This window comes from Agromyces terreus, from assembly GCF_009749465.1.
GTDB classification, from domain to species: domain Bacteria; phylum Actinomycetota; class Actinomycetes; order Actinomycetales; family Microbacteriaceae; genus Agromyces; species Agromyces terreus.
The window spans coordinates 55,870-113,540 of sequence record NZ_WBIS01000004.1; the positions used below are offsets into that span (position 1 = coordinate 55,870).

44 protein-coding genes and 1 riboswitch (2 of these 45 only partly in view) are annotated in these 57,671 nt (G+C 71.4%); of the genes, 20 read left to right on the forward strand and 24 right to left on the reverse strand.

What is annotated here, in order from left to right:
• Nucleotides 1–1,243 carry the 3' portion of an FAD-dependent oxidoreductase gene (locus GQQ92_RS10415; protein ID WP_197738204.1) on the forward strand. It extends 293 nt beyond the left edge of the window, so only the last 1,243 of its 1,536 coding nucleotides appear in the window; its start codon lies off the left edge, out of view; it ends in the stop codon at nucleotides 1,241–1,243.
• Nucleotides 1,244–1,477: 234 nt separating this feature from the next.
• A complete protein-coding gene (locus tag GQQ92_RS10420; RefSeq protein ID WP_156999201.1) occupies nucleotides 1,478–2,659 on the forward strand; it encodes a baeRF3 domain-containing protein in 1,182 nt (393 codons plus the stop codon).
• Nucleotides 2,660–2,797: 138 nt separating this feature from the next.
• Here GQQ92_RS10420 and GQQ92_RS10425 read toward each other — a convergent pair whose 3' ends face one another.
• Nucleotides 2,798–3,181, reverse strand: a complete 384-nt coding sequence (locus GQQ92_RS10425; protein ID WP_156999202.1) for a hypothetical protein — start codon at nucleotides 3,179–3,181, stop codon at nucleotides 2,798–2,800.
• Nucleotides 3,182–3,297: 116 nt separating this feature from the next.
• Here GQQ92_RS10425 and GQQ92_RS10430 point away from each other — a divergent pair, with 116 nt between their 5' ends.
• A complete protein-coding gene (locus GQQ92_RS10430; RefSeq protein ID WP_156999203.1) occupies nucleotides 3,298–4,296 on the forward strand; it encodes an LLM class F420-dependent oxidoreductase in 999 nt (332 codons plus the stop codon).
• A 103-nt stretch (nucleotides 4,297–4,399) separates the two neighbouring features.
• Here GQQ92_RS10430 and GQQ92_RS10435 read toward each other — a convergent pair whose 3' ends face one another.
• Entirely contained in the window at nucleotides 4,400–4,675 is a 276-nt protein-coding gene (locus GQQ92_RS10435) for a glutaredoxin family protein (protein WP_156999204.1), read from the reverse strand.
• 172 nt (nucleotides 4,676–4,847) lie between these two features.
• On the opposite strand from GQQ92_RS10435, the gene GQQ92_RS10440 reads away from it, so the two are divergent.
• The gene (locus GQQ92_RS10440; protein WP_156999205.1) at nucleotides 4,848–5,276 is read left to right on the forward strand and encodes a YdeI/OmpD-associated family protein; all 429 of its coding nucleotides are present in this window, start codon (nucleotides 4,848–4,850) and stop codon (nucleotides 5,274–5,276) included.
• Nucleotides 5,277–5,371: 95 nt separating this feature from the next.
• Here GQQ92_RS10440 and GQQ92_RS10445 read toward each other — a convergent pair whose 3' ends face one another.
• Nucleotides 5,372–9,040, reverse strand: coding sequence for a TM0106 family RecB-like putative nuclease (locus GQQ92_RS10445; protein WP_156999206.1), 3,669 nt, complete (start codon nucleotides 9,038–9,040; stop codon nucleotides 5,372–5,374).
• 96 nt (nucleotides 9,041–9,136) lie between these two features.
• Nucleotides 9,137–9,763, reverse strand: a complete 627-nt coding sequence (locus GQQ92_RS10450; RefSeq protein WP_156999207.1) for a TetR/AcrR family transcriptional regulator — start codon at nucleotides 9,761–9,763, stop codon at nucleotides 9,137–9,139.
• Between the two features lie 107 nt (nucleotides 9,764–9,870).
• Here GQQ92_RS10450 and GQQ92_RS10455 point away from each other — a divergent pair, with 107 nt between their 5' ends.
• The 4 genes from GQQ92_RS10455 (at nucleotide 9,871) to GQQ92_RS10470 (ending at nucleotide 19,818) form a co-directional block, all read left to right on the forward strand.
• A complete protein-coding gene (locus GQQ92_RS10455; RefSeq protein WP_156999208.1) occupies nucleotides 9,871–11,433 on the forward strand; it encodes a purine-cytosine permease family protein in 1,563 nt (520 codons plus the stop codon).
• Nucleotides 11,430–12,464, forward strand: coding sequence for an agmatine deiminase family protein (locus GQQ92_RS10460; RefSeq protein ID WP_156999209.1), 1,035 nt, complete (start codon nucleotides 11,430–11,432; stop codon nucleotides 12,462–12,464). Before GQQ92_RS10455 ends, GQQ92_RS10460 begins: the two co-directional genes overlap by 4 nt.
• Nucleotides 12,461–14,404: an amidase gene (locus GQQ92_RS10465; RefSeq protein WP_156999210.1), complete on the forward strand. Its 1,944-nt coding sequence runs from the start codon at nucleotides 12,461–12,463 to the stop codon at nucleotides 14,402–14,404. Before GQQ92_RS10460 ends, GQQ92_RS10465 begins: the two co-directional genes overlap by 4 nt.
• Before the next feature lie 110 nt (nucleotides 14,405–14,514).
• Nucleotides 14,515–19,818 carry a metallophosphoesterase gene (locus tag GQQ92_RS10470; protein ID WP_156999211.1) on the forward strand — a complete coding sequence of 1,768 codons (5,304 nt, stop codon included), beginning with the start codon at nucleotides 14,515–14,517 and terminating at the stop codon, nucleotides 19,816–19,818.
• A 257-nt stretch (nucleotides 19,819–20,075) separates the two neighbouring features.
• Here GQQ92_RS10470 and GQQ92_RS10475 read toward each other — a convergent pair whose 3' ends face one another.
• Complete coding sequence (locus GQQ92_RS10475; protein ID WP_156999212.1) at nucleotides 20,076–21,719, reverse strand: molybdopterin-dependent oxidoreductase; 1,644 nt, start codon at nucleotides 21,717–21,719, stop codon at nucleotides 20,076–20,078.
• Nucleotides 21,720–21,879: 160 nt separating this feature from the next.
• On the opposite strand from GQQ92_RS10475, the gene GQQ92_RS10480 reads away from it, so the two are divergent.
• Nucleotides 21,880–24,156 carry an ATP-binding cassette domain-containing protein gene (locus tag GQQ92_RS10480; RefSeq protein WP_156999213.1) on the forward strand — a complete coding sequence of 759 codons (2,277 nt, stop codon included), beginning with the start codon at nucleotides 21,880–21,882 and terminating at the stop codon, nucleotides 24,154–24,156.
• 162 nt (nucleotides 24,157–24,318) lie between these two features.
• On the opposite strand, the gene GQQ92_RS10485 is transcribed toward GQQ92_RS10480, so the two are convergent.
• The 11 genes from GQQ92_RS10485 to thiM form a co-directional block, all read right to left on the reverse strand.
• Nucleotides 24,319–24,804, reverse strand: coding sequence for a hypothetical protein (locus GQQ92_RS10485; RefSeq protein ID WP_156999214.1), 486 nt, complete (start codon nucleotides 24,802–24,804; stop codon nucleotides 24,319–24,321).
• Nucleotides 24,805–25,072: 268 nt separating this feature from the next.
• On the reverse strand, nucleotides 25,073–25,810 hold the full coding sequence (locus GQQ92_RS10490; RefSeq protein ID WP_156999344.1) for an alpha/beta hydrolase family protein: 738 nt from the start codon (nucleotides 25,808–25,810) through the stop codon (nucleotides 25,073–25,075).
• 118 nt (nucleotides 25,811–25,928) lie between these two features.
• Nucleotides 25,929–27,071: a DUF2207 family protein gene (locus GQQ92_RS10495; protein ID WP_156999215.1), complete on the reverse strand. Its 1,143-nt coding sequence runs from the start codon at nucleotides 27,069–27,071 to the stop codon at nucleotides 25,929–25,931.
• Nucleotides 27,072–27,075: 4 nt separating this feature from the next.
• Nucleotides 27,076–28,620: an alpha/beta hydrolase gene (locus GQQ92_RS10500; RefSeq protein WP_156999216.1), complete on the reverse strand. Its 1,545-nt coding sequence runs from the start codon at nucleotides 28,618–28,620 to the stop codon at nucleotides 27,076–27,078.
• A 9-nt stretch (nucleotides 28,621–28,629) separates the two neighbouring features.
• Nucleotides 28,630–29,583 carry a tryptophan-rich sensory protein gene (locus GQQ92_RS10505; protein ID WP_197738205.1) on the reverse strand — a complete coding sequence of 318 codons (954 nt, stop codon included), beginning with the start codon at nucleotides 29,581–29,583 and terminating at the stop codon, nucleotides 28,630–28,632.
• Between the two features lie 128 nt (nucleotides 29,584–29,711).
• Complete coding sequence (locus GQQ92_RS10510) at nucleotides 29,712–32,861, reverse strand: aminotransferase (protein ID WP_156999217.1); 3,150 nt, start codon at nucleotides 32,859–32,861, stop codon at nucleotides 29,712–29,714.
• On the reverse strand, nucleotides 32,861–33,892 hold the full coding sequence (locus GQQ92_RS10515) for an FUSC family protein (protein WP_156999218.1): 1,032 nt from the start codon (nucleotides 33,890–33,892) through the stop codon (nucleotides 32,861–32,863). Before GQQ92_RS10515 ends, GQQ92_RS10510 begins: the two co-directional genes overlap by 1 nt.
• Nucleotides 33,893–33,896: 4 nt before the next feature.
• A complete protein-coding gene (locus GQQ92_RS10520) occupies nucleotides 33,897–34,556 on the reverse strand; it encodes an NAD(P)H-binding protein (protein ID WP_156999219.1) in 660 nt (219 codons plus the stop codon).
• A gap of 153 nt (nucleotides 34,557–34,709) precedes the next feature.
• A complete protein-coding gene (gene thiD / locus GQQ92_RS10525; RefSeq protein WP_156999220.1) occupies nucleotides 34,710–36,371 on the reverse strand; it encodes a bifunctional hydroxymethylpyrimidine kinase/phosphomethylpyrimidine kinase in 1,662 nt (553 codons plus the stop codon).
• On the reverse strand, nucleotides 36,368–37,027 hold the full coding sequence (gene thiE / locus GQQ92_RS10530) for a thiamine phosphate synthase (protein ID WP_156999221.1): 660 nt from the start codon (nucleotides 37,025–37,027) through the stop codon (nucleotides 36,368–36,370). The genes thiD and thiE overlap by 4 nt, the downstream gene beginning before the upstream one ends.
• Nucleotides 37,024–37,968, reverse strand: coding sequence for a hydroxyethylthiazole kinase (thiM, locus tag GQQ92_RS10535; RefSeq protein ID WP_269149166.1), 945 nt, complete (start codon nucleotides 37,966–37,968; stop codon nucleotides 37,024–37,026). The genes thiE and thiM overlap by 4 nt, the downstream gene beginning before the upstream one ends.
• Nucleotides 37,958–38,069: riboswitch (TPP riboswitch) on the reverse strand. It overlaps the preceding gene by 11 nt.
• A 338-nt stretch (nucleotides 38,070–38,407) precedes the next feature.
• Between thiM and GQQ92_RS10540 the strand changes: the two genes are divergently transcribed.
• Both GQQ92_RS10540 and GQQ92_RS10545 read left to right on the forward strand, forming a co-directional pair.
• Nucleotides 38,408–39,376 (forward strand): GlxA family transcriptional regulator, encoded by a 969-nt coding sequence (locus GQQ92_RS10540; RefSeq protein WP_156999222.1) that lies wholly within the window; start codon nucleotides 38,408–38,410, stop codon nucleotides 39,374–39,376.
• A 15-nt stretch (nucleotides 39,377–39,391) separates the two neighbouring features.
• On the forward strand, nucleotides 39,392–39,769 hold the full coding sequence (locus tag GQQ92_RS10545; RefSeq protein WP_156999223.1) for a hypothetical protein: 378 nt from the start codon (nucleotides 39,392–39,394) through the stop codon (nucleotides 39,767–39,769).
• A 267-nt stretch (nucleotides 39,770–40,036) separates the two neighbouring features.
• Here the strand turns inward: GQQ92_RS10545 and GQQ92_RS10550 are convergent, their stop codons facing one another.
• On the reverse strand, nucleotides 40,037–41,065 hold the full coding sequence (locus GQQ92_RS10550) for a LacI family DNA-binding transcriptional regulator (RefSeq protein WP_156999224.1): 1,029 nt from the start codon (nucleotides 41,063–41,065) through the stop codon (nucleotides 40,037–40,039).
• A gap of 165 nt (nucleotides 41,066–41,230) precedes the next feature.
• On the opposite strand from GQQ92_RS10550, the gene GQQ92_RS10555 reads away from it, so the two are divergent.
• The 4 genes from GQQ92_RS10555 (at nucleotide 41,231) to GQQ92_RS10570 (ending at nucleotide 46,567) form a co-directional block, all read left to right on the forward strand.
• Entirely contained in the window at nucleotides 41,231–42,529 is a 1,299-nt protein-coding gene (locus GQQ92_RS10555) for an ABC transporter substrate-binding protein (protein ID WP_156999225.1), read from the forward strand.
• Between the two features lie 74 nt (nucleotides 42,530–42,603).
• On the forward strand, nucleotides 42,604–43,449 hold the full coding sequence (locus GQQ92_RS10560) for a carbohydrate ABC transporter permease (protein ID WP_232057634.1): 846 nt from the start codon (nucleotides 42,604–42,606) through the stop codon (nucleotides 43,447–43,449).
• The gene (locus tag GQQ92_RS10565) at nucleotides 43,449–44,369 is read left to right on the forward strand and encodes a carbohydrate ABC transporter permease (protein ID WP_156999227.1); all 921 of its coding nucleotides are present in this window, start codon (nucleotides 43,449–43,451) and stop codon (nucleotides 44,367–44,369) included. Before GQQ92_RS10560 ends, GQQ92_RS10565 begins: the two co-directional genes overlap by 1 nt.
• A 2-nt stretch (nucleotides 44,370–44,371) precedes the next feature.
• Nucleotides 44,372–46,567, forward strand: coding sequence for a glycoside hydrolase family 127 protein (locus tag GQQ92_RS10570; protein WP_232057635.1), 2,196 nt, complete (start codon nucleotides 44,372–44,374; stop codon nucleotides 46,565–46,567).
• Between the two features lie 42 nt (nucleotides 46,568–46,609).
• Here GQQ92_RS10570 and GQQ92_RS10575 read toward each other — a convergent pair whose 3' ends face one another.
• Nucleotides 46,610–47,710, reverse strand: a complete 1,101-nt coding sequence (locus GQQ92_RS10575; RefSeq protein ID WP_156999228.1) for a LacI family DNA-binding transcriptional regulator — start codon at nucleotides 47,708–47,710, stop codon at nucleotides 46,610–46,612.
• A 133-nt stretch (nucleotides 47,711–47,843) separates the two neighbouring features.
• On the opposite strand from GQQ92_RS10575, the gene GQQ92_RS10580 reads away from it, so the two are divergent.
• The 5 genes from GQQ92_RS10580 (at nucleotide 47,844) to GQQ92_RS10600 (ending at nucleotide 52,634) form a co-directional block, all read left to right on the forward strand.
• The gene (locus tag GQQ92_RS10580; RefSeq protein WP_156999229.1) at nucleotides 47,844–48,716 is read left to right on the forward strand and encodes an ABC transporter substrate-binding protein; all 873 of its coding nucleotides are present in this window, start codon (nucleotides 47,844–47,846) and stop codon (nucleotides 48,714–48,716) included.
• A gap of 84 nt (nucleotides 48,717–48,800) precedes the next feature.
• Nucleotides 48,801–49,595, forward strand: a complete 795-nt coding sequence (locus tag GQQ92_RS10585; protein ID WP_156999230.1) for an amino acid ABC transporter permease — start codon at nucleotides 48,801–48,803, stop codon at nucleotides 49,593–49,595.
• Entirely contained in the window at nucleotides 49,592–50,362 is a 771-nt protein-coding gene (locus GQQ92_RS10590; protein ID WP_156999231.1) for an amino acid ABC transporter ATP-binding protein, read from the forward strand. Before GQQ92_RS10585 ends, GQQ92_RS10590 begins: the two co-directional genes overlap by 4 nt.
• On the forward strand, nucleotides 50,362–51,456 hold the full coding sequence (locus tag GQQ92_RS10595; RefSeq protein ID WP_156999232.1) for a Gfo/Idh/MocA family protein: 1,095 nt from the start codon (nucleotides 50,362–50,364) through the stop codon (nucleotides 51,454–51,456). Before GQQ92_RS10590 ends, GQQ92_RS10595 begins: the two co-directional genes overlap by 1 nt.
• A gap of 2 nt (nucleotides 51,457–51,458) precedes the next feature.
• Nucleotides 51,459–52,634 carry an NAD(P)/FAD-dependent oxidoreductase gene (locus GQQ92_RS10600; RefSeq protein ID WP_156999233.1) on the forward strand — a complete coding sequence of 392 codons (1,176 nt, stop codon included), beginning with the start codon at nucleotides 51,459–51,461 and terminating at the stop codon, nucleotides 52,632–52,634.
• A gap of 125 nt (nucleotides 52,635–52,759) precedes the next feature.
• Here GQQ92_RS10600 and GQQ92_RS10605 read toward each other — a convergent pair whose 3' ends face one another.
• The 6 genes from GQQ92_RS10605 to GQQ92_RS10630 form a co-directional block, all read right to left on the reverse strand.
• The gene (locus GQQ92_RS10605) at nucleotides 52,760–53,593 is read right to left on the reverse strand and encodes a PfkB family carbohydrate kinase (RefSeq protein WP_156999234.1); all 834 of its coding nucleotides are present in this window, start codon (nucleotides 53,591–53,593) and stop codon (nucleotides 52,760–52,762) included.
• An 11-nt stretch (nucleotides 53,594–53,604) separates the two neighbouring features.
• A complete protein-coding gene (locus GQQ92_RS10610; protein ID WP_232057636.1) occupies nucleotides 53,605–54,414 on the reverse strand; it encodes an SIS domain-containing protein in 810 nt (269 codons plus the stop codon).
• 232 nt (nucleotides 54,415–54,646) lie between these two features.
• A complete protein-coding gene (locus GQQ92_RS10615) occupies nucleotides 54,647–55,570 on the reverse strand; it encodes a sugar phosphate isomerase/epimerase family protein (protein ID WP_156999236.1) in 924 nt (307 codons plus the stop codon).
• Nucleotides 55,567–56,400 carry a carbohydrate ABC transporter permease gene (locus GQQ92_RS10620; protein ID WP_232057637.1) on the reverse strand — a complete coding sequence of 278 codons (834 nt, stop codon included), beginning with the start codon at nucleotides 56,398–56,400 and terminating at the stop codon, nucleotides 55,567–55,569. The genes GQQ92_RS10615 and GQQ92_RS10620 overlap by 4 nt, the downstream gene beginning before the upstream one ends.
• A gap of 59 nt (nucleotides 56,401–56,459) precedes the next feature.
• Nucleotides 56,460–57,455 carry a carbohydrate ABC transporter permease gene (locus tag GQQ92_RS10625; RefSeq protein ID WP_232057638.1) on the reverse strand — a complete coding sequence of 332 codons (996 nt, stop codon included), beginning with the start codon at nucleotides 57,453–57,455 and terminating at the stop codon, nucleotides 56,460–56,462.
• Nucleotides 57,452–57,671, reverse strand: partial view of an ABC transporter substrate-binding protein gene (locus tag GQQ92_RS10630; protein WP_156999238.1) — the final stretch only. It continues 1,097 nt past the right edge of the window; 220 of the gene's 1,317 nt are visible here — the last part of the coding sequence; the start codon falls outside the window, past its right edge; its stop codon occupies nucleotides 57,452–57,454. The genes GQQ92_RS10625 and GQQ92_RS10630 overlap by 4 nt, the downstream gene beginning before the upstream one ends.

Here is a 57,671-nt window from a genome sequence, read left to right on the forward strand (position 1 = left end):
CGTCGAGACCGTGCGCGTCGCCGCGGCCCTCGGGCTCGGCGTCGCCGCGCAGGCGACCGGCCACAACGCCGCGCCGCTCGCCGCGCAACCCGGCTTCGACGAGGTCCTGCTGATCAGGCTGTCCGAGCTGCGGGGCGTCGAGATCGACGTCGAGGCCCGGGTGGCCCGCATCCAGCCGGGTGCCCAGTGGGGCGACGTCGTCGCGGCCGCCGCGCCGCACGGACTCGCCGCGCTCGCCGGATCGTCGCACGACGTCGGCGTCATGGGCTACACGCTCGGCGGCGGCGTCAGCTGGCTCGCCCGATCGCACGGACTCGCCGCGAACCAGGTGCTCGCGGCCGAGATCGTGACCGCCGACGGGCGCCTGCGCCGCATCGACGCCGAGCACGACGCCGACCTGTTCTGGGCCGTCCGCGGCGGCGGCGGCGACTTCGGCGTGGTCACGGCGCTCGAGTTCCGTCTCTTCCCGATCGCCGAGGTCGTGGCGGGCATGCTGCTCTGGCCCCTGGACGCCGCGGAGCTGGTGCTGCCCGCTTGGGCGGCCTGGACCGCCGAGCTGCCCGACAGCGTCACCTCCACGGCCCGCGTCATGCGCCTTCCCGCGCTGCCGGAACTGCCGCCCTTCCTCTCCGGACGGGAGCTGCTGCTCATCGAGGCCGTGTGCCAGGAGAGCCCCGACCGGGCGGCCGAGCTGCTCGCGCCGCTGCGTGCCTTCTCGCCCGAGATCGACACCGTGCACCCGCAGCCCGTGGCCGAACTGCTCCAGCTGCACATGGACCCGCCCGAGCCCTCGCCCGCCTTCGGCGACGGCATGATGCTCTCCGACCTGACGCCCGAGGCCGTTCGCGCGTTCCTCGACGCCGTCGGGCCCGGAGCCGACACCACGCTCCTCGTCGCCGAACTGCGGCACCTGGGCGGTGCGCTCGATCCGGATGCCGCGCTCGCCCTCGCCGCGGAGCACGACGTGCCGGCGCCCGGCATCGTCGCGGGCTTCGACGCCCGCTACCTCGTGTTCGCCGGCGGCATTCCCATGCCGGGCGTCGGCGATGCGCTCGTCGCCTCGCTCGGCCGCCTGTTCTCGCGGATCGAACCGTGGCGCGCGCCCGTGGAGTACCTGAACTTCAGCGAGAGCCGGCGTCCGGCCGAGCGGCTGTTCGGCGAGCGCGTGCATCGCCTGCGGGCGATCAAGCGCGCGGTCGACCCGAACGGGCTCATCCGGTCGAACCACCCCGTGCTCGGCTGAACGGCCGGTCGGGGCATCCGCTCGGGGCATCCGGTCGCGGCATTCGGTCGGTGCCGGGGAACGCCGGGTCGCGGCATCCGCTCATCGTCGTGAGCACGCGTCGGGTGACTCGCGAGCCAGCGCCCGCGCGCCCCGTTCCGTCGCGTCGCGCTCTGGGGGTGTCGCTCGAGGCCTCGCCTTCATAGGCTGGGGTCACGCGACATCGCCGTCGCACGATCCACGGGGGAGGAACGAATGACGCTCCATCACGAGCTGCCGACCAGCGCCGATTTCGCAACACTGGCGGGTGAACACCGACCGGCCATCACCGTCTACGCGTCGACGTCGCCCGTGGTCAACGAACGCGAACGCGCGGAGGTCTCCGTCAAGAGCGCGTTCGACCACGCGATCGACCAGATCAAGCTCGGCGGCGCCCCGGCATCGGAGCTCGACGCCCTGCGCCGCGAGCGCGACGGCGTGCTCGGCGACCTCGCCCTGTGGGGTGCGCTCTCCCGCTCGCTCGCGATCTTCGTCGCCCCCGGCTTCTCCGAGGTGTTCGTGCTGCCCAATCGGCTCGACGACGCCTGGCACGTCGGCTCGCACTTCACGCTCGGCCAGCTGCTCCGGGCGCCGAGCCAGGATCAGGAGGCGTTCGCCCTCACCCTCTCCGCCCACGAGTGGAAGCTCTGGCACGCCACGCCCACGGCCCGCGCCGAGCGGCTCGCGACCGACCCGTCGCATCCGGCCGACCTCGACGCGGCCACGAACCGCGAGCCCGGAGAGCACAGCCCCCGCGGCGGCCAGCACGGCGACCGCGGCGAGGTCGGCGACGAGCGCAGCAAGAAGCTGATCGACATCTACGCCAAGCGCATCGCCGACGCCGCCAAGCACGAGCTCGCGGCCACCGATCCCGACGCGCGCGTGCCGCTGCTTGTGTTCGCGGCCGAGCCGCTGCTCAGCGCGTTCCTCGACCGCGCCCGAAACGGCCGCCGCATCGTCGGCGTGCCCGGCTCCCCCGACCGCCTCGGCGCGGCCGAGATCGACTCGGCCGTGCGCGAGCAGCTCGCCCGCCTGAACATCGCCGAAGCGGATGCCGCGCTCCGAGGCCTCGCCGAAGCGAACGCCGGCCGGGTCGAACGCGACCTCGCGGCCATCGCCAGGCTCGCCGCCGACGGCGCCGTCGAGACGATCTGGTTCGACTTCACGACCTCGGTCAACGGCACGCTCGACCGCGAGAGCGGCGCGATCGAGTTCGCGACCGGCAACGGCACGGGCGACGCCCTCGACGACGGCACGCCCGCCGGTGACCTGCTTCCGCAGCTCGCACTGCTCGTCGCCGCGAAGGGCGGACGCGTCGTCACCGTCCGCGGCGAAGACCTCGATGGCGGCTCATGGCATGGGCCCGCCGTCGCCGAGCTGCGCTTCGCGCTCGCCTGACGCCGGCTGCTCGCCTGACGCCGGCCGGGTCGAGCACGCCCGATCGAGATGCAGGAAACGGGGCGCCATCCTCGCTGTGAGCGGGGGATGGCGCCCCGTTTCCTGCAGCAGCGAGGCTGCGCCTGCGCTGCGCCTGCCTCAGGAGACGACGGATGCCGCAGCGCGCCGGGTCGCGGCATCCGATCGGCCGTTCGGAACGACCTCGACCACGGGAACGCTGAACGGCTCCCGCCAGGCGAAGCGGATCACGACCTCGGTCGCCTGCGATCCCTCGATGATCGCCTCGACCGGGGTGTCGACCAGCGCGCGGCGCCGACGGCCGCGCGGCGCCCGCTCGCGCAGTTCGAGCCACAGGCTCTCGGGATGCGGCACGACGCCCGGGTTCGCGGCGACGAGCGAGAGCTCCCAGCCGCTCGTCGGGCACAGGCCGAAGCCCGTCACGTGCACGATGCGGCCGGCCGACGATGAGACGGCCGTGGCGGTGAAGTCGCTGGCGGAGAATTCGCAGTGAGTCGTGTTCATTCGGAGCACCATACGGATGCCGCGGCGCGGCGTCCTCAGGGACAGCGCTGAGATCGCGGCATCCGCCCGCGCTCGACCCGGCGACCTGCGGCGCCGACCGTCCTAGGCTGAACCACATGCGATTCGGAATGTTCATCCCCCAGGGCTGGCGCCACGACCTCGTCGACATCGACCCGGCCGAGCACTGGCAGACCATGCACGACCTCGCCGCGCACGCGGATGCGCCCGACTCCGGCTGGGAGTCGATCTGGGTCTACGACCACTTCCACACGGTGCCCGTGCCGAGCGAGACCGAGGCCACCCACGAGGCGTGGACCCTCATGGCCGCGTTCGCCGCCTCGACCTCGCGCGTGCGCCTCGGCCAGATGTGCACGTGCGTCGCCTACCGCAACCCCGCCTACCTCGCGAAGATCGCCGCCACCGTCGACCTCGTCTCGGGCGGCCGCACCGAGATGGGCATCGGCGCCGGATGGTACGAGCACGAGTGGCTCGCCTACGGCTACGGGTTCCCCGACGCCCCCGCACGCCTCCGCGCCCTGCGCGAGGGCGTGGAGGTCATGCACCAGGCGTGGACCACCGGCCGCGCCACCCTCGACGGCGAGTTCTGGCAGATCTCCGACGCGATCGTGCAGCCCAAGCCGCTCCAGGACGGCGGCATCCCCATGTGGATCGCCGGCGGCGGCGAGAAGGTCACGCTCAAGATCGCGGCGAAGTACGCGAGTTACACGAACTTCAACGGCGGCGCCGAGACCTTCGCGCACAAGAGCGACGTGCTGCGCGGCCACTGCGAACGGCTCGGCCGCGACTTCGATTCGATCGTGCGCTCGTCGAACTTCAACACCGTCGTCGGAACGGATGCCGCAGACGTCGAACGCCGCCTCGCCGCCGTCGAGGCGCGCGTCGCGCCGTACCTCGGGCCCGCGGGCACCGAACGGTACCTGCAGGGCATGCACTCCGACGAGTCGCTCGTCGGCACCGTGAGCGAGGTCGTCGCCAAGCTCGAGCAGCGGCGCGAGCTCGGCCTCGGGTACGCGATCCACTACTTCCCCGAGATCGCCTACGACCGCAGCGGGCTCGAGCTCTTCGAGGCAGAGGTGATGCCCGCGCTCGCGTAGCGCGGCGTGCGCACGCCCGAGACGACGAAGACGGGACGACGAAGCCGGGCCGACGAACGAGGTCGGCCCGGCTTCGGTGTCTTCGGCTACGTGGGGACGCCGCTTACGCGGCGAGTTCCTCGTCGAGCTTCGCGCCGAGCTCGGCGTCGGTCGGCTCGGTGAAGTGGGTTCCGTCGGGGAACACGACCACGGGGATCTGCGTGCGGCCCGAGATCGCCTTGGCGCGGTCGGCGCCGTCGACGACGACCTCGAGGTCGACGTAGTCGTAGTCGACGCCGCGGGCGTCGAGCAGCGCCTTCGAGCGGCGGCAGTCGATGCACCACTCGGCGCCGTACATCGTGATGCGGGCAGGGTTGAGGTCAGTCGCGGGGGAAGTCATATCCATAACCTACGTTGCGAGGCTGTGCGGTATTCCCAGCCACCTGGGCCGGCGTGCGCGCGCTCGGTCCGAGATGCAGGAAACGAGGCGGCATCCCCTCTGTGAGGGGTGGATGGCGCCTCGTTTCCTGCAGACTGCATCGGCGACGGCGCGGCGGTGGCAGACTCTCGGCATGCGATTCGAGTCGACGATGGCCCAGATGGGCAACAACACCGGCATCGAGGTGCCGGAGCAGGTGATCGAGGCGCTCGGCGCGGGCCGCAAGCCGCCCGTGGTCGTGACGGTCAACGGGTTCGAGTACCGCAGCACGGTCGCGGTGATGGGCGGGCGCTACCTGATCGCGTTCAGCTCGGACAAGCGGGCGGCGACCGGGATCCGCGGCGGCGATGCGATCGTGGTCGACCTCGAGGTCGACACGCAGCCGCGCACCGTCGAGGTTCCGGCAGATCTCGCCGAGGCGCTGGCGGATGCCGGTGCGCGGGCGGCGTTCGACAAGCTGGCGCCGAGCGCCCGCAAGGCGCACGTCACCAACGTCGAGTCGGCCAAGGCGCCCGAGACCCGGCAGCGCCGCATCACGGCGATCGTCGCGAAGCTCGCCTGACCCCGGACCACGTTCGATCGTTGCGCCGCGCGCCGCGCGCCGCTCGCCGCGAGCCGTGTGCCGCGCGCCGCCCTGCATACCGCGCGCCGCGCGCGTCAGGCGACCGTCTCGGCGACCGAGCTCGCCGGCTCCGGAACCGGGGCGCGTTGCGACGACTCGGCCCGGTCGGCGCCGACGAGGCGCACGAACGCGCTGAGCCGGGCGACACCCGCGGGGGTGTAGGGGAGCGTGTCGAGCAGGCCGGGGGAGTAGAGCAGGTACGCCGCCCACTTCGCCCGCGAGATGGCGACGTTCAGTCGATTCTCGAGCAGCAGGAACTCGACCCCGCGCGGTGCGGACGCGGCGTTCGAGGCGGCCAGCGACACGATCGCGACGGCGGCCTCCTGGCCCTGGAACTTGTCGACGGTGCCCACGGGAACATCGGCGAATCCGGCCTCGTCGAGTGCGCGACGCACGCAGGCGAGCTGCGCGTTGTAGGGCGTGACCACGATGAGGTCGCGCTGCTCGAGCGGGCGCCCGGCCGCGGCATCCGCTTCGGACGGGTCGGTCCCGGCGGCAACCGGCCCCGGGGCCTCGGTCGGGTCGACCCAGGTTCGGCCGAGAAGGGATGCGACGCAGTCGACGACGACCGTGGCCTCTTCGGGGGAGGCAACCGTGTTGCCCTCGTGGGAGACCGGCACGGGCACGAGGCCGGGGTGCACCCCCTCGAGCGAGCGGGTCGACGCGACCTCGTGCGAGTGCAGTTCGCCCTCGTACGACAGGCGCGAGACCGGGGCGGCGACGGCGGGGTGCATGCGGCGGCTCTCGGCGAGGAAGATGCCGAGTTCGGGGGGCAGCACGTCGTGGCCGTCGGCGATCCACCCGAGCGCCGACGTGTCGACGGGTTCGAGGTGGCTGCCCTGGCTCACCTGCGGCAGTTGCTGCGGATCGCCGAGCAGCAGCAGGTTGCGCGCCGAGACGGAGGTCGCGATGGTCGACGCGAGCGAGAACTGCCCGGCCTCGTCGATGACGAGGAGGTCGAGCGAACCGCGCGGCACGCGGTCGGCGTTGGCGAAGTCCCACGCGGTGCCGCCCACCACGAATCCGGTGCCGGCGTGCGCCTCGGCGAACTGCGCGATGCCGTTGCGGCGTTTGTCGAGCCGCGTGTAGTCGTGCCCGAACGGCTCGTTCTCGTCTTTCGGCGCCTTGCCGACGAGGTCGGGCGCGAGCCCGGCGCGGATCGTGGCGTCGAGCACGTTCTCGACGACGGCGTGCGACTGGGCGACGACGCCGATCTTCCAGGCGTGCTTCGACACGAGTTCGGTGATCACGTGCGAGGCGACGTAGGTCTTGCCCGTGCCGGGAGGGCCCTGCACCGCGAGATAGGAGTCGTCGAGCTGACGCAGGCCGGCGATGACGGCGCCGACGTAGTCGTGGTTCGCGGCATGAGTACCCGCCGCCCCGAGGCCGCGCCCGTCGCGGGTGCGCGGAACGGAGCGGCGGAGGATGTCGACCGCGGGGTTCGCGGGCCATTGCGGCCAGGCCCTGGCGACCTGCTCGCCCCAAGCGGCGATCGCGTCCTTCTGGCGCCCCGCGGGCGGCGGTGAGCCGGGCACGACCGCCATGGGCAGCGCTGACCAGGTCTCGCCGTCGGACGCGAACTCCTCGACGACGACCCCGTCGTCGAGCACCTCGACGATCTGCACGTCTCGCTTCGTGCGCGACCCCGGCCGCGCGAGGGCGGTGCCGCCGAACGGCGCGGGCGAGTCGTACAGCACGAAGACGCTGCCGCCGACCGAGAAGCGGGAACCGGGCGCGACGCGCCCTCGGAGCCGAACGTGCCGGCGCTCGGCCTTCTTGCCCTCGGGGACGAACCAGGGCTGCGCGACCGCGGATGCCGCGGGGTCGACGACGATGACGTCGCGCTGCTCCTCCCAGGCTTCGAGTGGCTGCTCGAGGCGGAAGAAGTGCGCCCACCAGAAGCTCTTCGCCTCGCGGTCGTGGTAGTCGACGGCGGCGGCCGCGAGGGCCAGGGCCGTGTGGTCGGCATCGCGATCGGGGTCGTCGCGGGGGCCCGCGAGGTGTTGCAGGTGCAGCGCGACCGGCGACGGCTCGGCGACGCGGCCCTCGGCCTTGGCGGCCTCGACGAGCTGCGACTCGGGCACCGACGGCACCCCGGCCGCGCGCGCGAGGCCGAGCAGCCAGTCGCGCAGGCGCAGCGTCGAGACGCAGTCGTAGCGGTTGTAGTCGGCGAGGTCGTCGAGCACCAGCTGGGCGGCCGCGGTGCCGGTGAGGCCGGTCTCGGGGTCGAGCTCGTCTCCCGACGCGGCGAGGGCGCGGGCGCGCACGTACTCGAGGATCGAGTCGCCGCCCGACTTCACCTCGGCCTCGCGCAGCTCGTCGCCCATGTAGAGCGGTTCGAGCTTCTTGATGGAGTACGAGCGGCTGCCCACACGCACCGCGCGCTTGACGATGGGGTAGAGGTCGACGAACACGCCGTCGGCGAGCAACCCGTCGACCTCGGCCTCGCGCACGCCGTGGCGCGCCGCGATCGAGAGCAGGTGCGCCTTCTCGTAGTTGGCGTAGTGGTAGATGTGCAGGTTCGGGTGCGCGGCCCGGCGAGCGGCGACGAGGTCGAGGAACCGCTCGAGCGCGACGCGTTCTTCGGCGAACGTGTGCGCCCAGAGCGGCGTGAACCGATCGTCGACGTCGACCATGCCGAAGAGGTAGTCGATGCCCCAGTCGCGGGCCGGACCCTCGGTGTAGAGCGGATCGCCCTCGAAGTCGAAGAACAGGTCGCCGGCGTCGGGCTCGGGGATCGCGGCGAGCGCCGCGGGGTCGCGCACGTCGACGGGCGGGGGCAGTGGCGGGTCGTCGGGGGAGCGGGTGCCCGAGGCATCCGCCGCCTGCGTCGCCGCCTCGGCCTCGAGTTGGAGCCGTGCCTGCACGCGCAGGTTGGCGAGGGTCGCGTCGAGCATGCCCGGCACGGGGACGTCGGATGCCGCGAGCGCATCGATCGTCGTGATGCCGGCGTCTGCGAAGCGCGACCGCTGCGTCACCCTGAGGCCGGCGACGAGGAGCACGTCGCGGTGCGAGACGACCTCGAGATCGCAGGTCGCGCAGCGGCCGTCGAGGCCGTAGCGGGGATCGCCCCACTGCACCGGACGTGTGTCGGCGAGACGGTCGGCGATGATGCGTTCGAGTCGCTCACGGCGCAGTCGGTACACCGGCGCGATGTCGTCGAGGCGGTGGGTGCTCGTGGTGCCGTCGCCGAGCAGCAGCTCGACGGTGTCGGCGCAGGGCACGCCGATGCGGTCGAGCTGCTCGGCGTACGCGGCGAGCTGCAGCAGCGCCGTGACCTTCGCGCGGCGCGCGAGCTTGCTGTCTTGCACGAGGTAGCGGCCGTCGGGCTGCCGCACGATGAAGTCGGCGAAACCGATGAAGCCGTCGTCGGCGAACGTCGCCTGGAACACCACGGGAACCCCGGCGGCGAAGGCGGCGTTCGTGGCCTCGACGGCGGCGGCCACCGCGGCCGCGTCGCGCACCGACGGCCGCTCGATCTCGACGACGCCCGCGCCGAACTGCTCGCGGTAGCGCTCGAGCACCCGGAGCTCGTGCGCGTCGCCCATGCGGCCCGAGCGCTCGAGCATGGCGTCTTCGGGGTCGGGCACGGCCTCGATGCGGCCGAGCTTCGCGTCGAGGGCCCGCAGGAACGCGAACTCGCATTCGGACGCCTTCTTCAGGTCGCTCGCGCTCGTGACCACCGTGCCGTCGACCAGGTACATCGGGTTCCCTTCGCGAAATGCCGTGACTTCACGCTAGCGGCGGCATCCGACATCCGATCGACGAGGCGGCGCAGGCCGGATGCCGCGCGCCGGCGCCTACCCGACGGCGAGCGCTCCGCGACGCATGCCGAGCATGCCCTCGACCGCGTGGCCGATGCGCGAGCCTCGTTCGCCGGAGTCGCCCCAGCGCACGAGCGCGTGCGCGTTGAGGCCGTCGATCATGCCGAGCAGCTGCCACGCGACGCCGGCGGGATCGTCGGTCTCGAACTCGCCCTCGGCGACGCCCGCCGTGACGATGCCGAGGAGGAACGCGTGCCAGTCGTCCATCTCGTCGCGCACGCGCTGTGCGAGGGCCTCGTTCCGGCGGCCCATGGCCCAGGCCTCGACCCAGATGAGGGTGACGTCGTCGCGCGTGCCGTCGAGGAGCGTGTCGAGCAGGTGCGAGAGCCGGGCGCGCGGCGTCGCGAGGTCTGCGACGAGCGCCCCGACCTCGATGAGCTCGGCCTGCACGATGCCGCCGAACGTGCGGGCGATCAGGGATTCCATGTTGGGCTCGTAGTGCGCGACGAGCGCGGGCGCGACGTCGATGCGGGCCGCGATGCTGCGGAGCGTGAGCGCCGAGATGCCGTCTTCGACGGCCACCTCGCGGGCGGCGGCCGCGATCTCGGCCGCGCGCTCGGCGGGGCTCTTGCGTTCGGCCTTCTTGCGGACCGGTCTTGACATGGTGACCTCGGGTGGGTAGCGTCGCTGCAACTTGTTGATCGTTTGATCAATAGTAGATCGAGTCCCCGATCCTGTCGAGAGATCGACCGACCGAAAGCCCCTCAACGATGAGCAACACCACCCCGACCGCGGATGCCGAGACGACCCCGCGCCCGCACGACCCCGCGCCGGCCGCGCCCCACGAACTCGCCCCCGCCGCCGACCGCGTCGGCCACGTCGAGACCCACGGCACCGAGCACATCCCCGCCGCCGAGCGCCACGGACGCCCGTCGGGCCTGTTCTGGGTCTGGATGAGCGCGAACGTCGGCTACCTCTACTTCGTCGTGGGCGGCGTGCTCATGCTCCTCGGCCTGCCCGTCTGGGAGGCGCTCGCGATCACCGTGGCCGGCAACCTCTGGTGGGCGCTCGTCGGCTTCCTCGCCGTGAGCGGTCCGGTGTCGGGCTCGCCGAGCGTGTCGATCATGCGCGCCATGTTCGGCGTCCGTGGCAACAAGGTCTTCGGCGCCGGCCTCGGCGTGCTCATCGGCCTGTTCTACGAGATCATCAACGTCGCGTTCGCCACGCTCGCCGCCATCGCCCTGCTCGGCCACTTCGGCATCGCCCTCCCCGCCGGCGGCGAATGGATAGCGCTCGCCGTGATCGGCGTGCTGAGCTTCGTCATCGGCGTCTACGGCCACGCGACGATCATGGCGCTCGCCCCGTGGTTCTCGGCCGCGCTCGCCGTGGTCTTCGTGCTCCTCGCGGTCTTCGTGTTCGGGGCGGCCGACTGGGCCTACGATGTCGAGCCCCTGCCGGTCGCCGATCACTGGGCGCTCGTCATGCTGGGTTTCGCGATCGTCGCGTCGAGCCCGCTCAGCTGGGGCACGGGCGCCGACTACGCGCGCTACCTGCCGGCGGATGTCTCGAAGCGGGCCGTCGCCTGGTACACCGCACTGGGCGGCTTCATCCCGGCCGTGCTCATCGGCGGTCTCGGCGTGATCGCCGGCACCGCGATCGACATGACCGACCCGCAGCTCACGATCGGCGAGATCGTGCCGTCGTGGTTCACCCCGATCTTCCTCGCGATGATCGTGCTGTCCTCGATCACGAACAACGTGCTCGTCGCGTACTCGACCGGCTTCTACGCGCAGGCCCTCGCAGCCCGCATCTCGCGCGCCGCGACCACCGTCGTCACGGGCTTCATCGCCACGGCGATCGCGGGCTGGCTGCTGTTCCTCTCGCCGAGCTTCCTCGACACGCTGAGCGCATCGCTCGAACTCTCGGTCACGGTGTTCGGCCCGCTCGTTGCGATCTACGCGATCGACATCGTGCTGCGCCGCAACCGCTACGACGGCGCCGCCCTCGACGACCAGCGTCGCGGCAGCCCGTTCTGGTATCGAGGCGGCGTGTTCCTGCCGGGCGTCATCGCGATGGTCGTCGGCATGACCGTCGCGGTGCTCATGGCGAACACCACGCTCTACGTCGGTCCGATCTCCGCCGCGCTCGACGGCGCCGACTTCTCCGCGCTCGCGGGCCCCCTGCTCGGCGCGGGCGTGTACGCCCTGCTCTGGCGCACCACGGCCCCGTACCGCGACCCGGCGAAACGCCCGAACGGGCGCCCGGCCGAGGCATCCGCTGACATCATCGAAACGGATGCCGCGGCATCCCGAACCGAAGGAGTGCACGCATGACCTGGCGCATGCCCGCAGAGACCGCGCCGCACGAGCGCACGTGGATGGCCTTCCCGCGCGAGGGCTTCACCCTCGGTGAATCGGCCGCCGACCGCGAGGAGGGCTACGCCGCCTGGACCGCCGTCGCCCACGCCGTCGCGGAGTTCGAGCCCGTGTCGATGCTCGTCGACCCCACCGAGGTCGCCCGCGCGCGCGACCTGCTGGGCGACGGCATCGCCCAGGTCGAGACGCCCGTCGACGAGTTCTGGATGCGCGACCACGGCCCGACCTTCGTGCTCGACGCCGACCGCCCGGGCGTCCTCGGCGCGGTCGACTGGATCTTCAACGGCTGGGGCGACCCCGAATGGTCGGAATGGCGCAAGTCGGCCGAGCACGCGCGGTTCATCGCCGAACTCGTCGGCGCCGAACTCGTGACGAGCACGCTCGTGAACGAGGGCGGCGGCATCCACGTCGACGGCGAGGGCACGGTGCTCCTCACCGAGACCGTGCAGCTCGACCCGCGCCGCAACCCGTACGCCGACCGCGCCCGCGTTGAGGCCGAGATGGCGCGCACGATCGGTGCGACGAAGGCCGTGTGGCTGCCCCGCGGACTCACGCGCGACTACGACGACTTCGGCACGAACGGGCACGTCGACATCGTCGCGACCCTCGCCTCCCCCGGCCGCATGCTCCTGCACCGCCAGGACGACCCGTCGCACCCCGACTTCGAGGTCACGCGCGACCTGCGCACGCAGCTCTCGCAGGAGACGGATGCCGCGGGCCGCGCGTTCGAGATCCTCGACCTGCCCGCACCCGCCGAGATCCGCGACGACGAGGGCTTCGTCGACTGGAGCTACGTCAATCACCTCGTCGTGAACGGCGGCGTCATCGCGTGCGGCTTCGGCGACGAGCGAGCGGATGCCGCGGCGCGCGACATCCTCGAGGCGGCCTACCCCGGCCGCACGGCCGTGACGGTCGACGCGCGACCGCTGTTCGCCCGGGGCGGCGGCATCCACTGCATCACGCAGCAGCAGCCGGCGGTGGCGCGATGAGCGCGGAGTCTCGCGGGTCGAGGAGCGAAGCGTCTCGAGACCTTGCGGGGGTTGGTCTCGAGACGGCGGCTCCTTCGTCGCTGCCTCCTCGACCGGCGGCCGAGGCGTCTCGCGGGTCGAGGAGCGGAGCGTCTCGAGACCCCGACGTCGTCGAGGCGTCGATCGCCGACCTGCGCGCCGCCCTCGAGTCGGGCGCAGTGACCGCGGTCGAACTGCTCGACCGCTACCTCGCGCGGATCGCAGCGTACGACGGCCCCGACACGGCGACGGCGCTCAACGCGCTCGTCGTGATGAACCCCGAGGCCCGCGCCGACGCCGCGGCATCCGACGCCCGTCGCACCAGAGGCGAGACGCTCGGCCCGCTCGACGGGATCCCGTACACCGCGAAGGACAGCTATCTCGCGCGCGGCCTGACCGCGGCCGCCGGGTCGCCCGCGTTCGCCGACCTCGTCGCGCAGCGCGACGCGTTCACGATCGAGCGCCTGCGCGGTGCCGGCGCCGTGCTCATCGGGCTCACGAACATGCCCCCGATGGCGAACGGCGGCATGCAGCGCGGCGTCTACGGACGCGCCGAGAGTCCGTACAACGCGGACTTCCTCACGGCCGCGTTCGGGTCGGGCTCCTCCAACGGGTCGGGCACGGCGACCGCGGCATCCTTCGCGGCCTTCGGACTCGGCGAGGAGACCTGGTCGTCGGGGCGCGCGCCCGCCTCGAACAACGCCCTCTGCGCCTACACGCCGTCGCGCGGCGTCATCTCGGTGCGGGGCAACTGGCCGCTCGTGCCCACCATGGACGTCGTCGTGCCGCACACCCGCAGCATGGCCGACCTGCTCGAGGTGCTCGACGTGATCGTGGCCGACGACCCCGAGACGCGCGGCGACTTCTGGCGGGTGCAGCCGTGGGTGGCGATTCCGCGCTCCTCCGACATCCGCCCCGCGTCGTATGTCGCGTTGGTCCCGTCTCGCGGGTCGGGGAGCGAAGCGTCTCGAGATCTGGCGGGGGTTGGTCTCGAGACGGCGGCTCCTTCGTCGCTGCCCCCTCGACCGGCGGGGGAGGCACTCGCGGGCCGGCGGCTCGGGGTTCCGCGCATGTACGTGAACGCCGACCCCGAGGCCGGCACGGCCGAACCCGGCCGCACGCCCGGGATCGGCGGAGCCACCGGGCAGCGCATCGAGACCCGCGCGTCGGTGATCGAGCTGTGGCGGGCGGCGCGCCGCGACCTCGAGGCGGCGGGTGCCGAGGTCGTCGAGGTCGACTTCCCGGTCGTGTCGAACTACGAGGGCGACCGCCCCGGCGCGCCGACGATCGCGACGCGCGGGCTCGTGACGCCCGAGTACCTGCGGCGCGAGATCGTCGACCTGTCGGCCTGGGCGTGGAACGACTTCCTCGACGCGAACGGCGACCCCGCCCTGCGTGCGCTCGCCGACGTCGACGGCACGCGCATCTTCCCGCAGCCCGAGGGCGCCCTGCCTGACCGCTACACCGGCTTCGACGACGACATCGCCGAGTACCCGGAGTGGGCGCGCGAGCACCCCGGCGCGACGTTCGACGACATGCCCGAGCTCGAGTCCGGCATCCGCGGCCTCGAGGAGACCCGCCGGATCGACCTCGAGCAGTGGATGGACGGCCTCGGCCTCGACGCCGTCGTGTTCCCCGCGGTCGCCGACGTCGGCCCCGCCGACATGGACGTGCACGAGGCATCCGCAGATCTCGGCTGGCGCAACGGCGTGTGGGTCGCGAACGGCAACCTCGTGCCGCGGCACCTCGGCATTCCGACGGTCACCGTGCCGATGGGCACGATGGCCGACATCCGGATGCCGGTGGGCCTCACGTTCGCCGGCCGCGCCTACGACGACACGGAACTGCTGCGCCTCGCCGCTGCCTTCGAGTCGACCGGCGCTCGCCGCACGGAGCCGCCCCGCACGCCGCGCCTCGCCTGAGCGCCCGCGCCTGCGGCGGGTTCACCTCCTGTTCAGATCGGATCCACACCCGGCACATCCGGCGTCCCTAGCCTCCGAGGGTTCACCCCCGACAGGAAACGGAACTCGACGTGCCTTCACGTACCCGTCCATCCGCCGTGCTCGCCGTGGCGCTCGCCGCGGCCGTGGGCGCCGCGATGATCACCCCGGCGCAGGTCGCGACCGCGGCTGAGACCCCGACCGCCCCGCGGCTGCTCGTCACTGAGATCGTGCCCGACAACGTCGGCAACGACGAGTTCGAGTTCTTCGAGGTGCACAACACCACGGGCGAGGCGATCGACCTCGACGACGCGGGCATCGGGTTCTCGTACATCTACGCCGACAGCGACGACCGGGCCAAGGACATCGCCCTCGACGTCGCCGACGACACGGAGATCGACGCCGGGCAGACGATCGTGCTCTGGCTCAGCTACACGACGGCGACGTTCGACTCGTTCGCCCGCACGGAGAGCGACTTCCGCGCCCACTTCGCGGCCACGCAGCCCGAGGCCGACTACGACGTCGTGCGGGTCACCGGCCAGGGCGGCATGGCCAACGGCGGCGGTCGCGGCATCCGCGTCACCGCGTCCGACGCCGAGATCAGCCGGTCCTTCTACCCGACCGCCTCGGCGGCCGCTGATCTCGGGGTGACGTTCCGGGTGCCCGCATCCGGCGTCTCCGCGGAGGTCCTCGCGACGGCCGCCGCGCCGACGCCCGGGCGCCTCGACGACGGCACCCTCGAGCCGGTCGACCCCGTCGACCCCGAGCAGCCCGCCGCGCCGCTCGAGGCACGCGACCTGATCGTCACCGAGTTCGCGCCCGACAACGCGGGCACCGACCGCTACGAGTACGTCGAGATCGCGAACACCACCGATCACGACGTCGACCTCGCGGCATCCGGCGTGCGCTTCGTGTACTTCGGCGCCGGCGACCGCGAACTCGCCTACCCGGCCGGTTCGGTCGTGCCCGCCGGCGGCGTCGCCGTGCTCTGGCTGAACTACTCGCCCAACACCGACGGGCTCTCCGCCGACGACTTCCGCGCGTACTCCGGCGCCCCGGCCGACACGGTCGTCGTGCCCGTGACCGGGCAGCCCGGATTCGCGAACACGGCTGACCGCGGCATCCGCGTCGAAGCCGGCGACGTCGTGCTCGCCTCGGCGTCGTACCGTGCCTCGCAGATCGGCTCCGCCAAGGGCGTCGACTACCGCCTGCCGGCCCGCGCCGACGAGACCGATCTGGCCGTGCTGCGCGAGCAGGCGCCGCCGACACCCGGCATCGTCGACCCCCAGGCGTTCGTGCCCGCCGCGTTCGACCCGCAGCCCGACCCCGAACTCGTGACCGCGCCGCTGCAGATCACCGAGGTCGCCCCCGACACCGACAACGTCGCCGGTGCCGACGCCTACGAGTTCGTCGAGGTGTACAACGCCACGAGCGGGCCGATCGACTTCCGCGACTACTCGCTGGAGTACCTCTACCCGCTCGCCGATCTCACGAACTCGTCGACCGCCCTCTGGCCGGCGACGAAGCGAGACTCGATGATCGAGCCCGGCGGCACGGTCGTCTTCTGGATCAAGAACGGCGCCAACGACGCGCTCACCGCCGCCGACTTCAACGCGCACTTCGGGTCGACGCTCGTCGCCGACGAGACCCTCTTCGAAGTCGAATCCGGGGGCATGGCCAACTCGGCGGCTCGCGGACTCGAGATCACGACGAACACCGGCTTCACCGTGAACCGCGCCTACTACAACCTCGGCGGCGTCGACGACACCGTGGTCGACCAGCCGATCCAGTACGCGGTCGACCACGCCGACCTCACGCTGCAGCGCAAGCTCGGCACGGCGGCCGCCACGCCCGGCGCCGTTCGCCCCGAGCAGGTCGACGACGGGCTCATGATCGTCGCACCCGACACCGTCGCGCCGGCGATCACCGACCTGACACCGGCCGAGATCACCCCCGGCGAGGACTTCTCGATGGCCTTCACGGTCACCGACGACGTCCGTGCCAACACGGTGACGCTCGCGGTGCGCAGCAACCTCGACGAGACGTTCGTCTCGTACGACCTCGTCGCCGACGCCACCGGCTCCGGGTACTCCCGCACGGTGCCCGCCGTCGACCTGACCGGCAAGAAGTGGTTCGAGTACACCCTGACGGCGCGCGACGGCGTCAACGAGAGCGGCACCGAACTGCGCCGCATCGCCGTCGCCGGAGCCGATCTGTCGCCGGTGCGCCTGCACCTCGACGACGACGCCTGGCTGCGCGGCACGGTCGACGTGGTCGCCGGTTCCGATGAGTATCCGGCCACGACCGTGATCAGCGTCGACGGCGCGGATGTCGCGGGGGCCCCGCAGCTCGAGTCGGCGCCCGTCTTCGCCTTCGAGGCGAGCAGCGTCGACACCTTCTTCCGCAACGGCGTGCGCGTCGGCGAAGATGTGCTCGCGATCTTCGACGACGGCATCTACTCGGGATGGGAGACGATCTCGACGCCCGTGCCGCTGGCATACCTCGCCGACTCCGACGAGGTGACGGTCAGCGTCTGGGCCGGCACCAAGGCGGCGCCCGAGATCGACCTGGACGAGAACAACGACGACTTCAGCATCCGCAACCTGCGGCTCATCCTGCCCGACGGCCGCACCCTCCTGCCGGCCGGGTACGACGACCCGGCGCAGGTGCTCGCGATGGGCGACAGCGTCGGCAAGCTCGACTTCTTCGACGCCGCGTTCACGCTCCCCGCCGATGCCCGCACCGCGGTCGGATACCGGTGGGACACCACGGCGGTCGCCGACGGCGCGCACGTCGTGCGTGCCGAGTCCGCGGCCGGATCGGACGAGGCATCCGTGCGCGTCGACAACAGCGTTCCCGGCATCGCCACCGAACTCGAGGACGGCAAGCTCTACCAGGGCGAGTTCATGATCGACGCCTCGGCCACCGACGACGGCTCCGGGCTCGCATCGCTCACCGCGACGCTCGACGGCGCGCCCGTCGAACTGCCCTACGCGACTTCGTCGATCACCCTCGCCGACGGGGAGCACGCCGTGGTCTTCACGGCGACGGATGCCGCGGGCAACGTCGCCGAGCGCACGGTCGCCTTCACGACCCCGGTCGAGGAGCCCGGCAACGAGCTCATCTCGCCCGAGGACGGCGCCGAGTTCGAGGCGGGCGAGGACATCACGCTCTCCGCCCGAGCCATCGATCCGTCCGACGACGACCTCGACGTCGACTTCGCGGAGGCCTCCCGGCTCGGCGTGGGCGACGGCATCGAGGCCTACACGGGCACGGTGACCGAGGCCGACACGGTCGACCGCTCGGCGCGCCGCGCGCTCACCGCCGAAGAGGTCGCGAAGATCGGCCGACTCGACGAGGATGCCGCGGCCGAGACATCCGACACCGCGTTCCCCTACCAGCTGTTCGATGTCACGGTGCCCGAGGGGTCCGGTGACGACGCCCGCGTGCGCCTGCGCTGGGACGGCTCGGCCAACGCCGACGCGAAGGTGCTGCTGTACGCGCTCGGCGTCGACGGCGCCTGGCACGAGTTGGACCGCGCCCTCACCACCGACGGCGCGCCCACCTCGTTCACGCTCGACGCGCTCGTGCCGGTCGCCGAGTACGCGATCGACGGGCTCGTGACCGTGCTCGTGCAGCACTCCGAGGGGTTCGCCGGCACCGACCTGTCGACCCGGGAATCGGCCGTCGAGCGGAACCACGCCGAGGACACGCCGCGCTCCGCATACGACTTCACGCTCGCCTGGGAGTCGGACACGCAGTACTACAACGAGCAGTACCACCAGCACCAGACGGCGATCCACGACTACCTGCTGCGGGAGCGCTCCGACCTGAACCTCCAGTACCTGTTCCACACGGGCGACATCGTGGACGACTACGACCAGCTCGTGCAGTGGGAGTCGGCGACCCCCGAGTACGCGAAGCTCGACGACGCCGGCCTCCCGTACGGGGTGCTCGCCGGCAACCACGACGTCGGGCACAAGGAGATCGACTACACGAACTACGGGTCCTACTTCGGCGAGGACCGCTTCGCCGGGAACCCCTGGTACGGCGGCAGCTACGAGGACAACCGCGGCCACTACGACCTGGTGAGCGCGGGCGGCATCGACTTCCTCATGCTGTACATGGGCTGGGGGCCCGAGAGCGACGAGATCGACTGGATGAACGAGGTGCTCGCGCGGTACCCCGAGCGGGTCGCGATGATCAACCTGCACGAGTACATGCTCACGACGGGCGGCCTCGGCCCGATCCCTCAGCGGATCTACGACGAGGTCGTGGCGACCAACCCGAACGTGCGCACCGTGTTCTCGGGGCACTACCACGACGCCTTCACCCGGATCGACGGGTTCGACGACGACGGTGACGGCGTCGACGACCGGCAGGTCTACCAGGTGCTGTTCGACTACCAGGGCCTGCCCGAGGGCGGCCTCGGATACCTCCGCCTGCTGCACTTCGACAACGAGGGCGGGCAGATCATCGCGCGCACCTACTCGCCATCGCTGAACGACTACGACTCCGACGACCCGTCGCTCGAGCTCGTGCACCAGGAGTTCACGATCCCGTACGCGGCGCTCGGCCTCGCGCCGCAGCCGAAGACGCTCGCGACCGACGCGTTCAGCGCCGAGGTGCTCACGGCGCACGCGATCGCCTCGTACACGGATGTCGCGAGCGGCTCGGTGCAGACGGCGACGTGGTCGCCCGAGCTCGGCGTGCACGGCTGGTACGTGACCTCGGTCGACCCGTACGGGGCCACCGCGGACTCCGAGGTGCGCACGCTCACGGTTGTGGAGGCCGGTGACGGCGGTGGCGACGGTGACGGTGGTGACGGTGGTGACGGCGGCGACGGCGGTGACGGCGATCCGGGCGACGGCCGCCCGACCGACCCGTCGGTTCCGGTCGGCGTCGACGCGCTCGACCCGGCGCTCGAGGGTGCCATCTCGACCCCCGCATCCGTCCGCGTCGGCGAGGCCTTCCGCGTGACGGTGGGCGAGGCGCACGCGGGCGAGTGGATCCAGCTCTGGCTGCACTCGACCCCGACCGCGCTCGGCACGTGGACGCAGGTCGCGGCCGACGGCTCGCTCTACGGCATCGTGCCGACCGGCACGCCGACCGGCGTGCACACGCTCGTCGCGCAGACCGCCGACGGCGTGGTGGGCTGGACCACGCTCGCCATCGAGGCCGCGTCGACCGAGGCCCCGGGCAGCGGTGACGGATCGGATGCCGGCGCGGGTTCCGGCGCGACTCCGGCCGGCAGCGGTTCCGAGAGCAGCACGGCTTCGGACGGATCGCTCGCGAGCACGGGTGCGGGCTGGGTCGTGCCCGCCGGTGTCGCGGCCGCTGCGCTGCTGCTGCTCGGCGCGGTGCTCCTCGTGCTGAGGAGGCGTCGCACCGCCTGAGCCCTTCCATCCTGCAGGAAACGAGGCTGGATGGGCCCCTCACAGCCGTGATGGTGCCCGCCGGTCGAGGAGGCGCGCCGGCGCCGTCTCGAGACCTTCGGTGCTTGGTCTCGAGACGCTTCGCTCCTCGACCGGCGGCGGTCGAGGAGGCCGCGACGAAGGAGCAGCCGTCTCGAGACCTTCGGCCCTTGGTCTCGGGACGCTTCGCTCCTCGACCGGCGAGACGCTTCGCTCCTCGACCGGCGGCGGGCGCCGGCTCAGGACACGGTGACGGTGCGCTCGTGCAGGCCCGTGGCGCCGTCGGGCACGACGCCCTGCTGCCGCGAGGTCTGCACCTCGCCGTCGGCCCCGGTCGCCCGCACGCGCAGCGAGTGCGAGCCCGCCGCGGCATCCCACTCGAACCGCCACTGCACCCACGTGTCGTCGGAGATCGCCGTGGCGCGCGTCGCCGGCCGCCACGGCCCGTCGTCGACCTGCACGTCGACCGCCGCGACGCCGACGTGCTGGTGCCAGGCGACGCCCGCGACGACGACCGGCCCGGCCGACAGCGGCTGCCCCGAGCGCGGCACGTCGATGCGCGACGACAGCTTGATCGGGCCGTGGTCGCTCCAGCCGCGATCGGTCCAGTAGGCGGATGCCGCGTCGAACCGGGTGACCTCGAGCTCCGTCACCCACTTCGTCGCCGACACGTACCCGTAGAGCCCCGGGACGACCATGCGCACCGGGAACCCGTGCTCGGGGGGCAGCGGCTCGCCGTTCATGCCCACCGCGAGGATCGCCTCGCGCGCGTCGTCCTGCAGCACCTCGAGCGGCGTCGACGCCGTGAACCCGTCGATGCTGCGCGAGAGCACCATGTCGGCATCCGCTCCAGGAGCGGCCTGCGCGAGCAGTTCGCGGATCGGGTAGCCGAGCCACACCGCGTTGCCGATCAGGCCGCCGCCGACCTCGTTCGACACGCACGCGAGCGTGGTGACGGACTCCGCGAGCGGCAGGGCGAGCAGCTCGTCCCACGTGAGCACGACCTCCCGCTCGACGTCGCCGTGGATGCGCAGGCTCCAGTCGGCCGGCTCGACCGACGGCACCACGAGCGCCGTGTCGATGCGGTAGAACTCGGCGTTCGGCGTGATCACGGGCGCGAGGCCGTCGATGCCGAGTTCGGCACCCTGCGGGACGGATGCCGCGGAGGTCGGCCTCGGCAACGTGATCGCCTCGCGCACGGCCGTCACCGCCCGGGACCCGGCCTGCATCGCGTAGCCGCCCCACGCCGCGATCAGGCCGACCGCGGTCGCACCGCCCGCCCACGCGAGGAACCTGCGCCGGTCGACCGCCGTCGCCTCCGGCGTGCGCGTGCCCGCGGCATCCGGGACCTGTCGAGCAGCCGGCGGACCGGATGCGGACGTGGATGCCGCGACGTCCGGCTCGTCGGGCCCGTCCGCCGCACTCGGCCCCGCGTCGACCGCGGCCAACCGCCGCACGAGCAGGCGCAGCACGAGGACGCCCGCGACGGCGGCGATCGCCGAGGGCGCGAATGCGAGCATCGAGGCGTTCGCACGCGTCACCGCGGCCAGCACGCCCACGCCGCCCAGCACCCAGAACACGACCTGCCCCCACGGCGGGCGTCGGGACTCGAGCACGCCGGCCGCGCCCGCGATCACGAGCAGCACGATCGCGACGCCCGTGAGCAGCGCGGCCTTGTCGTTCGTGCCGAACAGGGCGATCGCGGCGTCCTTCGCCCACGGCGGCGCAAGGTCGATGAGCGCGGCGCCGACCACCGCGAACGGGCTCGCGTCCGACGCGAGCAGCGCGGCCGCGAGGGTTCCCGCGCCGGCCGCGACGACGGCCGCCGCGACGCCGGCGAGCGCCGGGAACAGCAGTCGGGCGGCAGGGGTTCGCGCGGGCATGCGCTCAGGCTACGCGCGGCCGCTGGGCGCGGCATCCGCGAACCTGTGACGAATCGCTGACGTCCGCCCGCGCGTTTCCGGGCGCACCGATCGGAGCGGGACCGCGCGACCGGAGCTCGAGGGCTGCGGATGTCGGCGGCCGCTGCCAGAATCGGGAGTCATGAGCGAGCACATTGCCGACGCCCACGACCTCATCGAGGTGCGCGGCGCGCACGAGAACAACCTCAAGGGCGTTTCGCTCGACATCCCGAAGCGGCGGCTCAGCGTCTTCACGGGCGTCTCGGGATCGGGCAAGTCGAGCCTCGTGTTCGGCACCATCGCGGCCGAGTCGCAGCGGCTCATCAACGAGACGTACTCGAGCTTCATCCAGTCGTTCATGACGACCCAGCCGCGGCCCGAGGTCGACAGCCTGCGCAACGTGTCGGCGGCGATCATCGTCGACCAGGAGCGCATGGGGGCGAACTCGCGCTCGACGGTCGGCACCGCGACCGACGTGTACGCGCTGCTGCGCATCCTGTTCTCGCGTCTCGGCGATCCGTACGTCGGCCCGAGCTTCCACTTCAGCTTCAACGTGCCCGCGGGCATGTGCCCGCGCTGCGAGGGCACCGGGCAGGTCAACGACGTCGACCTCGACGAGCTCTTCGACCGCGACAAGTCGCTCGCCGAGGGCGCGATCACGATTCCGGGCTACACGGCCGACGGGTGGATGGTGCGCATCTACTCCGAGGGCGGGTTCCTCGACCCCGACAAGAAGATCCGCGACTACGACGACGCCGAGCTGCACGACTTCCTCCACAAGGAGCCGACGAAGGTCAAGGTGCAGGGCATCAACATGACCTACGAGGGGCTCGTGCCGAAGCTCCGCAAGAGCATGGGCTCGAAGGACCCCGACTCGTTGCAACCGCACATCCGCGCGTTCGTCGACCGGGCGTTCACCTTCACCGCCTGCCCCGAGTGCGGCGGCGCGCGCCTGAACCGCGAGGCCCTGTCGTCGAAGATCAAGGGCATCAACATCGCGGATGCCTCGGCCATGCAGATCTCCGACCTCGCCGAGTGGGTCTCCGACATCGACGACCCCGGCGTCGCGCCGCTCATCGCGAACCTCCGGCAGAACGTCGACTCCTTCGTCGAGATCGGTCTCGGCTACCTCAGCCTCGACCGCCCCGCCGGCACGCTCTCGGGCGGCGAGGCGCAGCGAGTCAAGATGATCCGGCACATCGGGTCCTCCCTCACCGACGTCACCTACGTGTTCGACGAGCCGACGGTCGGGCTGCACCCGCACGACATCCAGCGCATGAACCGGCTCCTGCTGCAACTGCGCGACAAGGGCAACACGGTGCTCGTCGTCGAGCACAAGCCCGAGGTCATCGAGATCGCCGACCACATCGTCGACCTCGGCCCGGGCGCCGGGTCGGGCGGCGGCGAGATCTGCTTCGAGGGCGACATCGACGGGCTCCGCGCCTCGGGCACGCTCACCGGTCGGCACCTCGACCACCGGGCCACGCTGCGCGAGCATGTGCGCAGCGCGAAGGGCGCCCTCGAGATCAGGGGCGCCGCGCAACACAACCTCACCGGGGTCGACGTCGACATCCCGCTCGGCGTTCTGACGGTCGTCACCGGGGTCGCGGGGTCGGGCAAGTCGTCGCTCATCCACGGCAACGTGCCGCGGCACGACCAGGTCGTGGTCGTCGACCAGTCGCCGATCCGCGGCTCGATCCGCTCGAACCCGGCCACCTACACGGGCCTGCTCGACACGATCCGCAAGGCGTTCGCGAAGGAGAACGGCGTGAAGCCGGCGCTGTTCAGCGCGAACTCCGCCGGCGCGTGCCCGAACTGCAAGGGCATCGGTCTCGTGTTCGTCGAGCTCGGCCCCATGTCGACCGTCTCGAGCGTGTGCGAGGAGTGCGGCGGCAAGCGGTTCACGGCCGAGGTGCTCGAGTATCGCCTCAACGGCCTGAACATCGCCGAGGTGCTCGCGCTCTCGGTCGACGCCGCGCTCGAGTACCTCACCGACAAGACGGCCCGCGTGATCCTGCAGCGCCTCTCCGACGTCGGGCTCGGGTACCTCGGGCTCGGGCAGGCGCTCAACACCCTCTCGGGCGGTGAGCGTCAGCGGCTGAAGCTGGCGATCAGCATGGCGAAGTCGGGCACGGTCTACGTGCTCGACGAGCCGACGACGGGCCTGCACCTCGCCGACGTCGACCGCCTGCTGGCGCTGCTCGACCGCCTCGTCGACGACGGAAACTCGGTCATCGTCATCGAGCACCACCAGGCCGTCATGGCGCACGCCGACTGGATCATCGACCTCGGCCCCGGCGCCGGCCGTGACGGCGGCCGCATCGTGTTCGAGGGCACCCCCGCCCAGCTCGTGGCCACCGCGTCGACGCCCGACGCCACGCTCACCGCGACGCACCTCGCGGCCTACGTCGGCGCCTGAGCTCCCGCCCGCCCTGCCTCTGCGCCCACGTTGCCCCTGCCCCTGCGCCCGGCCGGCCCGCCCCTGCGCCCGGCTAGCCTCGCCCGTCTGCTCGCCGGAGTGAGCCGTCTGGAGCCCCGTGACGTGCCGCCGCCGTGCAACCCTGCTGCTTGCAGCGAAGGTTCAGAGGGGCGCCGACTCCTGGACGAGCCGTGCGAGTCGCTCGGGGGCGAAGAGGGAGAGCCTCGTGGCGGAGATCACCTCCACGCGGAAACCGAGCACCTCCTTCGCGATCTCCTCCATCATCGACTCGGCCTCGCTCCCGAGGATGATGTCCGTCTCGGCGAGCAGGATGATCGATTCCTCGCGAGCGACAGCGACCGCGACGGCATCGACGCCCGGCGCACGTGCGGATCCGAGGAGGCGCACGTTGACCGTGCCCTGTTCTTCGAAGCGTCGGAGGAGTTCGTCGCGCCGGAGCGTGAGCTGCTCACGAGGGCTGAGGTCGCCGTACCTCATGCGCCCGTCCGCCAGCGCAGGGAGGCGTGCGCGCGCATATCCGGCGACGGCATCCGCGAGCACGTCCTTCTTCGTGCGCTCCATGAGATGGGCGAGTTCGGCGACCAGTTTCGCCGTCGCCGTGTCGATTCTGATCGTCGTGTCGGTCATGCGGCTCCGGGGGTATCGGTTTCAAAATCGTGTAGCGATGTAGCGATGTAGCGATGTAGCGATGTAGCGATGTAGCGATGTAGCGCCGGTTTCCAGAGAGACTCTCCCGGCAGCGGGGTGGGGTCGGGGACGACTGGGACGCATCCGCACGCGCAGGCTTCTCTCGCGAGCCTGTGGAGGAGGGGTGTGTCAGCGGAGGACGCCGGCGTCCCCCGCTGGAAGCCCGCCGTTGTCGGCAGCGGTCGTTCGCGGCCGGCGTCGGCCGGCGTCAGGCGTCGGTGGGCCGGGCCCGCATGAAGGCGACGACGGATGCCGCGAGGGCGGCGCCGATCTCGGCGGCGGGGCGCTTGCGCCCCTTGATCTCGAACGAGTGGTTGGCGGCGTCGATCCACTCGAGCGAGGCATTCGGACCGATGCGCCCCACGACGTCGTCGAGCTGGTCGTTGGGCACGGCGAACGGGTCGTTGCGCCCCTGCAGGAACAGGATCGGCACCTGGAGCGCGGGCAGGTGCTCGTCTCGGGGCTTCTCGGGCTTTCCGGGCGCGTGCAACGGATACCCCAGCATCACGAGACCCGAAACGGCCATGCCCTCGGCGGCCGCCATCGAGGCCATGCGTCCGCCGAACGACTTGCCCGACGCCCAGACAGGCTCCGCCGGGACCGTGCCGGAGGCCGCCCCGCGGCCCGCAGCGGCAGCCAACTCGGCCGCCGTGCGCACGGCCGCCCGCCAGGTAGCGACGGCTGCCGGGGGACGATCGGGGAACCGGCGCCCCGCCTCGCGATACGCGAAGTCGAAACGGAGGGTCGCGACGCCGAGCGCCTGCACGGCCTGCGCGAACCCCTCGAGGAACGGATGCTCCATGCCCGTGCCCGCCCCGTGTGCGACGACGAGCGTGGCCCACGCCTCCGCGGGACGTCCGTACAGCGCTCCGACCGAGTCGACCCCGCCCACGAGAGCGCCCGGCTCGTCGGCGAGCCGGATGCGGAGCTCCGCATCGGCGCTCATACGGCGCACCGAGCCGGCGAGTCGCACGAGGCGCACGAGTCGCACGAGGCGCACGAGGCGCACGAGGCGCACGAGGCGCACGAGACCCGCGAGCCAGGCACGCGAGCGACGTATGCGCTCATTCGAAGATCCCGAGTACGCCGCCGATGCCGTCGGCGAGATCCACGATGCCGCCGGACACGTCGACGAGGTCGCCGACCGACGCCGCCAGATCGCCGACGTGGTCGACGAGGACCACGAGCTCGCCCAGATGGGCCGCGAGCACGGCGAGCTCGGCAGTGCCGTCGACGAGGTCGGCGAGGGTGTCGAGATTCGTGCGCTCGAGGGTCTGCAGATCGAGCTTCAGCACGTCGATCCATCCGCGCTCCACGCCGAAGAGCACCGCGAACGGCAGCAGCTTCTCGTGCAGGTGGAACCGGGCGAGGGGCGCGGGGCCCGCCGCATCCGCCGCGCCTGCGGGATCGGCCGGGCCCGCGGCATCCGTTCGCGAGGACGCCTCGGTGGCACCCGAGACGGGGATCAGCTCCGCGCCGGTCGGCGACTGGAGCGCGCGCAGCCGATTGCGCTCGGCGAGCTCGAGGTACTGGCGCAGTCCGTCGAGGTGCTCTCGGCGCTCGCGGGCCGGCGGAAGGAATTTGCGCCACGACGAGGGCGTCACGATGATCGTCGCGATGGTGACCGCGAGGGCGGCCAGCGCCGTGACGAGCGCCGGCCAGTCGGCCGCGACGAGGGCGACGATGATGAACAGGCCCTCGACGAGCATGCCGAGGTAGGCGAGCACCGTGAGGGTCGTGCCCGGCCACGCCACCCGCTGCTTCGCCACGAGGCCCTCGCGGGCGAGGGCGTACGACACGTCGCGCACGACGGCCTTGAGACGTGCGGAGAGCGCCCGCCGGTCGGACGTGAACCGGCGCACGCGCCCGCTCGTGTGCTCGGGGCCGAAGAGCGCCTCGAGCACGCTGAGCTCCTCGGCGGTGAACGTCGCGCCCGGCTGCATCTCGATGCCGATCGGATCGCGCTTCGACTCGCCGGCGAGGATGCGGATGCGACGCGTCACCGCCAGATCGATCAGCACCGCCGTCACCGCGCGTCGGTCGGCATCGACGAGGAGCGCATCCCGCAGGATCGACGAGCCCCGGCCGGCCGTGTACTGCACGACGGGCGAGCTCACGGGCTGTCGCGACGCGATGCGCGCCGTCACGCCGAGCGCGAAGATGAGGAGCGCAGGCACGGCGGCGAGCACGATGACGACGGGGAGCACGGGCTCAGTCTAGGGAAGCGAGCGAGGCCACCGCCTCGACCGTCGCACGGTGCGCCGCGGGCGACGCCGTGAGGCGGAAGTGGCCGGCCGCCGGGACGATCACGTTCGTCGCCCCCGGCAGGGCGCTGCCCTCGGGCACGTGCGCGTCGAGGGTTCCGAAGATCGAGACGATCCTCGCATTGACGCTCGCGGAACGCTGGAGCTCGACGATCGCGGCATCCGTGGGCAGGAACGCGCGCATGCTCGGGTCCAGGAACCACCTGGCCCGCGCCGACCCCGCGTACGGCGTCGCGAGCGACACCGAGCCGCGCACGCCGAGCCGGGCGCGGCCGTCGGCGGCGAGCGGCCCCGTGCCCCGCTCGAGGTCGGTCAGGAGATGCTTCGCGATGAGCCCGCCCTTGCTGTGCCCAACGATGACGCGCCCGGCGGGCGGCGGCGCGACCCGTGCGAGCGCGAGCTGCAGCCGGTGCGACGTCTCGGGCACCGGGTGCCGGTTCATGCCGAGGCCCTCGACCACCACGATGCGATGCCCCGCCCGGTTCAGGGCGTCGGCGAGCGGCGCGAGGAAGCTCCAGTGCTCGTGCAGTCCGGTCGCGAGGACGACGTCGGGCCGCGTCGGATCGCCGTGGCGCCACCTCGCCGGCGGCCGGCGCACGACGAACTGGTCGAGGCGGCGGCGGATGCCGTACGCGTAGTCGCGCAGGATCCACCCCACCCGCTCCGTCGTGCCGCCGCCGAGCGAACGCGACAGCGCCGCCCGCCGTTCGTGCACGGCCAGCTCGCGGCCCACCGGCTCGCCCAGCGCGTGCCTCGCGATGAGCTCGTGCAGCGGCCCGTCATGGTCGGAGGTGGTCTCGTGCCCGCGGTGCGCGATCTCGGCGTACCGCGCCTGCGGCACGAGCGTCGCGACGGCCTGCGCCCACGACTGCGGCACGACGTGGTCCTGTTCGCCGCGGATCACGAGTGTCGCGGCGCGAACCCTCGGCAGCACGAGTTCCATGCGGTGCTCGAGCATGGGACGCAGGTTGGCGAGGGTCCACCCGAAGCCGCTCTCGAGGTACGCGCTCGCGCCGGTCTCGAGGGCGGTCGGGTCGATGACGGCGACGTCCTGGACGAACCGCGCCGCCTGCTGCACCGCGGTGCGTTCCCGCGGATTCACCGAGGGGGCGATGAGCACGATGCGATCGACGAGCTCCGGATGCCGCGCCGCGGCCTCCGCGACCACCTGCGCGCCGCTCGAGTGGCCCACGAGCACGGGCCGATGCAGTCCCTCGGCCCGCAGCATCGCGGCGAGGAGCTCGGCGGAACCGGCGATGCTCGGCACCGTGCGCGGCTTCGGCGAATCGCCGAACCCCGGCAGATCGAGTGCGAGCACCCGCCCGGAGGACTCGAGCTGCTCGACGAGGTCGCCCCAGTACGCGTGGCCCATGCCGAGGCCGTGCACGAGCACGAACACCGGCCCCGCGGCATCCGCCGCGTCGGCATCGCTGCGCGCTCGCTCGTGCACGAGGATGACGCGGTCACCGCGTCGGAACGGGCGTGCGGGCATTCCCGAGGCCTAGACCCGGCCGTGATCGGCTCGCGCCGAGGCGCCGGCGGCCTCGGGCGATCGGGGAGCCTCGGTGCGGATGCTGCGACCCCGGCGGTCGCGGCCTCCCTGCGCGTGGCGGATGGCGACGATGCGCATGGCGAGGGTGACGAGCACGACGGCGACCACGGCGATGATCGCCGTGACGCCCGTGACCGTGGACGACGGCTCGTCGGTGAGGCGGGCGACGGCGATCCACGCGATGCCCCAGCCGAGCGACAGGGTCGGCGCGATGCGCCCGTGATCCCACACCGCGAGCGCGATGCCGAGCAGCCCGGCCACGGCGACCAGGCCGACGGCCCACGTCTCGGCGGGCAGGCCCCAGCCGTCGAAGCCCGCGGCGACGAGCACCGCGGCGACGTTCGCGATCGTGGCGACGCTGACCCAGCCGAGGTAGAGCCCGATCGTGCCGTCGGTGACCACCGCGTCGATCGTGCCGCTCGGGCGCAGGATCAGGCTGCGCCGGAACGCGACGACGAGCACCACGAGCAGGGCCGCGATGACCGGCACGCTCAGCCAGAGCAGGTCGAACTGCACGCTGAGGATCCACGCGGCGTTCAGCAGCATCGACGCGGCGATCCACCAGCCGAGCCGGCGGTGCCGTTCGGCGTTGCGCTGCGCGGGCAGGAACTGCCAGACGGCGTAGACGAGGAGGCCGAGGTAGATGACCGACCAGATGCTGAACGCGCCGCCGCCGGGGGCGACGAGGGTGGCGTCGGCCGCGAGGGCGCCGTTCGAGGCGTTCTGCACCTCTTGGCCGCCGGCCGCGCCCGAACCGATGAACGCGCCGATGACGGCGAGCACCGCGCTGACGGCGACGGCGACCTGCCGCACGAGGTCGAATCCGGATGCCGCGGCCGTGCCGGCGGTCGTCTCGGGGGCGTGCTCGTCAGGTCGTCGGTGCGTGCGATCGAGGTTCGTCATGGCTGCTCCTGCCGTCGTCGTTCGGATCCCGGTCGGATATCGCCAGCCTATGCAGGCCCGCCGACGCCCGCATCGAACCTTCGATCGACACGGAGGGGGTTGACATCCCGGTCGGCGCCCCGCATGTCTCACCAGCCTTCGACGAGCACCCGATCGAGCATCGCGACGAAGAAGTCGGCGGACTCCTCGGTGAGGCACAGCGGCGGCTTGGTCTTCAGCACGTTGCGGTGGTCGCCGGTGGGCTGCATGATCACGCCGAGGCCGAGCAGGCGTTCGCAGATCGCGGCGGTCTCGTCGGTCGCGGGCTCGAGCGTCTCGCGGTCGCGCACGAACTCGACGCCGAGGTACAGCCCGAGCCCGTGTACGGCGCCGATGAGCGGATGCCGCGTCGCGAGCTCCTCGAGGCGGCCCTTCAGCCTCGTGCCGACGTCGAGGGCGTTGCGCTGCAGGTGCTCGTCGCGGAACGCGTCGAGCACGGCGAGGCCGGCGGCGCTCGAAGCGGGGCTGCCGCCCGTCGAGGAGAAGAACGCGCCCTGGTTGCCGAACGCCTCGGCGACGGCGCGCGTCGTGATGACGGCGCCCAGCGGGTAGCCGTTGCCCGCGGCCTTCGCGACGGCGATGACGTCGGGCACGACGCGCTGCTGCTCGAAGCCCCAGAACCAGCTGCCCAGCCGGCCGAATCCGGCCTGCACCTCGTCGGCGATCGCGAGCCCGCCGGCGGCGCGCACCGCCGTGTAGACGCCGGCGAGGTATCCGTCGGGCAGGGGGATGCCGCCGGCGTTGCCGAAGAAGGTCTCGGCGATGAACGCGGCGGGCGGGCGCCCCTCGGCGGCGAGCCCGGCGATGACGGCGGCGGCCTCGGGCGCGTAGCGCGCGGCATCCGCCCCTCGGTGCCGGCCGCGGAACGGGTTCGGCGCGTCGACCGTGTGGACCCAGTCGGGGCGGGTCGCGAGGGCGTCGGGGTTGTCGGCGATGGAGGTGCTGACGGCATCGGAGGCGTACGTCCAGCCGTGGTACGACTCGCGGACGGCGACGACGTCGCGGTGGCCGGTGGCGGCGAGCGCGATGCGGATCGCGAGGTCGGTGGCCTCGGAACCGGAGTTCACGAGGAACACCGTGTCGAGCCCGTCGGGCGCGAGGGCCGCGAGCCGTTCGGCGTACTCGACGACCGCGCCGTAGTGGAAGCGCGAGTTCGTGTTCAGCCGCCGCAGTTGCGCCTCGACGGCGTCGGCGACCCCGACGTGCCCGTGCCCGAGGGGCGTGACGTTGTTGACCATGTCGAGGTAGACGCGGCCGTCGACGTCCACGAGGTGCTCGCGCCATCCGCGCTCGATGCGGGGCGGCTCGGCGTAGTAGTGCTCCTGCACCCGGGCGAGGGTCGCGTCGCGGCGGTCGAGCAGGGCCGAGGCGTCGGATGCCGCGGGGGCGCCGGCTGTTGCGGCCGCAACGGCGACGGATGCGCCGGCGGCGTCGGCAATGCCGGGGGCGGATGCCGCGAGCCCGAGCAGCGGCGAGGTATCCGCCGTGAGGGCGAGCCAGCCCGCCGCGAGCTCCGGCCGCACGGCGTGCGGGGCGGGCGGGGCGTCCGCCGGCTGGAGGCGGATGCGCAGCCGCACGCCCGCGGCGGCCGTGCCGAGGGACGAGCCGGCGGCCAGCTTCGTGCCGGAGGCGGGGGTGTTCGTGAGCGCGCGATGCGGCTCGACGGTGCGCGTCGCATCGAGGTCGAGGCGCAGGCCGCCGTGCAGCGCGACCGCGACGAGGCCGGTGCCCGAGGTCGTGACGACGCCGTCGCCCGGGCTCGTGAGCGCCGTCGCGGAGCGGAACCACACGTCGACGCCCGTCGGCACGGTCGCCGCCGAGATCTCGGCGTGCGGCCGGCTCTGCGTCAGGCGGGGGACGCCGCGCGGCAGCACCGCGGCGGCGGCGCGGGCGAGGGCGGCGCGGGCGAGCCGCTCCTCGAGGTCGTCGCCGTCGAGCCAGGCGCCCGCGTCGACGTCGGGCGACATCGCCGAGACGTCGAGCCGCGCCGCCTCGGAGGGCTCGAGTCCGAGCACGAGCCGGTCGAGCGGCGCGTCGGCCCCGGCGGCACGCGGCGCGCCCGGCATGCCGGCGGGATCCATGCCGAGCGCGGCGGCGATCGTGCCCGTCATGACCTCCGACGGAATCGAGGCGGCCTGCGCGAAGATGCGCCACTCGCGCTCGAGGCCGTCGGCGGCGTAGGCGTTCTCGCCGGCGTCGAGCTGCACCTGATGCTCGCCGCTGACCACGAGCACGGCGCCGCGCACCACGACGAGCGGCCAGATCGCGGCGACCTCGGCGGGCGCGAGCGGGCGCCGCGCGTGGAACGCGCGGATCGCCGGCAGCACCGAGACGGGCTCGGCGCCCGCGTGGTGCAACACCGAGGAGATCGTGATCGCGAGTTCGGCGACCGCCCACGAGCGGGTCACGTCGCCGAAGTCGATGAGCCCGTCGGGCAGGCCGTCGCCGTCCGCCGCCCGCACGACGTTGTCGTCGGTGAGATCCAGGTGCACCGCCTGCAGGGGCAGGTCGGAGGCGAGCGCGGCGAGCGTCGCCCAGGCGGCGGTCGCGGCATCCGTCACCTGCCTGCGCCGGTCGGCGTCGGGGTGATGGGGCGCGAGGAGCTCGACGACGCGGTCGGCGAAGCGCGGATCCCACTGCAGCACCCGGTCGAGGCCCGCGTGCTCGAAGTCCGCGAGCGCGAGGCTCGTGAGCGCCGCGACCTCGCCCATGCGCTCGACGATGCGCGGCGGCAGGTGGGCACCGCCGGTGAGGGTTCCGCCGTCGAGGTACGAGATGACGCGGATGCTGCGCAGCCCGTCGCTCGTGTCGGCGATGACCGAGCGCGGCCGGCCCGCGGCATCCGTCGTCGTGGTCGCGACGCGCAACTCCGGCGCGTGCCGGGCGATGCGCCCCGCGGCGGCATCCTGCGCGGCGAGCTCGGTGGCGGTGAAGGCCGGGTTCGTGATCTTCACGACGCCGACGGGCGCACCGGCGCGGTCGCCGCCGCCATCGCCCGCCCCGCCCGCGGCCTCGCCCGCGGCCTCGCCCGCCGCGTCGCCCGCCGACCCGCCCCGCGCGAGCGCGAGGAAGTTCTGGTCCTGCTGGCTGCCGAGCGGCCGCAGCTCGACGTCGAGGCCCCACTCGTCGAGGAGGATCGCGGCGACCTCCGGCGCCGACAGGTTCGGCGCGGGCAGCTCGCCGGCGGAGAAGAAGTCGAACCCGGCCACGCCGGCCCCCGACTCGATCGCATCGGTCATCAGGTCTCCGCTCCCAGCTCTTCACGGATGCGCCGCAGGTCCTCCATCAGCGAGCCGATGAGGATCCAGTGCGACGAGGTCGGCGGCCGCACGATGAGCGCGGAGGTGAGCGCCGGCACCATCGAGGTCATCGGCTCGGGCTCGGGCTCGGCGACCCGGGCCGCGAGGCGGATGTCGTGCGCGACGCGGTGCAGCTGCTCGGCGATCGCGCGCACCGTCGGCTCGTCGTGCAGCGACTCGTCGTAGTGGTCGGCGAACGCCCGCGTCATGCCGATGAGCTGGGTCACGATCGGCCCGAGCTGCTCGAGCAGGGTGCGCAGCTGCGCCAGCTCCTCGCGGTGCGCCGAGCGGCGCGGGTTCAACGTGAGCGACTCGGTGCCGGCCGCGATGGCCGCGTCGGCGGCCTCGCGCATCGGCCGCAGCAGGCGGGCCTCGATCATCAGGGTCTGGATGTCGGCCCGCGTCTGCGTGGTCTCGAGGGCCGCCGCCAGCCGGTCGGCCGACGCCGCGAGTTCGCCGCCGAGCATGCCGACCTCGCGCCGTGCAGGCGCGATCGCGACGGGCGGCACGATCGCCGCGTTCACGATGATGCCGATCGCGGCGCCGATGAGCGTCTCGAGCACGCGGTCGAGCGCGTAGTTCGGCGTCGCCGCTCCGAGCGCGAGGGTGAGCATCGCGGAGATCGCGACCTGGTTGCCAGTCGCGGGCGTCATCTTCAGCGACCACGCGATGAAGATCGCGACGAGCACGGCGAGCAGCACGATCCAGGAGTTCGTGCCGAACACGAGCGACAGCGCCGATGCCACGACGACGCCGAGCATGACGCCGATCGAACGCTCGATGCCCTTGCCGAGCGACTGGTTCACGCTCGGCTGCACGACGAGCAGCGCCGCGATCGCGGCGAACACCGGCAGCTGCGCGGGAATCAGGGCGCCGGCGATGAGCCAGGCGGCGATCGTGGCGACCGACGTCTTCGCGACCTGCAGCACGGGCAGCCGCCTCGAGGCCCGGAGCGTGTCGAAGACGGCCATCGGCTCAGTCTGCGGTCATGAGGGTGGCGAGGGCGGATGCCACGGGCGTCTCGCCCGAGATCAGGTCGAACTGGGTGCGCGAGCCGGCGCCCGAGGTGAGCACCGCCGCCACGACGGCGGCGACGTCGGAGCGGCTGATCGACCCGCCGGGCAGCGAGGAGCCGACGTCCACGAGTCCTGACGGGGCGTCGTCGGTCAGGGCGCCCGGCCGGACGATGGTCCAGTCGAGCGGGGTGCTGCGCACCGCGGCATCCGCTTCGCTCTTGGCGCGCAGGTAGATCTGGAACACGTCGTCGGAGGCCTCGTCGAAGTCGTCGGCGCGCATGGCCGAGATCACGACGATGCGCGGCACCCGCGCCCGGATCGCCGCGTCGGCGAGCAGGATCGCCCCGTCGCGGTCGACTGTGAGCTTGCGCTCGGCGGTGCTGCCGGGACCCGCACCGGCCGCGAAGACCGCGGCGTCGGCGCCCTCGAGCGCGGCGGCGACCTCGTCGACGGATGCCGCCTCGAGATCGAGCACGAACGGCTCCGCCCCGGCCGCGGCGACGTCGGGCGCATGGCCCGGATCGCGGACGAGCGCGACGGGCTCGTGCCCGCCGTCGGCGAGCAGACGCTCGAGGATGAGGGCGATCTTGCCGTGACCTCCGGCGATGACGACGCGCATACGCCAAGTCAACGCCGCCGCCCCGGCTCGCGCAACCGGCCACGCGGGCGGCTCGTCTCACCTGAGTGCCGAGTCGGCGCGCGAGGGCGGGTTCGGTGCCGCCGATTCGGCACTCCGGCGCCGATTCGGGCGCGGTGGTGCTTCGAGGTGGGCTCAGTGCAGGGCGAGCGGGGCGGCGAAGAAGGCGCGCTCGTGCTCCGACGAGATCCGGAACGCGCGGTGCATCGCCGCCCGACGCTCGGGCGTCGCGTCGGCCGCGAGCCGGGTGACGAGCCCGATCGCCTCGCGCGTGGCGTGCGCGAACGCCGGATCCGAGTAGGTCGCGAGCCACGAGGCGTACGGATGCCCCGGGTCGAGCGCCTGCGCACCGAACTCGCCGGCCGCGAGGCGCTCGCCGAGGTCGACGTAGATCCAGAAGCACGGGAGCACCGCCGCGGCGAGCACCGCGTAGTCGCCGCGCGCCGCCGTGGCGAGCAGGTGGTCGAGGTACGCGGTCGTCGCGGCGTCGGGTTCGGCGGCGAACGTGGCGGCGGCGTGCAGCGGGTCGGCGACCGACGCGGCCGACGCGGCCGGGCCGTCGACGGAGGTGCCGTGCGTGCCGGTGCGCCCGCCGTCGATGGGCCCCTCGCCGTCGCCGGCGCCCGGGCCGTGCGCGCCGGCGAGCCAGTCGGCGTGCAGCTCGAGCTCGCCGACGAGCGAGCCGTGCGCGGAGTTCGCCCAGAACGCCTGCCCCGCGGCATCCGGTGCCAGACGCGACGCCTCGGCGAGCACGCGCGCGTAGTCGCGCAGGTAGAGCGCGTCCTGCGCGAGGTACCCGAGGAACGGCTCGCGCGCGAGCGTGCCGTCGGCCAGTCCGCGGATGAACGGCAGGTCGTCGATGGCCGCGCGCACGTCGGCGATGCCGGCCCACCACTCGGACTCGATCTCGTCGGGCGTGGGCGCGGTGCGCACGCCGCCGCGCGACCAGAGCCCGGCGAAGTGGCTCACGGGTCCGTGCCCGCCGCCGACCTCGAGCGACGCGCCGTGGCGCAGCGACTCGCGCAGCCAGCGCCGTGCCTCGCCGACGGCGGCCTCCCAGTCGCCGAGCTCGGCCTGCAGGGTCGCGATCGCCGAGGACAGCGAGCATCCGGTGCCGTGCGTCGCGGTCGTCGCGATGCGGGCGCCGCCGAACGAGACGACGGTGCCGGATGCCGCGTGCACGAGCGCGTCGGGAGCGTCGGCGCCGTCGAGGTGCCCGCCCTTCGCGAGCACGCGGGCGCCCGTGGCGGACGAGACGGCCTCGGCCTGCGCGATCGCGTCGGGCCAGGTCGACGCGCGTTCGGCGCCCGCGAGCACGGCGAGCTCGAGCAGGTTCGGGGTGATGAGGTCGGCGAGGGGGAGCAGGTCGCGAAGCGCCGCCTCGGCGTCGGCGTCGAGCAGCCGGTCGCCGCTCGTGGCCACCATGACGGGGTCGAGCACGACGATCGGCGGCTCGATGCGGCGAAGCCACCCGGCGACGACCCCGATCACCTCGGCGTTCGCGAGCATGCCGATCTTCACCGCGTCGACCGTGATGTCGTCGGCGACGGCGTCGAGCTGCTCGGCGAGGAACGCCGACGGCGGCACGTGCACGCCCCGCACCCCGCGCGTGTTCTGCGCGGTCAGGGCCGTGATCGCCGACATGCCGTAGCCGCCGACGGCCGCGATGGACTTGAGGTCGGCCTGGATGCCGGCACCGCCCGACGGGTCACTGCCCGCGATGCTCAGCACGCGCGGCACCCGGCGCACTCGCGGCACCGCGCGCGTGTGCGGCGCCCGCCGCACGTCGGCGCTCATCGGCCGCTCCACGCCGCAACGAACGCCTCGGCCGCGTCGCGCGGGGAGTCCGCGGCGCAGATCGCCGAGACGACGGCGACGCCGGCCGCGCCCGAGTGGCGGAGGGCCGCGACATCCGCCAGCGTGATGCCGCCGATCGCGACGCAGGGCAGCTCGGCCTCGGCGGCGAACCGCGCGAACCCGTCGATGCCGAGCGCCGGCGGATGGTCGGGTTTCGTCGACGTCGGGCGGATCACGCCGACGCCGAGGTAGTCGACGTCGCGCCTGGGCATGCGCCGCAGCGTGGCGAGGTGTTCGGGGGTGTTCGCGGTGAGCCCGATGACGACGTCGTCGCCCAGCAGCTCACGGGCGACGGATGCCGCGGTGTCGCCCTGTCCGAGATGCACGCCGTGCACGGGCAGCCCGCGTTCGCGCGCCGAGACGACGACGTCGACGCGGTCGTTGACGAGCAGCGCGGCGCGGCCGTCGATCACGACGGCGAGGGCTTCGAGCTGACGCAGGAGGTTGTCGTCGGTCGCGGTCTTGTCGCGCAGCTGCACGACGCGCACCCCGCCGTCGACGGCGTCGGCCACGACGGCGGGCACCCCGCGCTCGCCGCAGAGCGCGGCGTCGGTGACGAGGGTGATCGAGAGGTCGAGCCGGGCCCTGGTGCTCATGCGCGGCTCCCGTCGGTCGCGGCATCCGTCACCGTGATGCGGGCGCGTTCGGCGACCTCGCCCGGGGTGACGAGGGCGAGCGCGTCGAGGAAGGCCGGGGCGAACGTGCCGGGGCCCGCCGCAGCTGCGGCCGCGATCTCGGCGGCGATCGTGTAGACGAGGGTCGCGGCGACGGTGGCCGCGAACGCGTCGGCAGGATCGGCGTCGGCACGGCTCGCGCCGAGGAACGCCGCCGTCACGGCTCCGAGGGCGCAGCCGCCGCCCGTCATGCGGGTGAGCAGCACGTCGCCGTTCGCGATGCGGACGGTGCGGCGGCCGTCGGTGATGAGGTCGACGGGCCCCGACACGGCGACCACCGACCCGTGCGTGCGGGCGAGGTGCGCGGCGGCGTCCGCGGCGGCGTCGGTCGTGTCGGCGGCGTCGACTCCGCGCCCGCCGGCTCCTGCGCCGGCGAGCGCGATGATCTCGCTCGCGTTGCCCCGGATCGCGGTCGGGCGCTGTGCGACGAGCTCGTGCGCGAGCGCGGTGCGAACGGGGAGCCCGCCGACGGCGACGGGATCGAGCACCCACGGGGTTCCGGCGACGGATGCCGCGGCCACGGCCTCGCGGGCGGCTTCGCGCTGCTCCTCGTGCGGGGTGCCGAGGTTCACGAGCAGGCCCGACGCGATGCCCGCGAAGATGCCGGCCTCGACGGGGATGTCGACCATCGCGGGGGCCGCGTCGATCGCGAGCAGCGCGTTCGCGGTGAAGTTCGTGACGACGCTGTTCGTGATGCAGTGCACGAGGGGCGAGGACCCGCGCAGCGCCGCGAGCAACTGCGCGCTCGCCGCAGCGTGGGCAGCAGCCGTGTCGGCAGCGTGGGCGGCGGCCGTGTCGGGACCGGCGGCGTCGCGGGCGCGTCCGGTGTCGTCGGCAGGGTCGGTGGACAGGCGATCGCTCACGCGACATCCCTTCGCTAGTTCGAACTAGATCAGGTTCGACGGGTGTGTTCTCAGCCGCGCTTGCCTGATCGAGCGGGCGCGCGGCACCCCGTGTCACTGCCGCCCAGCCTATCGGCGCGACGGATGCCGCGGCGCGGGGTTGACACGGGGCGGTCGGCGGTGCCGAGGCGAGCGGCGCCCCTGCGCGAGGTGCCCGACAAGCGGCGCCTCGGCAGGCCCCCAGTTCGAGGGCGAACGTCTCGGGACGCTGGTGGTCGGCGGGCTCGCGGACTACGGTTCTCGCAACGCCCCGCCGGGTCGGCGATCTCACCTCGGACGATCTCCACACGGTCGATCGCTCCCGTGACTGTTCCTCCACGGGCCCGGCGGGGCCGTCTCAGGCACGCCTGGGGCCTCGCCGCCATGGCGCGATCGTTGCGGTGGGTGGCAGGCTGGCCGCATGCCATCGCATCGGGCCCGCCGCAAGCACCGGGTCGCCGTGCTCGTGCTCGAGGGGGCGAAGCCGCTCGACGTCGGCATTCCGGCGCAGATCTTCACGACCCGGGCGTCGATGCCCTACGAGGTGCGCGTGTGCGGGGCCGCGCCCGGGCCCGTCACCGGAGGCGACGGGCTCTCGTATCACGTGGCCGATGGACTCGAGGCGTTCGCGTGGGCCGAGACGATCTTCATCCCGGGCTACCGGAATCCGGATGCCGAGCCGCCGCCGCCCCCGGTCGTCGACGCGCTGCTCGCGGCGCACGCGCGCGGGGCGCGCCTCGCGGCGATCTCGACGGGGGCGTTCGCGCTCGCCGCGACCGGCCTGCTCGACGGACGTCGGGCCACGACGCACTGGCACTACACGCGTGCGCTCGCGGCGCGGCATCCGCTCGTCCGGGTCGATGAGAACGTGCTGTTCGTCGACGAGGGGCTCGTGCTCACCTCTGCCGGTGCGGCGTCGGGCATCGACCTCTGCCTGCATCTCGTGCGTCGCGACCACGGCGTCGGCCTGTCGAACCACGTCGCGCGGCGCCTCGTGGCGGCGCCGTACCGCAGCGGCGGCCAGGCGCAGTTCGTGCCGCGCGCCCTGCCCGACGATCTCGGCGAACGGTTCGCCGCCACCCGCCACTGGGCGATCGAGCGCCTCGACGAGCCGCTCGCCCTCGACGATCTGGCGCGCAACGCGAACGTGTCGACGCGGACGTTCTCGCGCCGCTTCGTCGAGGACACGGGCTACACGCCCATGCAGTGGATCCTGCGGGCGCGCATCGACCTCGCACGCGAGTTGCTCGAGCGCACCGACCTCGGCGTCGAGCAGGTCGCGGCACGCGTCGGCCTCGGCACGGGCGCCAACCTGCGCCTGCACTTCCGCCGCGTGCTCGGCACCTCGCCGACGGAGTACCGCCATACCTTCGCCCGGCGCGCCGACTGAGCTGATTGGCTGGCCGTGCTGGCCGTGCTGGCCGTGCTGGCCGTGCTGGCCGTGCTGGCCGTGCTGGCCGTGCTGGCTGCGCTGGCTGCGCTGGCTGCGCTGGCCGCGCTGGCCGCGCTGGCCGCGCTGGCCGCGCTGGCCGCGCTGGCTGCGCTGGCTGCGCTGGCCGCGCTGGCTGCGCTGGCTGCGCTGGCTGCGCTGGCCGGCGCTGGCTGCGCTCGTCGTGCCCGCCGTGCCCGCCGCGCTTCGACCCACCGACCGCCCGTGCCGCATGCCGTGCTCAACGTACTGTCCGTCCCGCTCGCCATGCCACGCCGCCCGTTGGGGGGCTTCGGCGACTGCGGTCGTGGGCGCGTGGAGAGGTATCCGTTCGTGAATGCTGTAGCGATGTAGCGATGTAGCGATGTAGCGATGTAGCGATGTAGCGATGTAGCGATGTAGCGATGTAGCGCGAGTTCGCGACGGGACATCCGCTTCCGTCGCCGCTGGTGCCGCCCACGCTCGCGCCTCGCGGCTCGCGCACCGCGGCTTGCGCACCGCGCACCGCGCCTCGCGCGCCGCGCGCCGCTCGCGCCCCGCCTCCGGGATCGCGGCCCCACCCGGGCTCGGTCCCGGTCAGACCACGCCCGCCCCGCACACGACGTCGAGCGGGCGCGCCGCTCAGCGACGCTCGATCGTCGACCCGCGGATCACGAGCCGAACCGGCAGGCGGTGCACGCCGGGGTCGGGTTCGGCGCCGTCGATGGCGTCGAAGATGCGCATGGCCGCGGTGCGTCCGAGTTGCTGGAGGTTGGCGTCGATGCTCGTGAGCTCGGGGCGGGAGTTGAGGGCGAGCACCTCCCAGTTGTCGTAGCCGATGACGGCGACGTCCTCGGGTACGCGCTTGCCCAGATCGCGCAGCGTGTCGATGACGCCGCGCGCGATCTGGTCGGATCCGGCGACGATGCCGTCGACGTCGGGATGCTGGGCCAGCAGCATGCCCGCTGCCGCGCGGCCCCAGTGCTCGCTCCAGCTCGAGGTCATGACGTCTCCGACGAGGTCGAGGCCGGCCCCGGCGAGCGCGGCTCGAACGCCGATCGCGCGATCCTGTGCGGCGGCGTACTCGGGCTCGCCCGTGATGTGGGCGATACGGCGTCGGCCTGTGGCGAGCAGGTGGTCGACGGCCAGGCGCCCGCCGGCGACGTTGTCGGGCGTGACCGACACGTCGTTCGCGTCATCGGAGGGCGCGTACGCGTACACGACGGGCACCGGCAGATCTTGCCCGAGCGAGGGGCGCGGGTCGGTCTGGCGGCCGACGACGATGATGCCGTCGACGCGGCGGTTGAGCAGCGCCTTGAGGTGGTGCTGCTCGCGGATGGAGTCGCCGCGCGCATCGCAGAGGAAGACGTTGATCTGCCCGGCGCCGAACGCGTCTTCGGCGCCCATGAGGATGGGGATCACGAAGCGTCCCTCGAGGTCGCTGGTGAGCAGGCCGACGGTTCCGGTGCGGCCCGCGATGAGGCTGCGGGCGAGCGAATTCGGGGTGAATGAGAGCTGCTCGGCGGCTTCGATGACGCGCTGGCGGGTGGCGGGTGCGACCTGATCGCGGCCGTTGATGGCCTTCGACGCGGTGGCGAGCGAGACGCCGGCCATGCGTGCGACGTCGTTCAGCGTGGCGGCCTTCGAGCCTCCCGCACCGTTGCGCGCCATGTTCGCCTCCTCGACTGAAACGCTACCGGTTCGCACTCTTGACGGCCGCGAGATTCACACTGTAGCGTGCCGAAAGGCCTTTCGGGAATTTCGGAACGCCGCGCACCAGCACTGACATTCCGGGCGCTTTGGGCACCCACTCAACGATGAGCAAGGAGTACACGGATGAGATCACGCAATCGCCGGATGACGCGGGCTGGGGCACTGCTCGCCGCCGGCGCCCTCATGTTCGGGCTCGCGGCCTGTTCCGGCGGCGACGACGGCGGCGACGCCTCGAGCCTCGCCGACGCCGGGGTCGAGGGCGTCGACGACGGTTCGACGCTGACCCTCTGGACCCGCGCCCCCCTCGAGAAGCAGGCCAAGCTGCTCGTCGAGGCCTACAACGACAGCCACGAGAACCAGGTCGAGCTCACGGTCGTGCCGAACGACGACTACGTCGCGAAGGTCGGCGCCGCGGCCGGTTCCAACGGCCTGCCCGATCTCTTCGCGGCCGACATCGTCTACGTGCCGAACTGGGTGAAGCAGGGGCTGTTCCAAGACCTCACGGCCAACATCGACGGCCTCGACTACAAGGACTCGATCAACAAGGGCCACCTCGCGGCGGGCACGCTCGACGGCAAGGAGTACGTGCTGCCGTTCGTGCTCGACCTCTCGATGCTCTTCTGGAACAAGGACCTCGCGACCGAGGCAGGCCTCGACGCCGAAGCAGGCCCCGCGAACCTCGAGGAGTTCGCCGAGTGGGCGAAGGCGATCCAGGCCCTCGACAAGCCCGACACGTACGGCACGGCGACGGGCCTGAACTGCGGCGGATGCCTCGTCTTCACCTGGTTCCCGAGCAGCTGGGCCGACGGCCAGGACGTGCTCTCCGACGACGGCACCGAGTCGCTGCTCGCGAGCGACACCGCGAAGGACATCTACGCGACGTGGAAGGATCTCTGGGATTCTGGCGCCGTGCTGCCCTCCTCGCAGGACGAGGCCGGACCCACCTGGACCGCGGCATTCACCGAGGGCAAGGTCGGCCTGATGCCGTACCCGGCCACGCTGCTCTCCTCGACGCCGTTCGACGTGGGCGTCGCCGGCATCCCGGGTCCGAAGGGCGGCGGATCGACGTTCGTCGGCGGCGACGGCATGGGCGTCTCGAAGGACTCCAAGAAGGCCGCGCAGGCGTGGAACTTCCTCAGCTGGATGATGAGCGAGGACGCGCAGGTCGGCGTGCTCGCGAAGGACAACAACGTGGTCTCGCGCTCCGACCTCGCCGACAACGAGTACTCGCAGCAGGACCCCCGCCTGATCACGATCAACGAGGTCGCCGCCGAGGGCGACACCCCCGTCGCGATCAACTTCCAGCAGGCGTTCAACGCGCCGAACAGCCCGTGGCTGACCATGGTCCGCAACGCGGTGCTGGGCGACGCCTCGAGCATCGACGCCGACAACGACGAGATCACGGCGGTGCTCTCGCAGTGAGCACCGCCGTCCGCGGCGCCGGACAGGTCACCCCTGTCCGGCGCCGCACCACTCGTGCTCGGCGCCGCGGCGCGGTGACCGGTTGGCTCTTCGCGCTGCCGACGGCGCTGTTCGTGCTGCTGCTGTTCGGCCTGCCGCTGCTGCTCGTGCTGCAGATGTCGGCGAGCGACTGGCCGCTCCTCGGCGGCAACCAGGGCTGGAACTTCCCGGCCAACTACGTCGAGGCCGTCGACAACCGCTTCTTCATGGACTCGGTCTGGTTCACGCTGAAGTACACGGTGCTGACCACGGTCATCCTGCTCGCGCTGAGCCTCGGGCTCGCGATGCTCGTGCAGGAGTCGACGCGGTGGAAGGGCCTGCTGCGCACCTCGTTCCTCGTGCCGAGCGCCCTCGGCCTGGCATCCGCCTCTCTGCTCTTCTACGTGCTGTACTCGCCGATCGCCGGACCGTTCGCCGATCTCATGAAGGCGTGGGGGTTCACCTTCCTCGGCACGCCCGACGGCGCGCTCTGGTCGACGGTGTTCCTCATCGTCTGGCGGTACGCGGGCTTCTACATGCTGCTCATGCTCGTCGGGCTGCAGGGCATTCCCGAAGACGTCTACGAGGCCGCGCGCATCGACGGCGCCTCGCGGTGGCAGACGTTCCGGAGCATCACGATCCCGCTGCTTCGCCCGACCCTCGCGCTCACGACCGTGCTCTGCGTCACGGGTTCGCTGCTCGCGTTCGAGCAGTTCTACATCCTCACCAAGGGCGGCCCCGACAACTCGACCATCACGGTCGTGCAGCTCATCTACAGCATGGCGTTCCAGGGCCAGAACGACCTCGGCGTCGCCGGCGCGCTCTCGGTGATCGTGCTGCTCGCGCTCGTCGTCATCAACATCGCGCAGATCCGCGCGTTCGGAAGGAAGGCGGAGGACTGATGAGTCTCGTCACACGTCGTACGACGCCCCCCACCGACTCCACCGTCGCGATCGTCGCGCCGAACCACCGCGGCGGTGCTCCACGCAAGCGGCCGACGACCGTCGCCGGCATCGCCCTGCGAACGCCCTACTGGGTGCTCACGGCCGCCCTCGCGCTGCTGTTCCTCTACCCGCTCATCTGGACCGCGATCTCGTCGGTCAGCCCGCTCGCGGGCACGAACCAGACCGACGGCTGGGGCTTCGGCAACTACGTCACGCTGGCGAACTACCAGGCCGGCATCTGGGTGTACCTGCTCAACTCGACGTTCGTCTCGCTGCTGACGGTGCTGCTGACGCTCACGATCTCGCTGCTCGGCGGGTACGCGTTCGCGCGGTTCTCCTTTCCGGGCAAGGACCTGCTGTTCCTCTCGACGCTAGCGATCCTGATGGTGCCGTACGCGACGCTGCTCATCCCGCTCTACGTGCTGCTGAACTCGGTCGGCCTGTCGAATTCGCTCGTCGGCGTCGCCCTCGTGCTCACCATGTTCCAGTTGCCGTTCTCGATGTTCATGATGCGCATCTCGTTCGAGTCGATTCCGCGTGAGCTCGACGAGGCGGCGATGGTCGACGGATGCTCCGCCTGGACCGTGCTCTGGCGTGTGCTCGTCCCCGCGGTGAAGCCGGGGCTCATCACGGTCGGCCTGTTCGCGTTCCTCGCGGCGTGGAACGACTTCATGGCACCGCTCATCCTCATCAACGACTCGAACCGGATGACCCTGCCGCTCGCGATCTCGAACCTCCGCGGCCAGGTGCAGGGCGTCGTCGACTACGGCGCCACCGAGGCCGGCGTGGTCGTGCTCGCGCTGCCGTGCATCCTGCTCTTCCTGATCCTCCAACGTCACTACGTGCGCGGCTTCATGTCGGGCGCCTTCAAGGGATGACCATGACCTCTTCGCCCACCGCCACCGCTGCGGCCACGACGCATGCCGTGCCCGTCTCGCCGTCGAGGGGCGCGCTGCGCCCGCTCGGCATCGACGAGGTGCGCATCACCGGCGGCCTCTGGGCCGAGCGCCAACGCGTCAACGGCACCGCGACGCTCGACCACATCGAGCACTGGCTCGAGCGCGAGGGATGGCTCGCGAACTACGACCTCGCAGTCGACGGCGGGCTCGCCGAGGGCCGTCGCGGCCGTGAGTTCTCCGACTCCGAGGTCTACAAGTACCTCGAGGCGGTCGCCTGGGAGATCGGACGGCTCGAGGCATCCGTCGCCCCCGCCGGTCGAGGAGGCCCGTCAGGGCCGTCTCGAGACCTGGACCCGGACCACGATCCCGCTGGTCGAGGAGGCCCGCCAGGGCCGTCTCGAGACCTGGACCCGGATCACGATCCCGCTGGTCGAGGAGGCCCGTCAGGGCCGTCTCGAGACCTGGACCCGGACCACGATCCCGCCGCCCGCGCCGCCGCCCTCGACGCCCGATTCCGGGCGGTCGTCGCCCGCGTCGCGGCAGCCCAGGAGCCCGACGGGTACCTCAACACGCGCTTCGGCCGCGAGGGCCAGCCGCCGCGCTGGTCGGACCTCGAGTGGGGGCACGAGCTCTACTGCCTGGGGCACCTGTTCCAGGCGGCGGTAGCCCGCCACCGCACGCTGGCGCGCGGTACGGCCGCGGATGCGGCCGACGGAGCAGGGCCCGCGGCATCCGACCCGCTCGTCGAGGTGGCGAGGCGTGCGGCCGACCACGTGTGCGAGGTCTTCGGCGAGGGCGGCGACGAACGCATCTGCGGGCACGCCGAGGTCGAGGTGGGCCTGGTCGAACTCGGTCGCGCGTTGGGGGAACCGCGCTACGTCGAGCAGGCCCGCCTCTTCGTCGAACGTCACGGCCGGGGCACGCTCGCCGACATCGAGTGGGGTCGCTCCTACTATCAGGACGACGTCGCCGTGCGCGATGCCGAGGCCCTGCGCGGGCACTCGGTGCGGGCGAACTACCTGGCCTCGGGCGCGACGGACGTCGCGATCGAGACGGGCGACCGCGACCTGTTCGGCGCGCTCGCCGGGCAGTGGTCGCGCACGCTCGAGCGGCGCACGTACGTCACGGGCGGGCAGGGATCGCACCATCAGGACGAGGCCTTCGGCGAGGACTGGGAGCTGCCGAGCGACCGTGCCTACTCCGAGACGTGCGCGGGCGTGGCATCCGTCATGTTCAGTTGGCGGCTGCTGCTCGCGACCGGCGACGCCCGTCACGCCGACCTCATCGAGCGCACGCTCTTCAACGTGGTCGAGACGTCGCCGGATGCCTCGGGCACGGCGTTCTACTATGCGAACACGCTGCACCAGCGCGTGCCGGGAGCGCCCGCCGATCCCGATGTCGTGTCGCCGCGTGCGCACTCGTCGCTGCGCGCGCCGTGGTTCGACGTCTCGTGCTGCCCGCCGAACACGGCGCGCACGTTCGCGAGCCTCGCCGCGTACCTCGCGACGGCGGATGCCGCGGGCGTGCAGCTGCACCAGTACGCGCCGGCCTCGATCCGCACCGTGCTCGACGACGGACAGCCCGTCGCGCTCGACGTCTCGACGGCGTACCCCGCCGACGGCTCGGTGCGTGTGCGGGTGCTGACGGATGCCTCCGCCCCGTGGCGGCTCTCGCTCCGCGTGCCGGTGTGGGCCGAGGGCGCGACGCTCGTGATCCGCCCGGCCGGCGAGTCGCTCGAGCAGGTGCAGGATGCCTCGCCCCACGGCCGCGCGGGCGAGGTGTCGTTCGAACGGCGCTGGGCCGCGGGCGACGAGGTCGAACTGCGCCTGCCGATGGCGCCTCGGTTCACCTCGCCCGATCCCAGGGTCGATGCGGTGCGCGGATGCCTCGTGGTCGAGCGCGGCCCCGAGGTGTTCGCCCTCGAATCGGTCGACCTCGCCGGAACGCCGCTCGCGGCATCCGACTTCGCCGACCTGCGGGTCGATCCGGGCGTCGCGCCCGCCGCTCGTGCGGACGGCGTGGGCGGCGGCGATGGCGATGGCGATGGCGACGGCAGTGTGCTCGTGCGCCTCGTCGATGCGCGAACGGATGCCGCTGCCGACGTGCCGCTCGTGCCGTACCACGCGTGGGCCGAGCGCGGCCCGTCGACGATGCGGGTGTGGATCCCGGCGCGGTAGGCGGTCGACGCGGCTGCACGTCGGATCAGCCACGTCGTCGATTCAGAGCCTCGGCGGAGCCACCGATTCCCGCTCGATGAGCCGCTGGTCGAGCACCTTCGTGACGAACGGTCCCCCGTCACCGCGGATGCGCCGGACCAGGAGCCGAGCAGCTTCGGCACCGATCTCATGGATCGGCTGAGACATGACGGTGATCGACGGTGTCGTGAGCCCGGTCCAGTCGGCGTCGTCGAATGCGACGAGCGAGAGGTCCTCGGGGATGCGGAGGCCGACGCTGCGAGCCGCGCGGAACACCGCGAGGGCGATGCGCGAATCCGACGCGACGACAGCGGTCGCGGCATCCGGTCCCGTGATCAGTTCGACCGCGGCGCGCTCGACGCCGTCGGCACGTGCGTTCAGGCGCACCCATGCCTCCGGACGAGGGATGCCGGCCTCGGCCAGGGTGGTCGTGAATCCCGCGACGCGCTCTGCGACCGAAGACGACCCCAGCACTTCGCCGGAGCGATAGCCGTCGGTGTGAAGGAGCGTTGAGATGAAGGCGATACGTCGATGTCCGGCCGATGTGAGCAGCCCGGTGAGTTTCCTGGCTCCGGTGCGGTTCGCAGCGATGACCGCGTCGGCCTCGATGCCTTCGGCGACGCGATCGAAGAGGACGAGTGGGCGACCGGCGTCGACGATCGTGCGCAAGTTGCGGATATCGACCGAGGATGCCGGGGCGACGAGCAGCCCGTCGACACGTTTGGCGAGTTGGACGCCGATCGCCTTCGCCTCGGACTCGGTCTCCTCGTCGGAGTTCGAGAGGATGAGATCGAAGCCTGCCGTGTCGGCGATGTCGGCCGCGCCCCGAGTCGCCTGAGCGAAGAACGGGTTCTCGATATCGCCGACCACGATGCCGATGGTGTTCGAGCGACCGGTGGTCATCGTGCGGGCGAGGGCGTTCGCGCGGTATCCGAGTTCCTCGGCTGCGCGCTGCACTCGTTCCCGCACGGAATCGCTGACCGCGCCGTAGTCGCCGAGTGCTCGAGCCGCGGTCGCCTTCGACACTCGGGCGGCTGCCGCGACATCGCTCACGGTCACCTCACGTCGGCCGTTGCCGTTGCCGTGAGTGTTGCTGCTCGCATGCTCGGATCCGTGCTCGCCCACATCGCCCTCCGAAGACTGGTGCTTGACGCGACGTGATTCGTCGCGTACGGTCACTCAAAACGAATTGAGACCGGTCTCAACATACGCGATTGAGACCGGTCTCAACAAGACCGGATCCAACGAGAGGACCATCGTGAACGTCCGCACCACCATCCGCAGTGTCGTCGTGGCCGCCGCTGCTGCGGCATCCATCGTCGCGCTCGCCGCCTGCTCCTCGGGAGCAGCCAGTTCGTCGGGCGAAACCGAGGAGAACGTCTACGGTCTGATCACGCCCGGGCAGATCCGCGTCGCGAGTCTCGGCGACGCGAAACCCTACACCTTCACCGACGAGTCGGGTGAGTTCACCGGGTTCGACGTCGAACTCTTCGAAGACGTCGCAGGGCGCATCGGCATCGAAGACGTCGTCTTCACCGGGCAGGACTTCTCCGGGCTGCTCTCGGCGGTCGCGAACGGTCAGTTCGACGTGGGCGTCGCCGCCATCGGCATCACCGAAGAGCGCGAGCAGACCGTCGACTTCTCCGATGGATATCTCGCCGGATATCTCACCGTGATGTCGAGCCCCGAAGCCGCGATCTCTGACGTCGACGACCTCGCAGGGAAGCGTCTCGGCGTCGTGCAGGGCACGCTTCAGGAGGCATACGCCGTGAAGAACTTCACGGAGACCGAACTGGTGCGCTTCCCGGACAACAACGCCGCAATCTCGGCCGTCAACAGCGGTAGCATCGATGCCCACTTCCTCGACTACGAGGCCGCTAAGCAGTACGCCGAGCAGTTCGGTCTCGAGAACGCGATCGACATCCCCTCGTTCGACGCGCCGGCGGGGTTCGCGATCGCGAAGGGCAAGCCAGAGTTCCAGGCCGCGCTGAACGAAGCGCTGCATGCCGCAATGGAGGACGGCACCTGGAAGGAGCTCTACGAGAAGTGGTTCCCCGGCTCGCCGATGCCGGACCAGTACCTGCCCTCGGCCGAGCAGACCGAGGCGCCTGCGGAGACCGAGTCCGAATAGCGCACTGAGCGAGGGCGGACGGGATGTTCCGACCCGCCCTCGCTCAGCCGCGGTGCACCCACAACGACAGGACCAGGAACTGACATGGACTGGCTCGACAACATCATCAAGACGTTCTTCGATTTCGACGCGATGTGGCAGGTCTTCCCGCAACTGCTCGGCGTCGGCCTCGTGAACACGCTCGTGATCTCGATCTGGGCGACGGTCATCGGAATCGTGCTCGGCATGGTCATCGCGATCATGGGAATCTCCAAGACGAGGTGGTTGCGCATTCCCGCCAGGGTGTACACCGACATCTTCCGCGGCTTGCCGGCGATCCTCACCATCTTGCTCATCGGTCAGGGTTTCGCTCGGTTCAGTCAGCAGCTGTTCGGCCCATCGCCGTACCCCCTCGGCATCCTCGCGCTCAGTCTCATCGCTTCCGCATACATGGGAGAGATCTTCCGCGCCGGCATCCAGAGCGTCGAACGTGGCCAGCTCGAGGCCTGTCGTGCGCTCGGTATGAGCTACGGCTCGGCGATGCGGCTGGTGGTGGTGCCACAGGGCGTACGTCGCGTGCTGCCGGCACTGGTGAACCAGTTCATCGCGATCGTGAAGGACTCGAGCCTCGTCTACTTCCTCGGGCTGCTTGTATCCGAGCGCGAACTGTTCCGTGTCGGCCAGGACGCAGCTGTGCTGACGGGCAACCTCTCGCCGCTGGTGATGGCCGGACTCTTCTACCTCGTCATCACCGTGCCGTTGACCCACCTCGTGAACTACTTCGACAACCGGTTCCGGACCGGTAGACGAAAGGCTACTCCGCCGAAGTCCGGACTCGACGAGGTCGAGGAGCAGAACCAGAACTCCACGACCGCGATGACCTACGGGAGCAACACATGACGTACACCTCGCCTGTGCCTGTCACCGACGGCCACTTCTACGAAGGCTCGAGTCTCGAACTTCAGGGTCTCACCATGGCCTACGGCGACATCGAAGTCCTGAAGGACGTCTCGCTCACCGTGGCGCCCGGAACCACGACCTGCATCATCGGCCCGTCGGGATCGGGCAAGTCCACGCTCCTGCGCGGTGTGAACCGGCTGCACGAGCCGAAGTCCGGCTCGGTGCGACTCGCCGATGACGATGCGCTCGCCCTGAAACCCGATGTGCTGCGCCGTCGAATCGGCCTCGTCTTCCAGCACTTCAATCTCTTCCCGGACCACACCGCGCTCGACAATGTCGCGCTCGCGCTGCGCAACGTCAAGGGAATGTCGAAGAAGGAAGCGGCCCGTGTCGCCGCCGCTCGCCTCGATGAGGTGGGCCTCGCCGAGCGCGCCGACCACCGGCCGCGCGACCTGTCTGGCGGCCAGCAGCAACGCGTGGCGATCGCCCGTGCCCTCGCGATGGATCCCGAGGTCATGATGTTCGATGAGGCGACGAGCGCACTCGACCCCGAGCTCGTCAAGGGGGTGCTGAACCTCATGGCGAACCTCGCGCAGCGGGGCATGACGATGCTCGTCGTCACGCACGAGATGGGTTTCGCGAGGAAGGTGGCAGATCAAGTCGTCTTCATGGATGAGGGCCGTGTCGTCGAGGCGGGGACCCCCGACCAGATCTTCGACCACCCCGAGAGCCCACGACTGCGGCGATTCCTCTCGGAGGTGCTCTGATGACGGATGCTTCGAGCCGAACGGTTGCCGCGGCTGAGAGCCGCGCACCCGCGTCACCGCCGATCCGCACGGCCGTCATCGGCTTCGGCACGTCGGGACGGGTGTTCCATGCCCCGTTCTTGGACGCTGACCCCGCCTACACGCTCGACGTCATCGTCACCGCGGACTCCGCGCGCCGGGCGGCCGCGCTGGCGAGGCATCCGGGGGTCGAAGTGCTCGCGAGCGTCGGCGAGCTGTGGACCGTCGCCGACCGACTCGACCTCGTGGTCATCGGCTCGCCGAGCGGCACGCATGCGTCGCTGGCCGCCACGGCGCTCGAGGCCGGACTCGATGTGGTCGTCGACAAGCCGTTCGCGGTCCGCGCCGACGAGGGCCGCGAGCTCATTTCGCTCGCCGAACGGCTCGGACGCACGCTCACCGTGTTCCAGAACCGCCGATGGGACGGCGACTTCCGCACCCTGCGGCGACTCGTCGAGTCCGGTGATCTCGGTCAGGTCCGGCGGTTCGAGTCACGGTTCGAGTGGTGGCAGCCGGAGCCGTCCGCTTCGTGGAAGACCGCAGCCACCGCCGCCGAGGGCGGCGGCATCCTCTACGACCTGGGCACGCATCTCATCGATCAGGCGATCCAGCTGTTCGGGCCGGTTGCGGAGCTCACCGCCGAGGTCGACCGACGTCGCGATGCCGCCGCGGCTGACGACGACGTCTTCCTCGCTCTCCGCCACGACTCCGGCGTGCGTTCTCACCTCTGGATGAGTGCGATCGCCCCACAGTCCGGACCGCGGTTCCACGTGCTCGGCTCGCGTGCCGGCTACACGAGCTGGGGCCTGGATGGTCAGGAGCCGGCGCTCATCGCGGGCGCCCTGCCCGGCGATCGCGGATTCGGCGAGACACCGGAGGCGCGCTGGGGCGTGCTCGGCGTCGACGGGGAGGCTCGCCCTCTACCGATGGAGCGCGGCGACTACGGCGAGTTCTATCGGCTGCTCGCATCGGCGATCCACGGTGAAGGGCCGCTGCCGGTAGATCCGGCCGATGCTGTCGCCGTGCTCGAGCTCATCGAGCGCGCACACAAATCGAGAACACGAGAAGGACACTGAACATGACTGGAACCGAATCGAAGCACGTCGTCGTCATCGGTGGCGGCATCCTCGGAGCATCGACTGCCGCGCATCTCGCGAGAGGAGGCGCGGAGGTGACGCTGGCCACCGGCGGAGTGCTGGCAGATGGCGCTTCCGGTCGTTCGATCGCCTGGCTGAACTCGTCGGGCGACCGCTCGGCCGAGTACCACTACCTGCGCCTGCTGGCGCTCGATCGCTACCGCACGTGGGCTGAACGTCATCCCGAGAGCCGCACCTATCTGCGTTTCGACGGCGCCATGAAGTGGGCCGGCGATGGCGAGAGCTACCGCGAGACGTACGCATTCGAGCGGGCGAACGGGTATGACGCGGTGTGGGTCGAACCCGCCGATGTGGCAAGGTTCGCGCCTGACGTCGATGTTTCCGCAGTTGCCGCGGAGGGCGCGATATTCAACCCTGGTGAAGGCTGGGTCAGTCTGCCCGATCTCATTGCCGCCCTGGTCGAAGAGGCACGTACGAATGGCGCTCGTGTTCTCGAGCACGCTGGCGACGTGCGTGTCGACGTGCGGGACGGCGTCGCGGTCGGAGCCGTCTTGGGCGACGGCACAAGGCTGGCGGCTGATGAGGTCGTGCTCGCGACCGGACCTGCGGTGCCGGGGCAGCTCGCCGATTTGGGTGTAACGATTCCGGATGCGACGCCGGCCGCATTCGTTCTGTTCACCGACCCGGCGCCCGTCGAGGTGACCACCGTATTGAACACGCCGCGCGTCGCCGTGAGGCCGACACCCGACGGCCGGCTCGTGCTCGACGCAGACTGGGCGGAGCAGTCGGTCGTCGTAGGTGACGACGGTTCGCTCACCGTGCCCGAAACCTCAGTGCGAGGCCTGCTCGACGAGGCGTCGAGGGTGCTCGCCGGCAACCCGCAGCTGACGGCAGATCGTGTCGGCGCCGGGCTGAAGCCGATCCCGGGCGATGGCGACCCGGTCGTCGGTCCGGTTCCGTCGATCGAGGGATTGTCCACGCTCTTCACGCATTCCGGCGCGACGCTGGGGCTGATCTTGGGCGAACTGCTCGCCGAGGAGATCATCACCGGTCGTCCGTCGCCGGTGCTCGCCTCGTTCCGTCCGGAACGGTTCAGCATCGAAGTACTGCCCGACGCCGTCGGGACGGGGGCCTGGGCGCCCGTGCTGCAAAAGTAGCGCGCGTCGTGGTCGCGGCACTTCGGAGTCCCTGCCGACTATCGTCCTCTTCTTACGGCTCGAACGCGCATTGAGCCGGGAAGACGTCGATGGCACGGGTTCTCGTCGCGTCTCGTGGTGTGGCGTCAGGCTTCGGTGCGTGCGGCCGGCCATCCACCTCGGTGCTCGCATGTGCGCGCCGCGCGCTCGGCTGCAGCCGACAACGCCTCGGCGACCGGTCGATTGCGGAGGCGCGCGGCGATGAATCCCGCGATGAAGGCATCGCCGGCGCCGGTGGTATCCACGACGCGCGCCGGCGCGGCCGCCTGTGACCACCACCGTGAGCCGTCGAAGGCGAGCGCGCCGACGGCCCCGCGCGTGACCACCGCGAGCGAGGCGCCTGCGAGCATCGCCTCCTCGGCCACGCCCATGGCCTCCGAGACGGGCCCAGCGCCGACCGAGCCGAACGCGACGTCGAGACCCGCGTATCCCGTGGATACGGCGCAGTCCTGACTGATGATCGGTCGAACGAATCCATCCACGTGACCGCGGGCGTCGTTCCAGGCGCCGTGCATCGCCTCGCGCACGGCGCCGGCATCGCCGAGCATGCCGAGGTGCACCCAGTTGACGCCGTCGATGGCGGCGATCGCATCCGCATCGGGGGCATAGTCGGCGGTGACACCGAACTCCTCGGAGACGAAGACCCGCTCGCCGTCGGGCTGCACGTCGATGCGTGTCATTGCGGTGGTGCCCGGCCGTGTGACGAGATGCAAGGGATCGAGTCCCGCACGACGGATGCCTTCAGCGATTACCCGCCCCGCGGCATCCGTCCCGATGGCGCCGAGGTACGCGGTCGGCACGCCCGCGTCCACAAGTTGCGCGCCAACGTTGAGGGCGTTGCCGCCGACGAAGCGGCCGGGCTCGGCCCCCAGATACTCGTCGATCGTGTTGTCGCCGACGACGGCTGCGGTGCGGGGCATCCCTCGTCGCCTCAGTATTGGATGCGGCGATAATAGCGGCGCGTGCTGAGTGGGTGGTCGCGCAGCACCTCGAGGTGGGCACTAACCCGCTCGAGCGCGGTCGCGAGCAGTGTGGGTGCGAGCAGCGCACGCAGTTCGGGAGAGAACCCAGGCAACTCGAAGTCCGCGGTATCGATGACCGTGAGCGTGTCGGTGATGCTCGGCACGAAGGCTTCGACGCGCTCGACGAGGGATCGCCCCGGGCCTTCGCCTTTGAGCGCGATCACGCTCACGCCGGACTCGAGCAGTTCGAGGGTGCCGTGGAAGAAGTCGCTTGCGTGAACGGGGCGTGTGCGGATCCACTGCATCTCCTCGAGGATGCACATCCCGTAGTAGAACGCCTCGGGCCAACTGCCGCCCGCCCCAGTGATGATGTGGAAGTCGCTGCCTGCGATGATCTGCGCCAGCTCTGCGGCTCGCTCTTCGAACCTGCGCTTGATGCCGAGCAACGCGCCGGGAAGGCCAGCCAGGTCGGATCGTAGGCGGCGCGCCTCGGTATAGTCGTCGACTGAGTCGAGGATCGACAGGGCGATGAGCAATGCCTGCACTGTGAACGTCTCGCTGGAGGTGTCATCTGCGGCGAAGCTCGTGAGGTTCGCATCCGCTTCTTGCGCGAGCGGTGTCGCGGCATGCCCGGTGAGCGTGAGGACGAAGGCGCCCGCCGAGCGCGCGAACCGCAGCAGCTCGATGCTCTCGGCGGTCGTGCCCGACAGTGACGGGATGACGACGAGCGTCTTCGGTCCCAAGTGCACCGACCCAGTGATGACGAGCTCGGCCGGCATCTCGTGCAGCACACGCAGTCGTGACCGGGTCTGCAGCACGCGCACGGCCGGTTGCATCAAGATGCCGGCGCCGCCGGATCCGGCGAAGATCACCGTGTGGGTGCCGGCGTCGAGCCGCTCGCGCACGAGGGAGTCGATGCGGTCGGCGAGTCCGACCGCGGAGGATTGGATATCGACGAAGCGCTCTGGATCGAAGTTCAACATGGAGGTCCTTAGGTTGTGGCTGATTCGATCAGGTGGTGGCGGAGGTCTCGAGGGCGGCTTCGATCATCGCGAGCGAGCGGGCGAGCACGGGCTTCGGATCGAGGGAGTACGACCCGTCGCCGAAGAGCTCGACCGTGATCGGGCCGGCGTAGGAATGTCGGCCGAGGTCGGCGAGGATCCGTGCGAGGGGTAGTTCGCCCTCGCCCCACGCGAGGTGTCCAGCCGGCGCGCCGTCGATGAGGTGCACGTGTCGGACGCGCTCGCCGAGCCGATCGAAGTAGGCGTCGACGTCGTCACCGGCGACCGAAATCGCGACCGTGTCGAGCGCTACGCCGAGGTTCGGCGCGGCGACGTCCGCGAGCATCCGCGCCGCGTCGCCGACGGTGTTCACAAGGTTCGACTCCACGCGCTGCAACGGTTCGAGCACGCAGTCGAGCCCGAGCGCACCGGCGTACCCGGCGATTTCACCGATCGCGTCGACCGATCTCTGCCACGCCTCGTCGCGCGGCGCGCCCTCGAGCCCGCGGCCGGGAGTGAGGAACAGTCGGGTGGCGCCGAGTTCGCCCGTGAGTTCGGCCGCCCGGCGGAACATCGTGACGCTCGCCGCGCGAAGCCGCGTGTCGGGCGACGCGACGTTCACGGGGTACATCACCTGCTCGGGTGTGAAGCATACGATCGAGAGCCCACGATCCGCGGCCAGGCGCCGGATGCACCGTGCCTCGGCGTCGCTCGCCCAAGGCACGTGCAAATGCGGGGCGATGCCCCACAGCTCCACGTGCGTCCGGCCGAGCTCGGCGAGGTCGTCGAAGCACTCGACGAGCGGCCGGTGTTGATACGCGAAGTTCGACCCGGTGACCTGGCCGAGGGTGATTGGCGTGCCCGCGATGACGTGAGCCCTCGGCACGGCATCCGTTCCGCTCGCGGCACGCGACTCGGTCGTGGCATCCGTCATTTGCCGATGCCCTCGGAGAGCCCCTTGACGAAGTATCGCTGGCAGATGAAGAAGAGCACGACCACCGGGAGCGCCGCAATGACCATCCCCGCGAACACGACGGGGTAGTCGGTGCCGTGCTTGCTCATGAGGCTCGTGAGTCCGACCGGCAGCGTCTGCATGTCGGTGCCGCTCGTGAACACCATCGCGAACAGGTACTCGTTCCACGAGAACAGCACGTGCAGGATCACGACCGAGATGATGATCGGCTTCGACATGGGCAGGATGATGCGCCAGAACGCCGTCCACCGGCTCGCGCCGTCGACCTCTGCCGCCTCGTCGACCTCGCGCGGCAGGTCTATCATGTACGCCCGGATGAGGAAGGTCGTGAACGGGATGCGGAACGCGGTGTAGAGAATGAGCAGCGCCCAGAACGTGTTGTAGAGCCCCATCGACTGGAACATCTTCACGAGTGGCACGAGCGCCACCGTGGGGGCGAGCATGAGCCCGCCGAGAATGAACCCTGCGGTGGCACCGCCGAACGGAAGTCGCACGCGGGTCAGGCCGTAGGCCGCCCAGGCACTGATGAACACCGTCGTGATGGTCGACGTCACGGTCACGAGCACGCTCGCGGCGAGGTAACCGCTCACGCCACGATTCCAAGCGTTGACGTAACTCTCCCAGCTCCAGTCGAGCGGCAGCGCGAACGGATTGCCGAACAGCTCGGTGTTGGTCTTGAAGCCGTTCATGACCATCCAGAGCAGCGGGTAGACCACCACGACGACGAGGCCGAGAAGGAACGACCAGATGAATACCCGGCCGACGATGCCGAGGAATCCAATGTGCGACACGCGTGGGTTCCTGGAGCGTCCGGCTGCGGGGTTGACGTTCGGGTTCACGGTTGTGGCGGTCACCATTCCACCCTTCTGCGACGGGTGTACCAGAGCTGAGCGACGGCGATCGCGAGTGTGATCACGAAGAGCACGGTGGCGATCGCTGCCGCGTAGCCGAAGTCGTTCCGCACGAACCCGTTGCGGTACAGCCAGGTGCCGAGCACCTGGGTCGAGTTGTTGGGGCCGCCGCTGGTCATCACCATGACCTCGTTGAACACCTGGAACGCGCCCGAGATCGTGACGATCATCATGAGGCCGGTCATCTCGCGCACAAGCGGCATGGTCACGTGGAAGAAGCGGCGGATCGGACCGATGCCGTCGAGAGAGGCGGCCTCGTACAGCTCCGACGGGATGCGCTGGATCGCGACGGCGAACAGCAGGGTCGAGTATCCGAAGCCCTGCCATTGGCTCATCGCGATGATCGAGACCATCGCGGTGCTCTCCTGCCCGAGCCACGGCTGGGCGAGTGCGCCGAGGCCGATCGCATCGAGCACGTGGTTCAGTAGGCCGAGGTTCGGCTCGTAGATGAAGTAGAAGAGCAGACCGGCGACCGTGAGCGAGATCGCCGACGGAACGAAATAGATCGCCCGCAGCGACTTGCGCCAGCGGGTGCTGCGGAGGCTCTCGATGAGCGCGGCGAGCACCAGGGCGCCAGCCACCTGGAACACGATCGACAGCACGGCGTAGAGCACGTTGTTGCCGAGCGAGGTCCAGAAGACCGGATCGCCCGCGAGCTTGACGTAGTTGTCGAGGCCGACAAACGTCTGGGTGCCGCTGTAGATGTCCCACTCCATCGTGGAGAACCCGAAGTTCTGGACGAGCGGGAGGTAGACGAACACCGCGATGACGACGATCGCGGGCAGCACCCAGGCGAAGCCTCTGAGGTGGCGCAGACGGGAGGCGCCGGCGGGCCGACCCCGAGGCCGGCCCTTGCGCGCCTTCCTGCCGAGCACCACGGCCGTGGTGTCTGTGGAGAGGAAGGGGCCGGCCGCGGCCGACCCCTTCGTGGTCACTGTGCTGATGAGTTCGCTCCTTGCACGCTCTCCATGACCTGCTCGGGCGTGGAGCTTCCGCTGATGATCGCCTCGCCGCCGGCGAGCCAGGCGTCGGCGACCTCGGGAACGGTCACGGTATCGAGCCAGATCACGATCTGCGAGGCTTCGTTGACCTTCGTGATGCCCTCGAACACGGCCCTGCTCGAGGTCTCCTCGGTGACGGCGCCGACGACC

Bases quoted from the DNA above. Each gene is read 5' to 3' on its own strand.
- GQQ92_RS10420 (WP_156999201.1), top strand. From the start codon at position 1,478: ATGACGCTCCATCACGAGCTGCCGACCAGCGCCGATTTCGCAACACTG.
- GQQ92_RS10425 (WP_156999202.1), bottom strand. From the start codon at position 3,181: ATGAACACGACTCACTGCGAATTCTCCGCCAGCGACTTCACCGCCACG.
- GQQ92_RS10430 (WP_156999203.1), top strand. From the start codon at position 3,298: ATGCGATTCGGAATGTTCATCCCCCAGGGCTGGCGCCACGACCTCGTC.
- GQQ92_RS10435 (WP_156999204.1), bottom strand. From the start codon at position 4,675: ATGACTTCCCCCGCGACTGACCTCAACCCTGCCCGCATCACGATGTAC.
- GQQ92_RS10440 (WP_156999205.1), top strand. From the start codon at position 4,848: ATGCGATTCGAGTCGACGATGGCCCAGATGGGCAACAACACCGGCATC.
- GQQ92_RS10445 (WP_156999206.1), bottom strand. From the start codon at position 9,040: ATGTACCTGGTCGACGGCACGGTGGTCACGAGCGCGAGCGACCTGAAG.
- GQQ92_RS10450 (WP_156999207.1), bottom strand. From the start codon at position 9,763: ATGTCAAGACCGGTCCGCAAGAAGGCCGAACGCAAGAGCCCCGCCGAG.
- GQQ92_RS10455 (WP_156999208.1), top strand. From the start codon at position 9,871: ATGAGCAACACCACCCCGACCGCGGATGCCGAGACGACCCCGCGCCCG.
- GQQ92_RS10460 (WP_156999209.1), top strand. From the start codon at position 11,430: ATGACCTGGCGCATGCCCGCAGAGACCGCGCCGCACGAGCGCACGTGG.
- GQQ92_RS10465 (WP_156999210.1), top strand. From the start codon at position 12,461: ATGAGCGCGGAGTCTCGCGGGTCGAGGAGCGAAGCGTCTCGAGACCTT.
- GQQ92_RS10475 (WP_156999212.1), bottom strand. From the start codon at position 21,719: ATGCCCGCGCGAACCCCTGCCGCCCGACTGCTGTTCCCGGCGCTCGCC.
- GQQ92_RS10480 (WP_156999213.1), top strand. From the start codon at position 21,880: ATGAGCGAGCACATTGCCGACGCCCACGACCTCATCGAGGTGCGCGGC.
- GQQ92_RS10485 (WP_156999214.1), bottom strand. From the start codon at position 24,804: ATGACCGACACGACGATCAGAATCGACACGGCGACGGCGAAACTGGTC.
- GQQ92_RS10490 (WP_156999344.1), bottom strand. From the start codon at position 25,810: ATGAGCGCCGATGCGGAGCTCCGCATCCGGCTCGCCGACGAGCCGGGC.
- GQQ92_RS10500 (WP_156999216.1), bottom strand. From the start codon at position 28,620: ATGCCCGCACGCCCGTTCCGACGCGGTGACCGCGTCATCCTCGTGCAC.
- GQQ92_RS10505 (WP_197738205.1), bottom strand. From the start codon at position 29,583: ATGACGAACCTCGATCGCACGCACCGACGACCTGACGAGCACGCCCCC.
- GQQ92_RS10510 (WP_156999217.1), bottom strand. From the start codon at position 32,861: ATGACCGATGCGATCGAGTCGGGGGCCGGCGTGGCCGGGTTCGACTTC.
- GQQ92_RS10515 (WP_156999218.1), bottom strand. From the start codon at position 33,892: ATGGCCGTCTTCGACACGCTCCGGGCCTCGAGGCGGCTGCCCGTGCTG.
- GQQ92_RS10520 (WP_156999219.1), bottom strand. From the start codon at position 34,556: ATGCGCGTCGTCATCGCCGGAGGTCACGGCAAGATCGCCCTCATCCTC.
- thiD (WP_156999220.1), bottom strand. From the start codon at position 36,371: ATGAGCGCCGACGTGCGGCGGGCGCCGCACACGCGCGCGGTGCCGCGA.
- thiE (WP_156999221.1), bottom strand. From the start codon at position 37,027: ATGAGCACCAGGGCCCGGCTCGACCTCTCGATCACCCTCGTCACCGAC.
- GQQ92_RS10540 (WP_156999222.1), top strand. From the start codon at position 38,408: ATGCCATCGCATCGGGCCCGCCGCAAGCACCGGGTCGCCGTGCTCGTG.
- GQQ92_RS10550 (WP_156999224.1), bottom strand. From the start codon at position 41,065: ATGGCGCGCAACGGTGCGGGAGGCTCGAAGGCCGCCACGCTGAACGAC.
- GQQ92_RS10555 (WP_156999225.1), top strand. From the start codon at position 41,231: ATGAGATCACGCAATCGCCGGATGACGCGGGCTGGGGCACTGCTCGCC.
- GQQ92_RS10565 (WP_156999227.1), top strand. From the start codon at position 43,449: ATGAGTCTCGTCACACGTCGTACGACGCCCCCCACCGACTCCACCGTC.
- GQQ92_RS10570 (WP_232057635.1), top strand. From the start codon at position 44,372: ATGACCTCTTCGCCCACCGCCACCGCTGCGGCCACGACGCATGCCGTG.
- GQQ92_RS10585 (WP_156999230.1), top strand. From the start codon at position 48,801: ATGGACTGGCTCGACAACATCATCAAGACGTTCTTCGATTTCGACGCG.
- GQQ92_RS10590 (WP_156999231.1), top strand. From the start codon at position 49,592: ATGACGTACACCTCGCCTGTGCCTGTCACCGACGGCCACTTCTACGAA.
- GQQ92_RS10595 (WP_156999232.1), top strand. From the start codon at position 50,362: ATGACGGATGCTTCGAGCCGAACGGTTGCCGCGGCTGAGAGCCGCGCA.
- GQQ92_RS10600 (WP_156999233.1), top strand. From the start codon at position 51,459: ATGACTGGAACCGAATCGAAGCACGTCGTCGTCATCGGTGGCGGCATC.
- GQQ92_RS10605 (WP_156999234.1), bottom strand. From the start codon at position 53,593: ATGCCCCGCACCGCAGCCGTCGTCGGCGACAACACGATCGACGAGTAT.
- GQQ92_RS10610 (WP_232057636.1), bottom strand. From the start codon at position 54,414: ATGCCGGCCGAGCTCGTCATCACTGGGTCGGTGCACTTGGGACCGAAG.
- GQQ92_RS10615 (WP_156999236.1), bottom strand. From the start codon at position 55,570: ATGACGGATGCCACGACCGAGTCGCGTGCCGCGAGCGGAACGGATGCC.